The organism is Candidatus Chlorobium masyuteum (genome assembly GCF_011601315.1).
Classification (GTDB): Bacteria; Bacteroidota; Chlorobiia; order Chlorobiales; family Chlorobiaceae; genus Chlorobium; species Chlorobium masyuteum.
In genome coordinates, this window is record NZ_JAAORA010000004.1 from 115200 (window position 1) to 172870 (window position 57671).

A 57671-nucleotide genomic window follows, 5' to 3' on the forward strand; every position below is an offset into this window, starting at 1 on the left:
CAGTCAGAACAGCATCCGTCTCCGTCAGGCTCGCTGTGCTCGTGCCGCTTATCACCGCCGCATCATTGGTGCCCGTCATTGTCACGGTTACGACCTTCGACGTTCCATCTGCGGTCGTCACCGTTATGCTGTCCATATAGCTCTGGCCTCCGACAAACTCGTTGTGGGCACTGTTTGCCGTATAGCTCCACACGCCGTTCGTACCGATAGTAAACACTCCGAATCCATTAGTTCCCGGGGCGGTCTGCGCTGTAAAGAGGTTTGCAGTACCATCCAAGTCTGAAGAACTCAATGTTCCTGTCGCAGTCAAAGCAGCATTATTTTCAGTCAGACTGACACTGCTCGTGCCGCTTATCACCGCAGCATCATTGGTACCGGTCATTGTCACGGTTACAACCTTCGACGTTCCATCTGCGGTCGTTACCGTAATACTGTCGGTATAGCTCTGGCCTCCGACAAACTCGTTGTGGGCACTGTTTGCCGTATAGCTCCACACGCCATTCGTGCCGATAGTGAACTTGCCATAACCTCCGGTTCCAGCGACATTGGTCTGTGCTGTAAATGTTGTCGCGCTATCTGCGTCTGTCGCACTTAACGTACCGGTTGCAGTCAGAACAGCATCCGTCTCCGTCAGGCTCGCTGTGCTCGTGCCGCTTATCACCGCCGCATCATTGGTGCCCGTCATTGTCACGGTTACGACCTTCGACGTTCCATCTGCGGTCGTCACCGTTATACTGTCCGTATAGCTCTGGCCTCCGACAAACTCGTTGTGGGCACTGTTTGCCGTATAGCTCCACACGCCGTTCGTGCCGATAGTAAACACTCCGAATCCATTAGTTCCCGGGGCGGTCTGCGCTGTAAAGAGGTTTGCAGTACCATCCAAGTCTGAAGAACTCAATGTTCCTGTCGCAGTCAAAGCAGCATTACTTTCAGTCAGACTGACACTGCTCGTGCCGCTTATCACCGCCGCATCATTGGTACCGGTCATTGTCACCGTTACCACTTTCGGCGTTCCATCTGCGGTCGTTACCGTAATACTGTCGGTATAGCTCTGACCGCCGATAAACTCGTTATGCGCACTGTTTGCCGTATACGTCCACACGCCATTCGTGCTGATAGTGAACTTGCCATAACCTCCGGTTCCAGCGACATTACTCTGCGCAACAAAAGCGGCTGAACTGCTGTCGATGTCCGTTGCACTCAATGAGCCTGTCGCAGTCAACACCGCATCACTTTCTGTCAGACTCGCCGTGCTTGTACCGCTTATCACCGCAGCATCATTGGTACCGGTCATTGTCACGGTTACAACCTTCGACGTACCGTCTGCGGTCGTCACCGTTATGCTGTCCGTATAGCTCTGGCCTCCGACAAACTCGTTGTGAGCACTGTTTGCCGTATAGCTCCACACGCCGTTCGTATTAATGCTGAACTTGCCGTAACCATTATTACCCGCAACATTAATCAGGGTAACAAAATCTGCTGAACTGTCGGCATCCATTGCACTCAGCGTACCTGTCGCCGTCAGAACAGCATCCGTTTCCGTCAGGCTCGCCGTGCTCGTGCCGCTTATCACCGCCGCATCATTGGTGCCCGTCATTGTCACGGTTACGACCTTCGACGTTCCATCTGCGGTCGTTACCGTAATACTGTCGGTATAGCTCTGGCCTCCGACAAACTCGTTGTGAGCACTGTTTGCCGTATAGCTCCACACGCCGTTCGTGCCGATACTGAACGTCCCATAGCCGCCTGTTCCAGCGACATTACTCTGCGCCACAAAAACCGCTGAACTGTCTACGTCCGTAGCGCTCAGCGTACCCGTTGCAGTCAAAACTGTGTTCGTCTCCGTAAGACTCGCCGTGCTCGTGCCGCATATCACCGCCGCATCATTGGTACCCGTCATTGTCACGGTTACAACCTTCGACGTACCGTCTGCGGTCGTTACTGTAATGCTGTCCGTATAGCTCTGGCCTGCACCAAACTCGTTGTGAGCACTGTTGGCCGTGTACGTCCACACACCGTTCGTGCCGATGCTGAACTTGCCGTATCCGCCTGTTCCGGCAACATTACTCCGTGCAACAAAAGCCGCAGAACTGTCCGCATCCGTTGCACTCAGCGTGCCCGTCGCAGTCAACACCGCATCCGTCTCCGTCAGACTGACACTGCTCGTACCGCTTATCACCGCCGCATCATTGGTACCCGTCATTGTCACGGTTACAACCTGTGACGTACCGTCTGCGGTCGTTACCGTAATGCTGTCCGTATAGCTCTGGCCTCCGACAAACTCGTTGTGGGCACTGTTGGCCGTGTACGTCCACACGCCGTTCGTGCCGATAGTAAACACTCCGTACCCATTCGTGCCCGGGGCGTTCTGTGCAGTAAAGAGGTTTGCTGTACCGTCAACATCAGTGGAACTCAGTGTGCCTGTCGCAGTCAAAGCAGCGTTCGTCTCCGTCAGGGTTGTTGTACTTGTACCGCTTATCACCGCCGCATCATTGGTACCCGTAATGGTCACCCTCAGCACCTGCTCTGTGCCATCGGCTGTCGTTACCGTAATGCTGTCCGTATAGCTCTGACCAGCTACAAATTCATTGTGAGCACTGTTGGTTGTATAGGTCCAACCACCGTTCCTGCGGATGGTAAATGTACCATAGGCATGATCACCCGGTACATTATACTGGGTAACAAAAGTCTCTGAACTATCTATATCATAGACATTCAAATCACCAGTTGCTTTCAGTACTACATTCGTCTCCGTCAGGCTGGCAGTACTCGTCCCGGTAATTATCGCATTTGGTCCATCAGTAGTATTCGGCACGGCGTTTATTTTTAGTCAAGTCGACACTCCCGGTATCCAGGATGTCTCAATTATTAAGAGGCATTGTCTATGTATGCTACAATGCGATCCTTCGCAAAATCGCGAAACGGATATACAGTAAACAGGCTATGATATTGCTCTATCCATCTTGCCACAGAAGAAAATATTTCCCCTCTTTTATAAACCATTTTTGAAGGTTATAAAATTCCGGAGCTGCACGCCACAACCATCATAATCCGCTGTTAAAGTCTTCCAAAACCAGATGGTTGGCTATGTTCAAAATCTTTATGATAAAAACACTACCTTGTTACCATCGCAGGCGTTATAAGGGTATATAGTTAGTAGTTAATATAGCTATATTTATTCTGATTTATATATATACAGCGACTTATTTAGCCGCTTCAGACCCGCAATTACCGCTATACATTAGCGCGATTACTCCATTAATACACGAACCATATATACGCGAGCAAAAACAATTCATATATGAAAAAAATCATCATTATAACCGGAGCAGGAAAAGGGATTGGAAGAGCAATCGCAATTGACTTTTCACGTGCAGCAATAGAGAAGAGCGGTTTTGAGCCAATTCTTATTCTTGTATCAAGGACAGCTTCAGATCTTGAATCTGTTGCAACTGAATGCCGGGCAAATGGAGCAGTTGCTGAAATCCTCACCATTGATATTGCAGACAAATCACAAACAGACCGGCTCGTTGAAACAACAATCAAGCGATACGGAACCATTGACTGCCTGATCAACAATGCCGGTGTCGGACGATTCAAGCCTCTCGGTGAGCTGAACGAAGAGGATTTTGACTACACCATATCGACCAACCTCAAAGGAACTTTTTTCCTGACACAAAAGGTCTTTGCTGCGATGGAGAAAAACAGGTCGGGCCATATTTTCTTTATAACCTCCATTGCAGCCGAAACAGCATTCAAAAGCTCCGCGATCTACTGTATGTCGAAGTTCGGTCAAAAAGGGCTGATTGAAACGCTGCGTCTTTACGCCAGGGAGTGCAATGTCAGAATTACCAATGTCATGCCGGGTGCAGTCTATACGCCAATGTGGGGAGAGCTGCCGGAGGAGATGAAATCCGTCATGATGCGGCCAAAAGAGATCTCATCAGCCTTGCTCAATGCCTACTTTCTTCCCGGCAGGGCATCGGTAGAAGAGCTGGTAATCCGTCCCGTCGGCGGGGACATCAATGATTGAGTGGGAAAGCACCATTTTTTCCTGTATTTTCAGATTCTTCTTGTTGAATACAACCCATTGAAAACCACCATGAGCCTGAAAGAAACTATAGATCGGGATCTGAAAGAGTCCCTAAAAAGCGGAGCAAAAGACCGTCTGAACGCCATCCGATCCATACGCGCCGCACTGCTGGAAAAAGAGGTATCAATCCGCGTCGCAGGAAAAGCGGTTCTGACTGATGAACAGGAGATCGAAGTACTGGTAAGCCTGGCAAAAAAACGGCGGGATGCCATTGAGCAGTTTACCGCAGGAAACCGCCCCGATCTGGCAGAAACAGAGCAGTCAGAACTCAAGGTAATCGAAGAGTATCTGCCCGAACCGGTTTCGGATGATGAAATAGAACGTGTCATTAAAGAGATCGTCGCAAAAACCGGAGCCTCATCCATGAAAGATATCGGCCGGGTAATGGGTGAATCGATGAAAGCACTTAAAGGCAAGGCTGACGGTAACAAGGTTCAGCAGATCGTAAAATCGCTGCTTTCAGCATAACCCACTCTTTTCACTATCATGCTTGACATCAACTATATCCGCCAGAATCAGGCGGAAGTCATGAATATGCTGCACCAGCGCCAGCTGGCCGTTGAAGTGCCCAGACTCCAGGAGCTTCTTGATCTTGACAGAGAGCGCAAGGAGCTTGTTCAGCGGTCTGACGATCAGAAAGCCCTGCGTAACAAGGTTTCAAAAGAGGTGGCTGACATAAAAAAAAGCGGGCAGGGCTCTGCAGAAGAGCTGATCGTCCGGATGAAATCCGTTTCAGAAGAGATTGCCCTGATGGACAACCGGCTCGGCCAGCTTGAAGAGGAGATGGAGAGTATTCTGCTTGCACTCCCCAACAAACTCCACCCCTCGGTTCCAACCGGAAAAAGCGCTGCAGAGAACGAGATTTTTGGCAAACCGGTAACGTTTGAACACCTTCTTGACTTCCCGGTTAAAAATCACCTTGAACTGGGTAAATCACTCGGCATCCTTGATTTTGAGCGGGGTGCAAAGGTAAGCGGGGCAGGCTTTCCCGCCTATATGGGCAAAGGTGCCCGTCTTGAAAGGGCTCTGATCAACTTCATGCTTGACATGCATACGGAAAATCACGGCTATACCGAGGTATTTCCGCCTTTTTTTGTCAACAGGGAGTCGCTGAGGGGAACCGGTCAGTGGCCGAAGTTCGCCGATCAGGTCTATCACATGCAGGAGGATGACCTCTACGCCATCCCCACCGCCGAAGTGCCGGTCACCAACCTGCACCGAGGGGAAATGCTTGACACCGGGGCTCTGCCGATCTCCTATACCGCCTACTCCGCCTGTTTCCGTCGTGAAGCGGGCAGCTACGGCAAGGATACCAGGGGTTTTCTCAGGGTACACCAGTTCAACAAGGTGGAGATGGTAAAGTTTACCCGGCCTGAAGAGTCCTATGAAGCACTTGAACAGATTCGCAGAAACGCTGAAGCCATTCTCATTGCCCTGAAAATACCATACCGGGTTCTCCTTCTCTGCAGCGGCGATATCAGTGCAAATGCCGCGAAATGCTATGACATCGAGGTCTGGTCACCGGCGGAACAGAAATACCTTGAAGCATCAAGCTGCTCAAACTTCGAGGATTACCAGGCTCGGCGCGCAAACATCCGTTTCAAACCCAATGGCAAATCAAAACCGGAGTTCGTGCACACCCTGAACGGATCAGGGTTGGCAACATCCCGCCTTATGGTATCACTCCTTGAGCACTACCAGACAGCGGAAGGCAATATTACCGTCCCTGAGGTGTTAAGGCACTATACACGTTTTGACGAGATCACGGCACCGTAAATATTCCGCCGGGGCGTATTTCGATACGCCCCTTCTCAGGCGGCGGAGTGCTCCTCCATTGCCCTTCCGTCAAGAAACTCCCTGACCATCCGGCTCACCTTTTCAACATCAATCAAAAAAGCGTCATGGCCATAGGGTTCGTCAAGGTAGAGAATGCTTGATTTTGGAATAAACCGGGCAAGCTCCTCCTGCTCCTCTTTCGGGTAGAGAACATCGGAATTGATGGAGAGAATCTCGACAGGCATCGGCATTGAACCGAGCACCTCTTCATAGACTCCCCGGCCCCTTCCAAGATCATGCATATCCATAGCCCTGGTGAGCGTGATATAAGTATTGGCATCAAATCGCTCAACCAGTTTGCGCCCCTGATGGTGCAGATAGCTTTCCGCCTTGAAAGTTGTGCCCTTCTGCAGTTCACGGCCAAACCGGGTCTGAAAGTTTTCGAAGCTGCGGTAGGTGCACATGGCCATCATTCTTGCCGCAGCAAGCCCTGCCGCAGGCGGCTGCTCCCTGGTGTACCATCCGCCATTCCAGTCACGATCAGCATAGATAGCCTGACGCTGTGCTTCACTCTGCGCAATACACCATGCGGAGTGTCGGCCTGAAGCGCCCATCGCCATCAGCGACTGAACAACATCAGGATAGAGCACCCCCCACTCCAGCACCTGCATCCCGCCAAGAGAGGCCCCTACCGCCAGTTTTACCCGCTGAATACCGAGTCCTGCAAGCAGCCGACGCTGAACATGCACCATATCCCTGATCGTAATCAGGGGAAAATCGGGCCCGTAGTTTTTGCCGGTCAGAGGACTCAGTGAAACGGGACCGGTGGTACCATAACAACTTCCGAGCACATTGCTGCAGATAATAAAATCGGTTGTTTCATCAAACGCACCCCCTCTTGAAAACATCCCCTCCCACCATCCGTCAGCATCAGCCGAACCGGTAAGAGCATGGCAGACAAGGATCACATTATCTCTCTCTGCATTGAGGGTGCCCCATGTCCTGTAGGCCACACGCAGGGAAGGCAGCTCGGCTCCAAATTCGGTGGTATATGGTTCACTTGAATCGAAAAAGTGCGTTTCCCCGGAAATAACATCGGTATATGCTCTCATACGTCACCTCTCAATTGTGCAAATGCCTGTTCAAAATCAGCTTTGATATCATCAATATGTTCAATTCCCGGAGAGACCCTGACCATATCGGCAAATACTCCCGCAGACTCCTGCTCCCCTCTGGAAAGCTGCTGGTGGGTGGTTGAGGCGGGATGAATCACGAGCGTTTTGGCATCACCCACATTGGCCAGATGACTTGCAAGCTGCACACTGTCGATAAAACCGACCGCCTGCTCATATCCGCCCCTGATACCGAAGGTCAACACGCCGCCGAATCCGTTTTGCAGATATTTTTTTGCCAGTTCATGGGTAGGATGGCTCTCAAGACCGGGATAGTTCACCCACTCTACTGCCGGGTGCGCCTCAAGCCAGAGGGCAAGCTCCATTGAGTTGTCGGCATGCCGCTGAACACGGAGCGAGAGCGTCTCCAGACCCTGCAAGAGCATAAAAGAGTTGAACGGGCTGATCGCCGGGCCGATATCACGAAGCCCCTCAACCCGGGCCTTGATGATAAAAGCAAGATCCCCGAACGTTTCATGAAATTTCAACCCGTGATAGCCCTCTGAAGGCTCACTGATCAGAGGAAACTTTCCGTTTCCCCAGTTGAAGGTTCCTCCGTCAACAATTATACCACCCATGGAGGTTCCATGTCCTCCGATCCATTTGGTCGCAGACTCCACGACAATCGAAGCCCCGTATTCAAGCGGACGGCAGAGATAGCCGGAACAGCCGAATGTATTATCAACAATCAGGGGGATGCCATGTTCAGCCGCAATGGCCGAAATCGCCTCAAAATCAGGCACATGAAAAGCCGGATTGCCGATCGATTCCAGATAGAGCGCCTTGGTACTGCTGTCAATGGCACTGCGGAATGCATCGGGGTTACACCCGTCAACAAACTTCACGCCGATGCCGAGCCGACGGAAAGAGACCTTGAACTGATTATAGGTCCCCCCGTAGAGATAACTGGAGGAGACGATATTGTCACCTGCCTGGCAGAGAGTGGCAATGGCAATAAACTGTGCCGAATGACCGCTTGCCACCGCCAGGGCGGCCTTGCCCCCTTCAAGTGCGGCAACACGCTGCTCAAGAACATCGGTCGTAGGGTTCATGAGGCGGGTATAGATATTACCGAACTCCTTCAGGGCAAAAAGGTCAGCACCGTGACGGGCACTGTCAAAAACATAGGATGTGGTCTGATAGATAGGCACTGCTCTCGACTTTGTCGTAGGATCAGGCCTCTGACCGGCATGAACCTGCAGCGTTTCAAACTTGAATTGAGGATGCGATCTCTCTGTCATCTGTATAGCTGTTGAAAATGCCGCTAACACCCGATGAGCAAGGGAGTAATCCTGAGAGGAACAAATCGTGCGGAAAATGACTGAAATGAGGTATACGCATGCATAGGGCATGCATACCATCATCTTTCCCGGCCTTTATACCGGGATGGAATTGGCACCACTCATTTCACTTGTGATCTGACGGTTGCCAAGGCTTCTCAGGGCCAGTCCCTCCACCTTTCTGGATGATAGCGTAAAATCTTGAAAAGAACATTTAGTTCAGTTAATCTACAACAGGGAATAGTATTTTACAAATCACCCGAATGGGTACAATACTCTAAAATCCATAGCTCCCAATGATTACAGCCAGAGAAACGGCACTGAATGTTCTGCAGGCCCTCGAAACAGGAAAAAAACGATCCGACCAGATACTGCACCGGACTCTGGAGCAGAGTGCACTGAACCGCATTGACCGGGCACTTGCAACCGGACTGGTCAACGGAGTACTTCGCTACCGGCTTCAGCTTGATTTTATTATCAGTCGCTACTACCACCACAAACTGGAAAAAGCCGCTCCGGTACTGAAAAATATACTTCGACTCGGCGTCTATCAGATTCTCTTCCTTGACAAGGTTCCCGACTGGGCGGCAGTCAATGAGTGTGTAAAACTCGCCCGGAAATATAAAGGTGACCGGATGTCAAAACTGGTCAACGGTGTGTTGAGAAAAATCACCCCGCAAAGCATAACCCTTGATGAGTGGCTCAAGGAGAAAGAGCCCGCAGAACAGCTTGCCATAAAACACTCCCACCCGAGGTGGCTGGTTGAACGCTGGATTGCTGACTATGGCCTTAAAAAAACCGAAGCCCTCCTGACCTATAACAACCGGTTCCCGCTCTTCGGATTCAGAATCAACCGGCTGAAAACTTCAGAGGAGCAGCTTTTTTCCGATCCCCTGTTTTCCTCTGCAGCATATGACGCGTGCAGTATTGAAAACCTCTTCATTTCGAAGGAGTTCAGCTCCTTTGAACCAGCGGTCAGCGATGGCAGGCTCACCGTCCAGAATCCGACACAGGCTCTTGCCTGCCTGCTTCTGAATCCGGTGCCGGGAAGTGCGGTACTCGACCTCTGCGCAGCTCCGGGTGGAAAATCAACCTTTATGGCTGAATTGATGGAGAACAACGGAAGCGTCACCTCACTTGATCTCTATGCACAAAAACTGCTGAAAATCACCACGCACGCTGAAGCCCTCGGCATTACCATCATTACAACAGTGGCCGCCGATGCAAGGAGCTTCAAACCGGAAAATCGCCCTGATGCAATCCTGCTTGATGCCCCCTGTTCAGGGACCGGCGTTGTTGGCAGGCGAACTGAACTGCGCTGGAAACTGACTCCTGAAAATATTCAGGAACTGATCACCCTGCAAAAGGAGCTTCTCGACCATGCCGCAGAGCTGCTTGAGAAAAACGGCGTGCTTGTCTATGCCACATGCTCCATCGAACCCGAAGAGAACGGCTTGCAGATTGAAGCGTTTCTTCAGCGGCACCCCGACTTTTCTGTGGACCCTGACAGCGGAAAAGTACCGGAACCGTTCCTGCCAAAGAGCGGTTTCAAGGGAGCCATCCTCACTCTGCCGGGAGAGTATCCGGGATTTGACGGAGGTTTCGCTCAACGGCTCCGCAAAACCGGCAAACAAGCATGAACACCCTGCATGACTCCAGCCGCAACGTGCTTGAGAGCTTCCTGAACTATATGCTCATTGAACGCAACTTTTCGGAAAACACAAGGGTCTCTTACCGCAACGATCTCGAGCGCTACCTGCTTTTCATACAGCAAAACGCCATATCGCTGGAAAGCATTACTCCCAACCAGATCCGGGAGTTCATCACCGAGCTCTACTTGACAGGACTCGAACCAAGCTCATTGGCACGGAACATTTCAGCAATCCGCTCCTTCCACAAATTCCTGCTCTCTGAGCGCACGACATCCCTCAACCCGGCGGAAAACCTTCATCAGCCAAAACAGGCACGATACCTGCCCACCGTCCTGACAATTGATGAAACCCTTCGCCTGCTTGAAGCTCCGCTTCTGCAGAAGCCGCAGGGAAAATACTTCCTGCGTGACAAAACAATAGTTGAACTCCTCTACGCAACCGGAGTAAGGGTGAGCGAACTGATCTCTATCCAGCAGCAGAATCTCTACCTTGAGGCTGGTTTTGTAAGAATCTTCGGTAAAGGATCAAAGGAGCGTCTTGTGCCGGTCGGCAGTGCCGCAACAGAGTGGATCACCCGCTACCAGAGTGAACTCCGGCAAGGACTTTCAGGGCGAAACTCCGGCGACTATCTCTTTCTTAATGCAAGGGGAAAACCACTCTCACGCATGGCCATCTTCTCGATGGTGCGGCAATACGCTATCATTGCCGGTATTGAAAAGCAGATCAGTCCGCACACGTTCCGCCATACCTTCGCAACCCATCTGCTCGAAGGCGGCGCAGATCTGCGCGCGGTACAGGAGATGCTCGGCCACAGCTCCATATCCACAACCCAGATCTACACACACATCGACCGGTCGTTTGTCAAGGAGGTCCACAAAACCTTTCATCCGAGAGGATAGAACCAAAAAACAGGCAAAGAGGGTCCGTCCCTCTTAATGCTTGTGACTTCTCATCTCTATTTTCAACGCAGCAAGGGTAAGGTTCACGTCAAGCACAAAAAAGACCAGCGAGCTGCTCAAACAGAGCATGCTGACAATAAATATGGCCGACAGCACCAGAGGCAGATCAAGATTAACGAGAGCACTGAGAAAGAGCATAATAATCAGAAGCGAGGCGCCAAGGCAGGTCATGGTTGCAAGCAGAATGGCTGTACGGATGTAGCGGGCTCTTGTCCAGAGAATGGCAACCTCCTCGTTGATTCTCTGTATATGGAGGTCCGGAAATGACTCCAGATTATCAATCAGGGATCTTGAACGGTCAATGATACGACCAAGCCTGTTGGTCATGGTCAGCAGAAGAAGACCAAGACCAGAGATAAGAATCATCGGGCCGATTGCAGTCTGAAGAATAGGGACAAGCTCCCTGAAGGTGGTAATTAACATCGTATCCTATTAATAACATTATTTAAATAACAGCCATAAACATCATATCAGGCGGCATCTCTGCCGCAAATAACATTTATTGTAACTCACGATTAAAATAGAAACTAATGCTTCGCATACAACTCTTCCGGCAAGGTTTTGCATAATCGTGACAGTTCCAGTCTCCGCAGTTTATCAGGAACGCAATAATACATAGGACCGGTTATTTGTCATCCCGAACGAAGAGAGGGATCTGATTCCGGAACAGAGGCATTTGGTGAAAACATCCGGCACCAGGCTTATTCCGCCGACAAGTCGTCTTCGGGATGACGGAGAAAAATAACAGGTCTGGTGTCAAGTGAACCTGACAATCTCACCGGAAAGGGGAATAGATGCCTTCAAATGCAGTTCATCCTCAATCGCATCACGGAACACTTTTTTAACAGGTTCGTCTCCATGCACTACATAGATTTCAGGTCTGTTTGTAAATCCCCCGAGCCAGCGAAGAATATCATTCCGGTCACCATGCGCTGACAAGCCACCTATGGTATGAAGCGCTGCCCTTACCGGATAACTCCGGCCATGAATCTCAACTTCCCGCTCACCCTCTACCAGACGACGCCCGAGGGTTCCCTCTGCCTGAAAACCGGTTATGATCACACTGCACTCCGGCCGCTCGATATTGTGCTTCAGATGGTGTAGAATCCTGCCTCCATTGCACATACCGCTGCCGGCAATAATGATGGCCCCCTGTTTTATGGCATTGATGGCCTTCGACTGTTCCGGCTTTGCGGTAAAATGAAGGTTTTTCAGATGCGGCATCCAGCTCCTGCCATTTCGGAATGAAGCCGCATCTTCATCAACAAGCGCAGGGTAATCCCAGTAGATCCGGCTGGCCTCAATAGCCATGGGACTGTCGAGAAAAATCTGCCAGCGATCAAGCTCCCACTCCTCATAGTGCTTTGAAAAAAAGTAGAGCAGCTCCTGGCTTCGACCGATGGCAAAAGCAGGGATAAGAATATTGCCGCCGCCTGCTGCAGCCTTGCGGATAATCTCACCCATCTCGGCAAGGGTAAGCGCTATCTCCCGATGAAGACGGTCACCATAGGTGCTCTCCACTATTACTGCGTCGGCCTCTTCGATCGTCTCGGGATCGTTCATGATAGGGGTGTTGTATTGACCCACATCACCGCTGAACACCAGCTTTTTTGAAACATCGCCTTCATGCAGCCACACCTCTACCAGCGCGGAACCGAGAATATGACCGGCATCCATGAAACGGATGATGACACCCGGAAGAATCTCCTGCTTTTGATGGTAGGACAAGCCGACAAAGCTGTTCAGCGCCCGCACGGCATCCTCACGGGTATAGAGCGGTTCAGCATGACGGTCACCGGCACTTTGGGGGTGCTTCTGGCGGAAAATGGCATCTCGTTCACCAAGTGAAGCGGAATCAAGAAGCAGAACCCTGCAAAGATCAACAGTTGCCTGCTGGGTATAGACCGGACCGGCAAACCCCTTCTTGACGAGAAGAGGGAGACGTCCGGAGTGGTCGATATGGCCATGGGTAAGGACAACCGCATCAACAGCCGATGGGTCAAAAGGAAACGGCCCGGCATTGAGAGCCTCATCTTCCCTTGAACCCTGTATGAGACCGCAGTCGAGCAGCACCGTTGCGCCACCAACCCTGAGAATATGGCAGGAGCCGGTAACCCTGCCTGTTGCTCCGTAGAATTCAAGCTCCATGGTTCCTCCCCGGAATGACGTGAATCGATACGTTTAATATACAACCTGCAACAGCAGAGTGGAGCGGGAAGAGAGCGGAAAGCGGAAAAAAAGAGCAAAAAAAAGCGGGGAGTTCACGTCCCCGCTTTACAACTGTTATCGTGAAAGGATCACCCCTTGCGTTTCTTTTTGTTACCGGTAAAGAAAGCGGTCTCCTTGCCTGCCGGTTTGGCAAAAGGCTTCTTGAACGCTTTTTTGATCCCATAGGGAGAGGAGTTGCGATCCTGATCCTCCATTTTGGAGAGCCTGAGCTGGCGTCCGCAAACCCTTACCTTGCGAAGTTCATGAAACACATTATCCGGCATACCCTGCGGCAGCTCTACCGTGCTGTAGGAGTCATTGATGGAGATCTGGCCGACTGAATCAGGATCAAGACCGACTTCATTGAGAATAGCGCCAAGAATATTGCCGGCTTTCACACCATGCTCACTGCCTACCTCAAGACGGTAGCGCTCTTTACCCTCATCACTGCTTCTGCGTTTGGATGGCCCGCGATCCCGGTCAAATCCGCGATCACGATCTGAACCCCGATCCCTGCCGGAACCTTCGCGATCATCGTTGGAACGCGTTCTTTCGGGCTTGTTTGAAAGGAGTAACGGTGTTTCACCCTGAACCAGTGAAGCAAGTGCAGCCGCAGCTTCAATGACCGGTACATCATGTTCATGACAGTACTGCTCTATAATACGGGTAAAGAAATCAAGGTCTTCAGCCGCAATCGTATCGGTGATCTTCTGGTTGAATTTTGCAATCCGCTTGTTGTTGATGATCTCCGTTGACGGCAGCTCCATCAGTTCAATACGGCTGTGCGTTGCCTTTTCGATAGCGTACAGCATATTCTTCTCCCTCGGAGAGACAAAGAGGATCGCATCGCCGGTGCGGCCTGCGCGACCGGTCCGGCCGATCCGGTGTACATAGGACTCCGTGTCGGAAGGGATATCGTAGTTAATAACGTGGCTGATACGCTCGACATCAAGACCCCTTGCTGCCACATCGGTGGCAATAACAATGCTCAACGCTCCGTTCTTGAGCTGATCGACCGTGCGTTCCCGCTGATTCTGGGCCATATCGCCATTCAGGGCGGCTGCTCCATAGCCTCGGGCCTGAAGCTTTTCAGCCAGTTCAATCGTCATGGTTTTTGTGCGTACAAAAATCAGTATCCCGTCGAACGGCTCAACTTCAAGAATTCGGGTCAGGATATCAAGCTTGTGGCTTCCGCCGACAATCCAGTAGCGCTGACGAATAGTCTCAACCGTTGTGGTTTTGGTCTGTATGGTTACCTGGGCAGGATTATTCAGATACTTCTGTGCGATACGGCGGATGGCAGAGGGCATGGTTGCCGAAAAAAGGGCCACCTGGCGATCTTTTGGTGTCTGATCAAGAATCCACTCGACATCGTCGATAAATCCCATGCGAAGCATCTCGTCAGCCTCGTCAAGCACAAGGCACTGCAGAGAGTCAAGATTAAGCGATCCCCGACGCATGTGATCCATGACACGACCGGGAGTACCGACCACGACATGCACACCGCGTTTCAGCATGCGGAGCTGAATGCCGTAATCCTGACCGCCATAGATCGGAACAACATGAAATCCCTTGAGATGTACTGCATAACGCTGGAAAGCCTCGGCAACCTGTATAGCCAGCTCCCTTGTCGGAGCAAGCACAAGAGCCTGGGGCTCGGCAAGTGCAAGGCGGATATTGGAGAGTACCGGCAAGGCAAACGCAGCGGTTTTTCCTGTTCCGGTCTGTGCCTGCCCGAGAACATCACGTCCTTCGAGAAGCAGTGGAATGGTTTCGGCCTGAATCGGGGTCGGATTTTCATATCCCACCTCTTCAAGCGCCTGCATTAATGGTTCCGCAAGCTGAAGGCTGCGGAAATCCTTCGGCAATAGAGAGTTGTCGCTCATTGTATTTTCATTTCCAGATCATTGATAAAAAAAGCCTCGAATGAGGCGGAGGTGGCAGCAATGCAGGAAAGAAAAAAATGAAGAAGAGTTCTCATCAACCGAAAACATCCGGGCAGCTTACAAAGGTCTATCAAGCGCCATTGTTTCGTCACAAACACCGGGAAATAAAGTACTTACATTCCCTGCGTCCTTTCTTAGCATATTCACCACGCATTTAAAACGTCAGCATAGTACGATTTTATTTCCTTAAAGACGAATTTATTTTATTCAGAGAAATTACCGCCATACGCCAATACCCTTACCCGAAAAAAGCCGGAAAATGCAGACGATAACGGTCTAACCCGAATCATACACGGAAGAAAAAATGTAACTGCTCAGCCCTACGATATAGAGAAATCTCCTTATCTTCATTCAGGCAAGATAACGGCATACCCTTCCTGCTCTTCGGAACATCCCGGAATGTGACAGAAGCAAAAAAAATAATAATGCACTCTTCCGCCCTCTCTATCTATAAACTCCTCTTTCCGGTTCTTCTCGGTGCGGCGAAACTTCTCAACCGTCTGCATCCGAGACTCCGCACATTTTTTACAGTCCGGAAGGGACTCTTCGATGAGCTCGAAAAAACAGCCGGCATACTCTCCCCTTCCACTTTCAGAATGTGGGTACATGCCGCCTCGGTTGGTGAATTCGAACAGGCCCGGCCTATCATAGCCGCACTGAAAGAGAAACATCCGGATATTATACTGTTTGTCTCCTTTCTTTCCGATTCGGGATACAATGCCAGGAAGAACTTCCCGGATGCTGCGGCAGTCTTCTACCTGCCGCCCGACACCGCACATAATGCAAAGCGATTAATCGCACTGCTCCGCCCTGACCTGCTGCTCCTGATGCGCTACGACTTCTGGCCGAACCATCTGCTCGAAGCAAAAAAACAGGGGACAACACTGATGCTTGCCGCAGCCGTGCTGCAAACGCATGCGCCCTACTTCAAGCCCCTCCTGAACAGCTTCTACCGAACCATTTTTCACCTCTTCGACTCCATCTATACCGCTTCAGAAAAAGACTCCACGGCTTTCAGAAAGCTTTTCGGATGCATGCGCGTGGAAACCGCCGGTGACCCCCGTTTCGACCAGGTGGTTTTGCGAAGCCGGAATCATGCCCGGGTTGATCACCTTAAACCTCTTTTTGAAAACCTGACCGTGCTTGTTGCCGGAAGTGTCTGGGAAAAAGATGAAACCATGCTGCTTGACGCATGGCAAACGCTTGCAAAGAGACCTTCACTCATCATGGTACCGCATCAGGTCACCCCTGAAAACCTTGCACATCTCGAAGCTGATCTGCTGAAACGCTCGCTATCATCGGTCCGTATCTCTCAGATGAACGGTTCGTTTGATCCGCGCCGGCAGATTCTCATCATTGACCAGACCGGCTATCTGGCAGAACTCTATACCGTTGCATCAATGGCCTATGTAGGAGGAGGATTCGGTGTCAATGTCCATAACACGCTCGAACCGGCAGTCTTTGCCATCCCGGTACTCTTCGGTCCCCGTTACCACAACTCACCTGAAGCCGAAGATCTGGCGGCGAGCGGAGGCGGAACCGTCATTCATAACGAGAACGAACTTGCCGCTGCCCTGAAAACCTTTACTGTTGACAGCGCAAAAAGAGTCGCTGCCGGAGAGATTGCCGGAAGATTCGTCAGAGAGCGAGCCGGAGCGACGGCCATCATTGTAACCGGTATCGAAAGGGAGTACGCTGCTCATAAAAGGGCATAATGCAGGACACTTTTCTCCTGATTATGTATATTCGTTGAACTTACTGACTAAATGGCACATCTATTAATTGTCGTGAGAAGCCCGAGAACAAGGCGGACGGAGCCAGAGAAACCGGCGTGTACACTGAGTACATGAGGATTTCGAGCACCGCCCAACGCAGTAATCGGGTTTCGGAACAAATCAATAGAGGTGCCCTAAATTAACCGACATTACCTATGTTAGCCAGAATTCAAACCCTCTACCTCTTTCTTGCGGGCCTGCTGGCCATCGCAAGTATGATGTTCCCCTTCTGGAGCTTCAGTACCGCAACACTCTTTTTTGTTACCGATTTCACCTCCTACCCCGAAGCAGGCATCATGCAGGTCACCAGCAACTTTGCTGCCGGCATCTTTTCTCCCCTGACGGCAATCGTTGCCATTGCCGCCATCTTTCTCTATAAAAAAAGAGCGCTGCAGAAAAAACTTATTCTGCTCGGCATCCTGCTCTTCGCTTGCGACCTGCTCTCCGGGCTTGCCGCAGCACACTTCATGAACCAGTATTTCAACTGCACCTGCCTTACCTTCTCCCACAGACCGGAAGCCGGATTATACCTGCTGCTGCCGGAACCGGTTCTTTTCTGGCTGGCCCTCGGCGGAGTAAAAAAGGATGACAAGATTGCCAATGCATACAAAAGACTCTGAACGATGCCGGATTGTCTGCTCGATTGGTGACCCTCACGGCATCGGTCCGGAAATCATTCTGAAAAGCTTTCTGAAACTGGAGCAATCAAACCACTCTTTTCTTGTTTGCGGCTCCTACAGTGCGATGGAGTATTACAGAAAAAACCTTGATCTGCCGGTAAAACTCCTGAACGTTGTCGATAAATCAGAACTCCAGGGTGTCGGCGCCGTTCAGCCCGGTATTCTGCCGGTACTCTCGGCAGCTGAACCCGAAACCATCACTCCGGGAACCCTTTCTGCTGACGCAGGAAGAGTTGCCATGGAGTCGCTCCGGGTCGCAGCAGAGCTCTGCCGTGACGGCGAATGCGACGCACTGGTTACGGCACCGATCAACAAGGAGGCAATCGCTCTGGCCGGCTTCAGGGAATCAGGCCATACCGGGTTCCTCGGCAACATGTTCGGTGTCCACTCACCATGCATGATGTTCTTTGATCCCGTTCTGGATCTCAAAGTTGCCCTCGCAACGATTCATGTACCCCTCAAAGAGGTACCGGAGTTAATCGGCAGTATGGACCTTGACCGTTTTCTTCTGGATCTCGCCCGGTCACTGAAAACCGATTTCAGGATTGCCGCGCCTCATATCGCCCTGCTTGGGCTCAACCCGCACGCTTCCGACGGCGGTGTGATGGGAAACGAAGAGGCCGAAATCATCAAACCATGCATTGAAAGAGTCTCGGATCGAATCAATATTGAAGGTCCCTTTCCCTCTGATGGTTTTTTCGGTGCAAAAAGGTACCGCGATTACGATATTGTGGTTGCCATGTACCACGACCAGGGACTGCTCCCCTTCAAGGTGCTTGCATTTGACACCGGAGTTAACGTCACACTCGGACTGCCGATTGTACGAACATCACCTGACCATGGCACCAGTTTCGATATTGCAGGTAAAGGAGTTGCATCAGAACGGAGCTTCCTTGAAGCATCGAAGCTCGCCGTCAGGATAGCCCAAAACAGAAAACAGACAGAATCATGATCTCATTTATTGACGCAGAACTTGAACTTGATAAAAAAACCCTGTTTAAAAACCTCAATCTTACCATCGAGGCCGGAGAGCTGGTCTACATTGTCGGCAAAAGCGGCAGCGGCAAAACCACCCTGCTCAAGTCACTCTACATGGATGTGCGCCCGAAAAAAGGAGAGATCCGCATTGCCGGATTCAGCTCCCGAACCATAAAAAAACGGCAGATCCCTCTCCTTCGCAGAAAGCTCGGTATTGTTTTTCAGGAGTTCCGACTGCTCGAAGACCGCAATGTCTACGACAATCTCGCTTTTGTGCTCAAAGTAACCAACACAAAGGAAAAAATGATCAAGGATATGGTCATGCATGCGCTCGGAAGCGTGGGACTTGAGCATGCCGCCAAACAGATGCCCATGAAGCTGTCAGGCGGTGAACAGCAGAGAATCTCCATAGCCCGTGCGCTGGTGCGCGAACCCCTCGTCATCCTCGCAGACGAACCGACCGGAAACCTCGACCCCGATACCTCGCTTGAGATTCTCGACTACCTGAAACGGATCAACCAGAAAGGGATCGTTGTTCTTGTCGGCACCCACGACTACGAACTGGTCCGCCACTCCCCCTCCAGAACCCTTCTGATCTCCAATCAGAACCTGGTTGAAACCACTATCGAACCCTCCGCCACCGGCTTCCGCCCCTCTCTCCCCATCGGATAGAGAGGGATTTTGGATGTTGAATTATGGATGGAGTCATCTCGAATCCCGATTCATCGGGGTGAGAGATCTCTCAAACGTCTCCGATGACTGCCGGAATTTGTTTACCGTGTTTTTTCACAACATTTGTAGCAAAACTATCCTTGGAGAAAAAAATGGGAATACCGGTACGAATAGATGAAACCTTGTACGAACAAGCAAAAATCCAGGCCAGGGCAGAGCATCGGACCATTGCCGGACAGGTTGAGTTTTGGGCAATGATCGGACGGACAGCTCTCGACAATCCTGATTTGCCCATCGATTTCATTCAGGATCTTCTGATTGTGCTGGCTGAAGGAAAGGTGAACTCAACACCATTTAACCACCCTTCTCGCTTATGAGTAGGATGCCGCAAGCCGTCACCTGCTGCTGTTGGGCGCCCACGAAAATTTCTACCGGACACTCAAACGGTAATCTTGTCGATTGTCGAGCATATTATGCGGTTTTCTGAAAAAGCGGTAGCTTCAAGTATATTTAACGGGTTTCGGAAGGATGAATTCAGGTCATTTATAATAAAACAACCATTATGACCAAACTGCTTGAACAAGCCGTTAATAAAGTCAAAACATTGTCCGATAATGAGCAAAATGCCATTGCCGCATTGATTCTTGAGGAAATTGAGGATGATTTCCGGTGGGACAAAAGTTTTGCGTCAAGTCAGGATACATTGGCAGTTTTGGCTGAAGAGGCTACTGAAGAGATCAACTCCAAATAACTTGCTACGCTTTAAACTAACCCCCCACTTTTTCCCGAAACGAACCAACCGAAACCGGTACCCTCACGCGCCTGACCGCTGAAGAAAGTACGATTTACGATAAGTTACGCTTTCATGACCCGGGTCATCATATCCCCCTGGGACAGGAAAAGATCGGGTTCGATTGGCTGGCTGAGGTGTTGAAGGATTTAATGATAGTTTGACAGCGAAAGGACGATATTCAAACACAATTAAAAGCTGTTATAAAATCCTTAAAACAATTCAGTCCTTACAACAATAAACAATATGGGTATTCGCTGTATAGCTCTCGACTCACTTTCTTCCAAGGCATACAAAAAGTGCTTTTTGAGCATCAAGATTTAACATATCAATTTGTTCAGAGGTCCAATGATCCCTAATAAAATCAGCCACCTCATTTGCAATAGGATAAACAGTTGAATTATAACACTTCAAGCAACTTTCTGCTTCTGATATTGATAATCCGTATTTCTCCCGCTGAAATCGCCGTTTATCCGACAGGCTAAACCAATCAAAATCAAGACACATAACCCATATAGTATTTTGGAATTAAAAGGCTCTTCGCAGAATTTAATGACAGAATTGTGAATATCTTCATAACATTAAAATACATTGGATTTAAAATCGCGCAGGGGAAACCCAACTACCAAATGCTAACAATTTCTTGCTAATCCTGCTGGGTAGCAAGTCGAAACCGTTCAACCTTGAATTGCAATGCCCGCCGAGGCGGATTCGGGTAATGATACCCACAAGGCAGCCAATAACTCTTGGATTCTCTTACTTTGGGGAATGTCTCGTAAAACTCGCGTTTGGTCATGATAAAGGTTCCAGCATTTGATACTATGCAAAACCTGTCGTTTATGCCCAGTGACTCAATCACATCAGCTTTGAAGCACAACCTATAGTGTGGGTATTTCGCAACACATTCGTTCAATTCTGCACATGGATCCTCTCCAGCCCCAGGGGCACTGCACTGGTCTGTCTTGTTGGCTGAAAATGCGTATCTGTATTCGCCCACCCCGACCGAGATAAGCAACGGCGTGCTGTCCACCAGCCTCAGGAAGTCTTCCCATATTGTTCGATAGATCGATTTGAACTGTTCATAAAAAAATGCAATAACTGTTGGATTGCTCCCGTGACGCTGCCATTCATACTTTGGAAGGTAGAAGTAGTTGCAAGGGTGAATATTGCGAGCAAACCTTCTCACCAGCTCTTTACGATCCCATCGGCGAAAATGGACATCTCTATCTTTGACATCGAAAATATGCGCAACGTGCCATCCAGCCTTATTGATACTTTCCGGTAAACGGACTTGAAACATATGGCTGGGGACTGACTCAATAAATGAATTAAATGATGCATACTGCCGAAAATGACCCGAAAAGAGCTGGTAGTGAATCCACCACGCTGGGGAATTGTCTGTTGGGCGCAACAGCTGGCCAAAATCTGTTGGTTCGATTTGACCACGTTTCTGACCAGCCACATAACGAATGAGAAACAGAGTATCTGCAGAGTCCAGATAGGAACAGAATTGTCTATGGAACTCTTCTACGACAGATGGTAACAGAAGTACATGCTTTGCCCAACCATCGTACAACTCGCCCAGAGTTCCATTGTATGCCGATGGTGCTTCTTTGATTCTTAACGCCGTACTTTGTTCAACCATTTTCTGATACAGATACTCTGGTGCAAGGTCTGCATCATTTTCCCACCTGATAGTATGGACAACATCCGAGACTTCGAATTTCCTGAATGTGTTGTAATCTTTCAGTTTTTCAAACATAGAGCCCCGCAGCGCGTCCTTCAGATCAACCACCCCGCTTGCCGCGTTGTTAAACGTAATCTTTATCCGGTACTCCTCTATGTATTCAGCCTTAGTAACTTCTAACATGATCTTTACTCCAGTGGCGGGTCAAAACGGCCTGTTTTTGAAGTATAACAAACAATTTCAGGCCATCAAAACAGCCGACAAAACACTAAAACCCGGCATCAATCATCTGGTTGCCAGTAACTCACCAACTTGCAATCAAAAAAACGAAAGCAACCATGCAGGCCTGTCTTCCGGGAATTCCTTTTGTAACGGAACGCCAATTCACGAGGCCTGCCGGATGAGATCTCTCCCTTAAGTCGAGATGACAAATAAGCAAGTCCAAAAAAAACCGGAGAAAAAGCTTTAACTTCAACTTCAAATCCCGGACTGCATCAAGCAACTCTTATTACTCCGTAATCAACAGTTAGCTCCTGCTCATAACCTTTATGACTCTCGACTACTCCACCCTGAACCTGCTCCGTCAGAACCACCCTGCCTGGCGCCTGTTGTGCGCCCAGCATGCTCCGCTGGTGGCCGGTTTTCTGCACAGGGTCTTTATTGTGCCCAATGTGCGGATACTCTCGCAGGCTGATCTTGTCGAGGCGCTTGAAGATGAACTGTTTAACCTGCGTCAGCAACAGGCTTCCGACCCCTTTCCCGGTACAGCTCAAAGCTACCTGAATGACTGGGCCGACAACGAGAAGGGGTGGCTGCGCAAATTTTATCCTGACGGAACGGATGAGCCTCACTTTGACCTGACGGCTTCAACCGAAAAGGCACTCTCATGGCTGGAGAGTTTGACTGAGCGCGCTTTTGTAGGAACAGAGTCGCGCCTTCTTACCCTGTTTGAACTCTTGCGTCAAATGAGCACGGGAAGCGAGACCGACCCTGAAGTGCGCCTGGCCGAACTGCAAAAACGCCGTGACGATATTGATGCAGAGATTGAGCGCACGCTTGCCGGTGAGATATCTCTGCTTGATGATACCAGCCTGAAAGACCGGTTCCAGCAGTTTCTGCAGCTCGCCCGTGAGTTATTAACCGATTTTCGCGAGGTTGAACATAACTTTCGCCGGCTCGACCGCCGCGTGCGTGAGCGCATCGCTCTTTGGGAAGGCTCAAAAGGTGAGCTGCTTGAAGAGATTATGGGTGAACGTGATACCATCGCCGATTCTGATCAGGGAAAAAGTTTCCGTGCATTCTGGGATTTTCTCATGTCGCAATCCCGCCAAGAGGAGTTAAGCCTGCTTCTCGAAGTGGTACTGAGCTTGCCGCCTGTTATTTCAATGCACCCCGACAGCCGTCTTCGACGCGTTCATTACGACTGGCTGGAGGCCGGTGAGCATACCCAGCGCACAGTGGCCCGGCTTTCCGAGCAGTTGCGCCGCTTTCTTGATGACAAGGCGTGGCTTGAAAATCGCCGAATCATGGACATTCTGCACGAAATCGAAACCCATGCCCTTGATGTGCGCGAAGACCTCTTCCCTCCAGGTGCATTTATGCCTCTCGACAGCTCCTCTGCTGCCATCGAACTTCCGTTCGAAAGAGCCCTTTATCGCCCTCCATTCAAACCATTGATTGCCGGAGTAGCGCTCGATGAAGGGGATGCAGAGATTGATACCGCCATTCTCTACGCACAGGTGGTGGTTGACCGCGCCGAGCTGCTGCGAAATATCCGCATGGAGCTTCAATCGCGCAGCCAGATCACCCTCGGAGAGGTTGTTGCGCGCCATCCTTTGCGTAACGGTCTTGCCGAACTGGTTGTATTGCTGCAACTGGCCAGTGAATGGCCCCGGACAGCCGTCGATGAAGGGGTAGAGGAACAGGTAACATGGCAAACCGGGACAGGTGTGACCAGAGAGGCAACCTTGCCGCGTATTATACTATTAAGAAACGGATAATGAACCACCATACAGATATTGAACCTGGCCGACCGGGTTATCCGGCACAGGAACTTGCGTCCATTGTGATCCCCCTTTTGAAAGGAGTGATCTACCAGGAGGAGAGCCCTGCTTTATGGATCGCTTTGCTCAACCTGCAAGCTTCTGTTCGGGATTACGTGGCAGTGCTTGGTCTGGAATTGACGTTCGACGAGGCGGAAGGATATGCTTTTTTGCGCTCTCGCTCTGACAACGAAACAGAGGGCACAAACACCGCTCCACGACTGATAGCTCGCCGTCAACTCAGCTACCCGGTCAGCCTGCTGCTCGCGTTGCTTCGCAAAAAACTTGCCGAATTTGATGCCGGAGGCGGCGACACCCGCCTGATTATGTCACTGGACGAGGTAGTTGAGTTGATCCGGATTTTTCTGCCCCCCGCCAGCAATGAGGTCAAATTGATCGATCAGGTTGATGCCACGCTCAACAAAATCGCCGATCTTGGCTTTATCCGTCGTTTGCGGGGTGAACGGCAGATGATTGAAGTTCGCCGCATTATAAAGGCCTTTATTGACGCGCAGTGGCTGGCCGATTTTGATAAGCGCCTCAACGAATACCTGGAGCGACCTGCGCAACCAATGGAGGGAAGTGATGAGTAAAGAACTTGAATTTGGCTTTGTTGCTGATGACCGGCTGGCTGGTTTTCGCCTGCAGCGCCTTGAGGTTTTCAACTGGGGCACCTTTGATGGACGGGTCTGGACGCTCAAACTTGGTGGAAGGAACGGACTCCTCACGGGAGATATCGGTTCGGGAAAATCGACACTGGTTGATGCCGTAACCACCCTTTTGGTACCCAGCCAGCACATAGCCTACAACAAGGCAGCAGGTGCCGATAACCGTGAACGAACGCTCCGCTCCTACGTGCTCGGCTACTTCAAGTCGGAGCGGCAGGAGAATCTCGGAGGTGGAGCCAAACCGGTTGCCCTGCGGGAACTCAACAGTTATTCGGTGATTCTCGGCGTCTTTCATAATGAGGGGTACGACAAAACCGTAACCCTCGCGCAAATTTTCTGGATGAAGGATGCTGCTCAACCTGCCCGTCTTTATGCTGTATGTGAACGTGACTTATCCATCGCTGCCGATTTTTCATCGTTTGGCACGGAAATCTCAACCCTGCGCAAACGGTTGCGTGGCTCAGGCATTGAGATGTTTGAAAGCTTCCCCAAATACGGTGCATGGTTCCGGCGGCGCTTTGGCATCGAAAATGAGCAGGCACTTGACCTCTTTCATCAAACCGTTTCGCTCAAGTCAGTGGGAAACCTGACCGATTTCGTGCGAAACCACATGCTTGAACCCTTCACGGTCGAACCACGCATTGCCGCCCTTATCCAGCATTTCGAAGATCTCAACCGCGCACACGAAGCTGTTCTTAAAGCCAAACGACAGATTGAGATGCTTGGGCCACTGGTGGCTGATTGCGACACTCACCAGACAATGGCGGAAAGAGCCGAAGAGCTTCGAGCCTCCCGTGAAGCCCTGCGCCCCTGGTTTGCATCGCTTAAACTCGAACTGCTCGAAAAACGCCATGCATCGCTTCAGGATGAGCTGAACCGTCACCATATCGCCATTGAGCGCCTTGACACAGAGCGCCGCGCCCGACAGGAACGTGACCGTGAACTGCGCCGAACCATTGCTGAAAACGGCGGCGACAGAATCGAAAGCATTTCGTCCGAGATTCTCCTGAAACAGGAAGATCTTGAACGGCGTACACAAAAAGCGTCCCGATACGAAAAACTTGTACGTCAGCTTGAGGAGCATCCAGCAACAACTGCCGAGGAGTTTCATCTTCAGCGTATCGGTCACACTGCCATGCTCGAAGCGACTGCTGAAGCTGAAGCAAGTGTTCAAAACGATCTTAACGAGTCAGGAGTCCTCTTTACACAGGGGCGCAATAAGCATGAGCAACTCAGTGCAGAGATCAAAAGCCTGAAAGCGCGCATGAGCAATATTGATGAAAAACAGATTGCCATGCGCCGTTCGCTTTGCACTGCCTTGAATATCGCGGAAGCCGGGATGCCGTTTGGAGGTGAGCTGCTCCAGGTACGTGAAGAGGAGAAGCTCTGGGAAGGAGCCATTGAGCGAGTGCTCCGCAACTTCGGACTCTCGCTGCTGGTGCCCGACCAACACTACCAGAAAGTGGCGGAATGGGTTGACAAAACCCACCTGAAAGGACGTCTTGTCTATTTCAGGGTACGCCAGCACACCCGCAGCAACGAACAGTTGCCGGATCATCCCGTTTCACTGTCACGCAAGCTCGCCATCAAGGCCGACTCACCTTACTATGACTGGATTGAACGTGAAGTGGCTCATCGTTTCGATCTGGTCTGCTGCATGAATCAGGAGGAGTTCCGGAGAGAGAAAAAAGCGATAACCCTGGCAGGGCAGATCAAGTCGCCGGGTGAACGCCACGAAAAGGATGACCGCCACCGCCTTGACGACCGCAGCCATTACGTACTCGGATGGAGCAATACTGCCAAAATTGCGGTACTGGAAGCAGAGGCCACGCGGCAGAAAAATGAGCTTGCCGACCTTGCCGGACGCATAAGCACATTGCAGCAGGAGCAAACCACACTCAAGGAGCGCCTGAAAACACTCTCCAAGCTTGACGAATATCCCGATTTCCGCGATCTCGACTGGCAGCCGGTAGCATTTGCCATTGCCAAACTCGAAACAGAAAAACGAGAACTTGAAGCAACATCAAATATTCTGCAAACTCTGACCGCACAGCTTGCCGCGCTCGAAGAAAAGCTGAAGGAGACGGAGCGGCAACTGGACGACCGAAAGGATAAACGCTCAAAAATCGAGCAAAAAATCATCATCAACAGTGAATCGCAAGAGCAGACCCGAACGCTGCTTGACGAAGCTGGCCCTGAATCAGCCGAACGATTCGCACTGCTCCAGCAGATGCGCACCGAAGCTTTCAGTGACCAGTCACTGACGGTTGAATCCTCCGACAATCGCGAGCGGGAGATGCGTGACTGGCTTCAGACAAAGATTGACTCCGAGGACAAAAAGCTCTCTCGGCTCGGCGAAAAGATCATCAGGGCGATGACCGAATACAAGGAGGAGTGGAAGCTCGAAACCAGGGAGGTGGATGTCAACATTGCCGCAGGGTTTGAATATCGCTCAATGTTTGCCCAACTCCAGGCTGACGATCTTCCTCGATTCGAGAGTCGCTTCAAGGATCTGCTTAACGAAAACACCATCCGTGAAGTTGCCAATTTTCAGTCGCAACTGGCCCGCGAGCGTGAAACCATCAAGGAGCGCATTACCCTTATCAATGAATCGCTCACGCAAATCGACTACAATCCGGGCCGCTACATCAGCCTTGAAGCACAGATGAACCTTGATCTTGACATTCGTGAATTTCAGTCTGAGCTGCGAGCCTGCACCGAAGGCTCACTGACCGGCTCGGATGACGCACAGTACTCCGAGGCAAAATTCCTCCAGGTACGGCGTATCATCGACCGATTCCGTGGACGTGAAGCCTATGCTGACCTCGACCGGCGCTGGACTGCCAAAGTGACCGATGTACGCAACTGGTTTGTCTTTGCCGCCAGCGAGCGGTGGCGCGAAGATAACACCGAACATGAACACTACGCTGACTCGGGGGGTAAATCCGGCGGACAGAAAGAGAAACTCGCCTATACGGTGCTTGCCGCCAGCCTCGCCTATCAATTCGGCCTTGAATGGGGCGCAGTGCGCTCACGTTCCTTCCGCTTTGTGGTTATTGACGAAGCCTTCGGACGCGGCTCCGACGAGTCAGCGCAGTACGGCCTGCAACTCTTCGCCCAGCTCAACCTGCAACTGCTCATTGTCACACCGTTGCAGAAAATCCATATCATCGAACCGTTTGTATCCAGTGTCGGGTTTGTGCACAACGCGGAGGGACGCTCTTCGGTACTGCGCAACCTCAGCATCGAAGAGTACCAAGCCGAAAAAGAGAAAGCACTCGAATGAACTGGACAACCCCCGCCGAACTCAAGGCCCAGGTGCAGAAACTCTGGGATCGGGGCCTCCTGCTCTCCACCTTTTGTGGTGGCGAAGAGCTGTTTCCCTGTCGCCTGACACTGAAAGGGCCTGACTCACGGGAGCTGAGCAACTCATTTTCCGAAGTACGCGACTGGATTGCCCAACTCTCAAATGCAACAAAGCACTACCGGATTGTATGGCGCACCCTCAACCACCGGATTCTTGGAGCCAATGAAATACCGTCAGAGATCTGGATCGACACACTTGATGATGCTCTCGGCTTGATTGGCAAACGGCGAGAAGCCGAGCAGTTTGCTGCCCAGGTTGCACTCACCCGCAACTGCCAGCCTGAACTGCTCCCCTGGCTTGCAAAACGCCCTCTGCGTGCGTTGGAGCTGGCCGAAGAGTGGCCCCGCCTTCTTGACATCGTCGAATGGAAAAGAAATAATCCCCGACCCGGCATCTACCTGCGCCAGATTGACCTCTGCGGAGTACACAGCAAGTTTATTGAAGGGTACCGCGGCGTGCTTGGAGAGCTGTTCGACCTCGTGCTTCAGCCGGAAGAGATTAATGCAACAGCCACAGGCTCCGGTGGATTTTGCCGCCGGTATGGATTTCAGGACAAACCCCAGCGGGTGCGCTTCAGAATCCTCGACCCTGAACTGTCAATACTGTCAACCGGGACCGATCAGGATATTACGGTAACACAGGCAACTTTTGCCCAACTGGAGATCGCAGCCACAAAGGTCTTCATCACCGAAAACGAAATCAACTTTCTCGCATTTCCCCCGGTTCCGGCAGCAATGGTAATCTTCGGAGCCGGATACGGTTTTGAGAACCTCGCTGAAGTACATTGGCTCCATGACCGGAAAATCCACTACTGGGGAGACCTCGACACCCATGGCTTCGCCATCCTCAACCAACTGCGCAAATTCTTTCCCCATGCAGCCTCCCTTCTGATGGATCGTGAGACACTGATGCAGCATCAAACACTCTGGGGCACAGAACCATCCCCCGAAACCGGTACCCTCACGCGCCTGACCGCTGAAGAAAGTACGATTTACGATCAATTACGCTTTGATGAGCTGGGCCATCACATCCGGCTTGAGCAGGAAAAGATTGGATTCGAGTGGCTGGTTATGGCTTTGGGGAAGAATTGAAATCTTCCAGACCAAGGCGCCGCTCTCCAATGCTCTTCGGAATGCGGATACCGATCATCTGATCTGCTTTCTCTTTTTCCATCATCTTCCTCAATACATGTTATACAATGCAATACATATTACACAACATCAACAAGAATCAACAGAAATCACAAATTCAATCGCAAAACTCTTCCCCATTGGCTTGATTGATTATATCTGTATATTCCGGTAAATTGCCGTACAAAACAAACAGGCTGATCATGAGCACAAATCTCAAGCGAAAAGGAATGAAAGAGCCAGTCGAGGCGAAGGCTCGCCTTGAAGCACGGATAACCCGAACTGTTCACGCACAAATCAAACGGGCCGCCGAGATTCAGGGGCGAACGGTAACTGATTTTGTCGTCTATGCTGCACTTGAAGCGGCAACGAAAGCCATTGAGGAAGATTCTGTTATCCTGTTGTCGATCGAAGGGCAGAAGGCTTTTGCCGAGGCCTTAATGAATCCTCCAGAGCCCAATGCTGCACTGCGAAAAGCTTTCGAAAGTCACTCCGAACTGTTTGGCCAGGCAAAATAACCGGTTGCGTTATGAGCCACCCAACATTTTCAGTGGAACCACTGAACAGTAACCATGTCAGAGAAGGGTTCAACTCTGGATCTGAAGTTCTCGACAACTACTTTGCAGTTCAAGTCGGCCAGGATATCAGGAGAAATATCACCAGGTGCTTTGTGGCAATTGATAACATTAGTCAAAAAATCGCAGGCTACTATACGCTTTCGGCTGCTCAAATACCGTTGCCTGGGTTACCTGAAGTGATCACCAGGAAAATGCCTCGCTATCATGCAGTGACCGCCTCAAGAATAGGGCGTCTCGCCGTTGACAGCTCTTATCAGGGAAAGCGGATCGGCAGCGCTCTTATCGCTGATGCCCTTCTCAGGTCATCAACTTCATCAATGGCAGTATATGCACTGCTCGTTGACGCAAAAAATGAACAAGCAGAAGCCTTTTATCTACACCACGGTTTTATTCCCTGCATCGACCGCCTTCACACTCTCTTTTTACCACTGAGCACCATCAGCAAAATCTGACCTGTACCCGGATATAGTAGACGGAAAGAAAAATGAGAGTGGTAAAAAAAAGAAAAGTCAGGAAAGCTTTTTCAGCCATCCTGACTCTTTAATTCAAAATCCAGCATCCAAAATCAATCCTCTGATCGGGGGTGAACCTCGCTATACCGTCGTGAGCGGCTGAGAGCGAGGCGGAAGGAGCTCAGAAACCGGAATGTACACAGAGTACATGAGGATTTCGAGCACCGCCCAACGAGGCAATCGAGCCGCGCAACAGGTACAGTGAGGTTCAGGAGCAGCCGGTGGTCATGCCGCAATCCTCACAAACCTTGCACGTCCCGTTCTGCTTGACGCGCATGGAACCGCAGTTTTCGCACTGCTCGCCGGTATAGCCCTGAACCTTGGCCTGATAGACCTGGCTTTTGCGGGTTGAGGAGCCTTCTGAACTACTGTGAACAGCAAGGGCCGGCTCGGCAACAGGCGCATGACCGTTCGAGCCGCTAATGCCCTCGGCATCACCCTCATGCACCTCATCAACAGCTTTAACATGAACAAAATCCTTCCGGCCGAGATAGTCATAGCCGATTGAGCGGAAAACATAATCCAGAATGGAGGTGGAGTTCTTGATGGCATTATGGCCCTGAACCGCACCTGCCGGTTCAAAGCGGGTAAAGGTAAAGCTGTCCACCAGCTCTTCAAGCGGCATACCGTACTGCAGCGCTTTTGAAGCGAGCACGGCAAAACAGTTGAGGAGCCCCTTGAAGGAAGCGCCCTCCTTGTACATGTCGATAAAAACCTCACCGAGAGAGCCGTCCTGATACTCCCCTGTTCTGAGAAAGACCTTGTGTCCACCAACATAGGCTTCACGGATGTACCCCTTTCTGCGTTTCGGCAGATAGCGGCGCTCGGAGCGGTGATAGACCCGTTCAACAATCTGCTCCTGAACCTCTTTGGGACCCTTGGTCTCGTCAAGGCTCTCTTCGGTGCCAAGCATAATGACTTCGTCAAGATCCTGATAGCTGGAGCTGTTGAGCGGCTGGGAGAGCTTTGAACCGTCGCGGTAGACCGTAATAGCCTTGATCATATGCTGCCATGCCGAGGTGTAGACCTCACCGATTTCAGCCGTAGTGGCGGTAGAAGGCATGTTGACCGTTTTGGAGATCGCGCCTGAAATAAATGGCTGTACCGACGACATCATGCGCACATGGGCCATATGCTTGATATAGCGCTGACCTTTCTTGCCGCACCGGCTGGCGCAGTCAAAGACCGGCAGATGCTCCAGCTTCAGATGAGGAGCACCTTCGATGGTCATGGTGCCGCACACATAGTCATTGGCCAACTCGGCATCCTCCGGCGTAGCGCCGAGAGCCTGAAGCAGATCAAAGTCTGGATCGTTCAGCTGCTGATCACTGAAACCGAGCGAAGCGCAGAACTCCTCTCCGAGAATCCATTTGTTAAAGGCAAAACGGATATCAAAAACCGTTTCAAGCTGCGACTCGACCACGTCAATCTTCTCATCGCTGAAGCCGCGGGTTTTAAGCCACTGTCGGTTGATGGAGGGCGAACCGGCAAGCGTGCCATGCCCCTTGCAGTAGTGCTCAATGTCGTCAATCTGTGACGGGGTGTAACCGAGCCGTTCAAGCGCCTTGTGCACCGACTGATTGACAATCTTGAAGTAGCCGCCACCGGCCAGTTTCTTGAATTTGACAATAGCAAACTCCGGCTCAATTCCGGTCGTATCACAATCCATAACCAGTCCGATGGTGCCGGTAGGCGCAATCACGCTCACCTGGGCATTTCGGAAACCATACTTCTTGCCCTTCTGGAGCGCCTCATCCCAGATCTTTCCGGCAGCCTCGAAGAGCTCCTTAGGGCAGTACTCCGAATCAATACCGCGAGGGCTGACCGAAAGCCCCTCATACTCCTCTTCAGAGAGGTTGTGTGCTGCCCGGCGATGGTTGCGGATAACACGAAGCATATCCTTTGCATTTGCGCTGTGACCGGCAAAAGCTCCGAGGTCATGCGCCATCTCTGCCGAGGTGGCATAGGCCTGACCGGTCATGACCGATGCAATTGCACCGGCAAGGGCCAGCGCTTTTGGTGAATCGTAAGGGATGCCGAGCACCATCAGTACGGTGCCGAGATTGGCAAAACCAAGCCCGAGCGTTCTGTACTCGTAACTCAGGCGGGCAATCTCCTTTGAAGGAAAATGCGCCATCAGCACTGAAATTTCAAGGACGATAGTCCAGAGAGCTGAAGCGTGCTGCAGCTCACGGATCTTTACCTTGCCCGACTCCTCATCAATGAAATGGATAAGGTTGAGACTTGCAAGATTGCAGGCTGTGTCGTCAAGGAACATGTACTCCGAGCAGGGGTTGCTCGCATTGATCCGTCCGCTTGCCGGGCAGGTGTGCCACTCGTTGATCGTTGTATCGAACTGCAAGCCCGGATCGGCGCACTTCCATGCACTGAGCAGAATTTTCTCCCACAAATCACGCGCCTTTACTGCACGGACGTTCTTGCCGGTTGTACGCTGGCGAAGCTGCCAGATATCGTCATTCTCCACCGCCTTCATGAACTCGTTGGTCACCCTGACGGTATTGTTGGAGTTCTGGCCGCCGACCGTCTGGTAGGCTTCCGACTCATAATTGGAGTTATACTCATCAAAATCAAGCGTCGTGAATCCCTGTTCGACCAAAGCAAGCACCCGTATGATATAGCTCATCGGCACGGCCCTGCTGAGCGCATTCTGAATCAGGCGGTTGAGTGCCGGATTCTCCTTGCGGTCAGAACCGTTCAAAAGAGCCTCTTCAACAATGGCCTGCAGAAAACGGGAGCAGATTCTTGATCCGGCCACGAGCGAGGCAACCTTGTCCTCCTCCTTGGCCTTCCATTCGATAAATTTCTCCACATCCGGATGGTCGATATCGACAATAACCATCTTGGCTGCCCTGCGGGTTGTGCCGCCTGATTTTATAGCTCCGGCCGCAGAATCAAAAATCTTCAGAAAACTCATCAGACCCGACGAACTTCCGCCGCCACTCAGTTTTTCACCTCCCGAGCGAAGGTTGGAGTAGTTGGTACCCGAGCCGCTGCCGAACTTGAATACCCTCGCCTCACGAATCGCCAGATCGAAAATACCACCCTCATTGACCAGATCGTCACTGACCGACTGGATAAAACAGGCGTGAGCCTGCGGGCGGCTGTAGGCATCCTCGGACTCCTTCACCTCACGCGTTTCAGGATCAACATGGTAGTGACCCTGTGCAGGCCCGGTCGTGCCATAGGCAAAATTAAGGCCTGTATTGAACCACTGCGGAGAGTTGGGTGCGCCCATCTGCTTGAGAATCATGAAAGCGACCTCATCATAAAAGGTCTGGGCATCTTCCGCTGTATCAAAATATCTGTTTTTCTCACCCCAATCCTTCCAGCACCCTGCCAGACGATGAACAACCTCCCTGATGGAGTGCTCACTGCCGGTCACAGGATGCCCTTCGGCATCAAGAATAATTTCGCCATTTTCGTCCCGCTGGGGCACCCCGGTTTTGCGGAAATATTTCTGTGCAAGAATATCTGCGGCAACCTGCGACCACTGTTTCGGCACCTCGATATCGGTCATTTCAAACACTTTCGAACCGTCCGGATTCCGCAGAACCGAAGAGCGTGTCGTGTATTCAAACCTGTCGAAAACATTTTCGCCGGGACTGGTGAACAGACGGGAAATTTTCATAGAGATTCTCCAGTATCAGTATTGATATGTGACTGTATAAATAATTATATAATTATAACTTAGCGGACTTGCGCCCTCAATGACACTCTCTGCTCGATATCAGATTTTCCAATAAAGTTTAATATAACATTTATCGAAAAAGATGGCTATTCGAGACAATTTCTCTGTTTTTTTTCCCTTCTTTCCTGTGAAAAAATGCAAGGTTTATTGCCTGACTTTGATCCCGAAGTCAAATGGCAATATCTTTCCGGCAGGTCTCCTGACTATCAACGGTTTTCTGCCCTTTCGGCAGGCGTTCAATGTGGAAAAAGCCTTCCCCCGTCTCTCCGGTGGTAACATCTCGGATAACGACGTGGCTTGATCCTGCTGAATAGAAAATGAACAAACTGGGTTGTTTGCCTCCCCTCTCCAGCGAACCGTTTTTCAGTTGCGGGTACAGTGTACGAATCTCACGTACTTCCCTATTATCCGGACCATTTCAAGTCCGGCACCAGAAAAAAAGAACTGATAACAGTGTACTGTTTTTTTCCCTCGCTTTCAACCGCAAAAGAGGGTAATCTTCATTTTTCGCGATCTCCGGAAAAAACAGAGTCAGATAAAAGATCGGGACGACACTACAGCAAATCACAAATTTTTAACAGGAATATCACCAAGCACAGCAACAAGCAGATCCCAGAATTTCCCGACAGAGGGAATATGCACCTTCTCATCCGGAGAGTGCGGGTAGCGAATGGTGGGACCAAAAGAGATCATATCAAGTGCAGGGTATGCGCCTCCTATAATACCGCACTCAAGACCCGCATGAACCGCACTCGTCACAGGAATCTTCCCGAACTTCTTCTGAAATAGATCCTGCATGATCTTCAGAATCGGCGACTCAGGATCCGGTTTCCAGCCGGGATAGCCTCCGTCAACCACCGAACCCGCCCCTGCAAGATCAAAAAGAGCCGTGATCATGTGCTCAAGATCGACTTTCGCCGAATCAACCGAACTTCTGACGAGAGAGTCAACAGCAATTGTGCCGTTCCCGGATTTCACCATGGCAAGATTATTGGAGGTTTCAACAAGACCCTCCATCTCACTGCTCATTCGCATAACGCCATTCGGACAGGCATAGATGGCCTTCATCAATCTGAGAAACACTGCCGGTTCAATAGCCGTTTCGGGGAGAGAAACAGAAACCACTTCAATCTGCAGGGCTGGTTCAACCGCTCGCAGCTCATCTTGTATGGTGCCCCTCAAAACAGAGAGTCGGTCAAGAAAAGCAGCCGCCGTTACTTCGGGAACAGCAGCAACGGCAAAGGATTCACGAGGGATGGCATTACGCAGACTTCCCCCGTCAATGGATATAAGCTGCAAACCATACCCGATATGGCCTTCATAGAGAATCCGGTTCATGATCTTGTTGGCATTACCACGGCCCAGATGGATATCCACACCGCTGTGGCCGCCCATCAAGCCGGTTACGCTGATCCTGAAGCCCTGGTAGTCCTCCGATAGAGCGTGTTCAGTGTAGTTGAAAGTTGAGGTTACGTTGACACCTCCGGCGCAGCCGATAAAGAGCTCCCCATCATCCTCCGAATCAAGATTCATGAGAATCTCACCCTTCAGCACTCCGGGTTTCAGACCCATTGCCCCGCTCATCCCGGCCTCCTCGTTGCTGGTAAAGAGCGCTTCAATAGGACCATGCTTTAGCGTTGTAGACTCAAGCACGGCCATCGCTACCGCAACCCCGACACCATTGTCAGCACCAAGTGTGGTGCCATCGGCCCGCACCCACTCGCCATCAATAATGGTCTCAATCGGATCTTTTGCAAAATCATGGCTCTTTCCGGTGTTCTTCTGCGGCACCATATCCAGATGAGCCTGCAGAATCACCCCCTTCCGGTTCTCCAGTCCCGAAGTGGCCGGCTTGCGGATAATGACATTGTCAGCATCATCCACAATACTCTCAAGGCCGAGGTTGCGACCGAATGCCGTCATGAATTCACGAATCTTCTCCTCATGGCCCGAAGGCCGGGGAATACGGGTCAGGCTCTGAAAATGCCTCCAAACCTCATGCGGGCTCAACCCTGAAATATCGTTGTTCATAAAATGTATTGTTGTTGGAGGGCAGAACCCTCATTTTCCGGGAGCGCCGAGATCCAGCTCGGCATAAGGTTTGTAATACTATCATAACAGGCGACAACTTGTTCATTTTTTTCAGGTTACCCGATAGATCAGTCTCCAATATCAATCGCTCTGCATACATATTAATCCCCTGACCATATTGAGTTTATTACAGCTCTGCACCAAAACCACTCAATACCTCTGCATATCTGCTATTCGTGAAAATATACATCAGTAGAGGTTGCCGACAAAAACAGGAAAACTGAAATTGATTGCCGGGAACATGGTTCCCAAGCTCTGTAGACTCAAAGAAGTTAGTAGAGCGCATTCCGCAACCCTCACACTCTCTGCAAGGGGTTTCAATCCACGCGCCCAAAGCAGGGCATGACTGTGCAAATAAAAGAGCGGCCCCGGTGCATCCAGACTCGCGCCTCCTGGGATAGCTTACACCCCATTATGAGTTCACAGCCAATAACTGATCCTTTTGAAAAAACAGAAATTGGATTATTAATTACCTCTGTCACTTACGTCCCTTAATCCCCCACGAATGGATAGCACTCAAAAATATACTTGGGAAACACCCCCACGCACATGGGGAAGACTTACCTCTGGAGAGACAAGAAATGTGATCGAATGGAAACACCCCCACGCACATGGGGAAGACGGGTGCTGCCGGGATGGTGATTGCTCCGGTCAGGAAACACCCCCACGCACATGGGGAAGACCTTCTCAACTGCTTCAACCAAAACATTTATCTGGAAACACCCCCACGCACATGGGGAAGACACGGAAAATCCTCGGCGTAGTTCCCTCGGTTAAGAAACACCCCCACGCACATGGGGAAGACTCGAAAAGACTCTACTGTTATTGTCATTTGCGTGAAACACCCCCACGCACATGGGGAAGACAAACCGAACTCACTGTATTTGAGCAATCAACTAGAAACACCCCCACGCACATGGGGAAGACTGTATTGTGCGATGCAATACAACGAAACATTGAGAAACACCCCCACGCACATGGGGAAGACAAAATCCATGCCGCAGACGCTGGGCTCGCTCAGGAAACACCCCCACGCACATGGGGAAGACTTTGGGCTCGATGGCTCCGGGGTGTCCGGACTGGAAACACCCCCACGCACATGGGGAAGACAATTACGAATGTTCGGCATTCCAACCTGACGATGAAACACCCCCACGCACATGGGGAAGACTTAAGCCCCATATGATGCTCTGGGCCATAGTCAGAAACACCCCCACGCACATGGGGAAGACTTTTCAACCCTTCAGCGATGAGGGGCTTTTTTAGAAACACCCCCACGCACATGGGGAAGACATACTGCTTATAGTTTGTGTCAAGTCCTGCCTGGAAACACCCCCACGCACATGGGGAAGACACAATGACTCCTTTTTCGCTGTGCTTGAATGGAGAAACACCCCCACGCACATGGGGAAGACCTTTGTCGCGATGGAATCCTTCACATCAGGGCAGAAACACCCCCACGCACATGGGGAAGACCCTTTTAAATCAACAACCGCGTCCTCCTCAATGGAAACACCCCCACGCACATGGGGAAGACGAAAGCATCCGGGCAATCAACACTCATGCGAAAGAAACACCCCCACGCACATGGGGAAGACTTACGCTGCAAAAACCACGATTACGGGCAAGTAGAAACACCCCCACGCACATGGGGAAGACCCTCCGCTCTCGGCGTGCTCAAGCGTGACGTCAGAAACACCCCCACGCACATGGGGAAGACATTCGGCCTGCAAAGTGACGTGCGCTCCTTCAAGAAACACCCCCACGCACATGGGGAAGACTGTCAATCCAATCACCACTCATCGTTCAACGTAGAAACACCCCCACGCACATGGGGAAGACTGCTAGGAACTCTCGAAAATGAGTGATTAGTAGGAAACACCCCCACGCACATGGGGAAGACACCCCCATTACCCTGGACAAGCTGAGTGACGTAGAAACACCCCCACGCACATGGGGAAGACGCTGCATCAAGTACTCATAATCCCACTCTTTGAGAAACACCCCCACGCACATGGGGAAGACTCTTCCTTGGCATTGCAAGCCAGTTTATCAACGGAAACACCCCCACGCACATGGGGAAGACGGTGGGCTCATAAAGACAGAGGTTTCAGTGCCAGAAACACCCCCACGCACATGGGGAAGACTCTCAATACTGAATCTGGCCCAAACTACTATCTGGAAACACCCCCACGCACATGGGGAAGACTTCCTCCGGTGGATCGGAAGATGGATCGACAAGGAAACACCCCCACGCACATGGGGAAGACCGGCAAAAAACCGGCAAATTTCTCACCACACAAGAAACACCCCCACGCACATGGGGAAGACAGATTATATCACGACGGACGGCGGTCTGCTTTAGAAACACCCCCACGCACATGGGGAAGACAGCCGGATGGAGAGGAGGCTCAGGATAGTAATGGAAACACCCCCACGCACATGGGGAAGACAATGTATCAATCAATCATAACGGAAAGGACTCAGAAACACCCCCACGCACATGGGGAAGACGCCTGTGCCATAAGCCCCTTCAGGGCCGACAAGGAAACACCCCCACGCACATGGGGAAGACCTTTCCTTTTAAAAAGTCTCATCCACGCTCCTGGAAACACCCCCACGCACATGGGGAAGACGGTTTGTTCCGAGTATCGCATTGAGCCAAGTGGGAAACACCCCCACGCACATGGGGAAGACGAAAGCTTTGCGCTCAGCACCTTACCGGCGGCGGAAACACCCCCACGCACATGGGGAAGACCTCCTCTCTGTCCGTATCACTCATAGTCTCAAAGAAACACCCCCACGCACATGGGGAAGACACCGGCTTTCTTATTCTCTTTGTCCTTGATTTAGAAACACCCCCACGCACATGGGGAAGACCAACACCAGATTTTGGCGTAGAACCAACTCCAAGAAACACCCCCACGCACATGGGGAAGACAGAGTGACTACAAAAAGCATCAATCAAAAATAAGAAACACCCCCACGCACATGGGGAAGACCTGAGACAAGAAAGCTGTGCAAATTTGCTGACGGAAACACCCCCACGCACATGGGGAAGACACACGGAAAGTCAGTGTGCGAAGCGATCCGCAAGAAACACCCCCACGCACATGGGGAAGACGGTCTCTGTAAATCGCTTTGACATCTCACCCTGGAAACACCCCCACGCACATGGGGAAGACCGGTCAGGCCGTTCAGCACTGCGACCTGAATCAGAAACACCCCCACGCACATGGGGAAGACTCCATGCAAGAACTGCCCCGGCAACGCTGTCTAGAAACACCCCCACGCACATGGGGAAGACTCCAGCGGACTGCAGATATGCTGCACGAAAGTAGAAACACCCCCACGCACATGGGGAAGACACTGGATTTCACTGGACCTTCAGGTTTCTCCGGGAGTTTTTTTAGGCTGAATAACAGGCACAAAACTCTTTTCAATCACCAACGGCATCCCGGATAACTCAATCACATCTCTGCGAGTGTCACCAAGTCCATAAATTTCATATCCGGGCGGAGTGTTGCTGCTATTGAAAATCATCAATCCGGATTCAGGTGGGCAGTATTTGTGCAAATAATCTATAACTTTTTTTGCCACAGAGTCTTTGATACCTGAAACAAACATGTTAGCACGTGGTTCTACAAACCAAAGTTTCATTCGTCCGCGCACTGCGGGCGGCAGATCATTGGCAATTACAACCAGCATTATTGCTTCCCGAGCATTTCTTCAATATCCGGCCCGATACAAGCAAGCAGGTCCATATCAATCACTCTTCGACGGAACTCTGTAGCGGTCTTATGGCGGTCATAGGAACCGGCCATGTTAACTGTCAATGAAAAAGCAAGATCAATTGAAAGTTCCTCTTTGTATAAATCGGCCATATCATAGACAAATGGCAATGGGCTGCCTGAGTGTATGAAACCAATATGTGGAGAGTAACCCATACTGTGGACAGCAGAACAAATAATACCATAGAGGGCAGCATTTGCTGAGGTCAGGATTCTATTGGTTACATCACCCATCTCAAACTTGCCGGGAGTGAATTGCCGACCCTTCCACCCAACCTTGTACTTTATAGCTTTTTTCTCATAGAGTTGACGAACACGCAAACCCTCCATTCCCATCAGTTGATGAAGGGTTTTGTTTTCCAGTTTCTCTCCGGGAAACCTTCGTTTAAACATACGGGCAGCAACTTTCAGTGATTTATCGGGGTCAGCCGAGAGTAACATCTGCCGCCGAAAATTCCGGGTGTCGCTTGTTGGCGTCTGCCCGGCGGCAAAAAAAATAAGACTGTCTTCGCCAACCCAGCATAATCCACAATTTGAAGCAGACATTACTTTGACGGCTTCATGGGTAACGGTTGTGCCCGGCCCAAGTAACAAACAATTGAGCATCGCAACCGGCAACCGGACGACGTTCCCATCACAGTCTATCCACTTGATACTGCTATCATCAATTTCCAGTCTGCCTCGTTCAAGATAGACAAAAGGGTATTTATCTTTGACCTGCGGCAACGTGTCGCGCGTAATCTTAATCAACAGCCGTTGTGCAGCACCATCTTTTACAGGAAGTTCAGACATGGTCGTCAACTGTAATTATTGTTACCCTGCGTTCTCTGTACAACTTGTTTTCACCAAACTGGATTGGCACATCATTCAGAACAATGGATTCTCCATCGTGCTCTCCATCCAAAACCCTGAAATCCTCCACCAGCTTTTTTTCTTGCGCTACCTCGATAGCGCGAACTATAGCTGCGGATTCTGAAGCAAAAGATCCTTGATAGATGAAATCCGTAGGCACACAGCACTTTCGGCCCAAATAGATATCCCAGCAAGGATTCGCCAGAGCATCGGCAATAATGGCTGTTTTAGCGACTGGAATTTGCAGAATGGCAGCAAAGGCAGCATCCTGCAGGTAGTAGCGATAGGTTATTTTTGAGCCGCCCCCAACAGCCGCCTTACCATCACTTTTTTTGGGGATCAGGAGCGTTTCCCAAGGGTTCTGGTCATCATAGCCACTCCCAACCATATGGAAATCTCTCAACAAGGCTTCTCTTTCTTTTGATCTTCGAAAGGAGAGTACTGTCTGGCTAAGTGAACCCATCTCCTGCAGCAGTTCTTTCTGCTCACCACCAGCACCAAGGGCACAGCATAGCAGACCGAGTACACCCGATTTTGTTGGGAAATCAAGGGTACCCCTTCGACCGAATCTTGAGTCGGAACCCCATGACTGCAATGGCGCTTCAAGCCAGAGCAAGAGATAGGTGCTACTCATTGAACCTCCGCTACAGATTTTTTCAATTCCTCGATGAGATGGTCAATGCTGAAACCTGCGTCTTCACCAAAAGTAAACTCTTTTTGTTTACCGAATAATGACCCTGCCAAGACCTCTTTTTTAGCCAGATAATCGGTGAGTGCCGTTATGCTTGGTTGAAGATAGCCTCCATCTTTTGCTTTAACGGCTGTTTCAAAAGGCATCTGCAAGCGCTGCCCATTACGGACAAAGATTTTTGCAAATTCCCATGGAGAGGCCCCGGACTGGGTGGTTTGCCTCGCACTTGGAACAGCTACAAAAAGGGCTTTGGTAAACGCTTCAATTGCTTTTTCGAGTCCATCACCAGAAAGAGAAGCCCAAAGCTGGCCAAGATCCAGACTGACATACCGGTAATAAGTCGCTGAATTGAACTCCAGGCTCCCCATGTGAGCGGAACCCTGCTCTTCACTCAGGTCATCAAGAGCGGTAAAAAACTCCACCTCGTTGCTGACTTTATGCGTTGAGATCGCATGAGAGAATGATGCCGCAGCCTCAATGTCGAGTTCACTCGCTTGAGCAACCATACGACCAAACAAGGCAATGTCAAGTCCGTCAAGAGCAGGGTTCAGGGTTTTCTTGGCTACTTTTTGAAGCTCTTTGTCGCTCAGTTTTACTCCGTCAAAACTTTTTTCATTGGCGTAGTCCGCAAAAGCTCGCGCTTCAGATTCACTGAAAAAGAAAAGGGTATCCTTGCTGAATGCTTCGGAAATAATTTTTCCGCATGCGGCACCCTGCTCTTCAGAGGCACCTCTTTCGACGCAAGCTTTAGCAACGAATTCTCCTATTTTTTTCGTGCGGATGCCGAGTTTGATATCAAATTCTTGCATGGCAACCCGTACTTGGCGTTTCCAGCATTGAGAGCTGACACGGGCACGAGTGTTTCCCCCAACTATTGCGGTTTTTGGGGCTCCCACGTCATCACGATTCAGGCAGGTGACAGGAAATGACTGAAGAATGTGGTATTCAATGCGGGTGTTTCTGAAGGGATTCGTGGTGCTCATAATGATTGTGTGGTTAGTTTGTGATTGAAGCTTTTAAAGGGGCTATCTGGAGCAAGCCAAAACCGAATGCCCGGCCTCGCCCGATGCCCTGCTGAAAACTTTTAATGAACAATGAGCGGTCAACTACTTCAAGTTCGCCGATCAACTCAGCCCCGCCATGGGTAACGCTGTGAGTTTGTTTGACAAATTGCTTGACATGAAGAGTTTGCACCTGGAGCGAAGCAGAATGGACTGTGAACCCCCATGAAGCAGGCGCTTTTTCGATGAACCACTGTGCAATCTCATCACGATCTCGAAGAGCTATAAGTTTGCGACTTTTACTATCACGTTTGGTGGGATTGATGACAACCTCAAAACGATAACGATCAAAGGCCATAAACTTATCATCAATCACTTTTGATTCCAGAACTCCGTGCTCAGGTTGGCGAGGCTCTCTGTCCGAAAGCAGAAGTATCAACCGACCGTTGCTGTCACCTCCCTTGTCAGCATAGAGAAACCCGCTCGGAACGCTTGCATTTTTCTCTACCTCGCTTCTCCGGTCTTCAAAGAGGCTATAGACAACCCTGTGCATCGAATAATCATCAGTGACACGCAGCGCTTTAAGATCTTTTGGGCCAAGTCTGAGTATGCTTGCTATCATGCCGCCTCCGTTTTTGCCGCCGAATGGCCATATGTATAAAACTCTTGTGCCCACTGGCTTTTTATTCTTTCGCTCTCCCAATGGAATTTCAGCAGTTGTTCAAGCAGACAGGCATAATTGATAGACGAGTTCCCTCTTGAGGCAATCAAACTGAAGAGCGGGCGGAGAATTCTGCACGCCTCTTCGACTGAGTCACAGGCAAGCAGACGACGCAGTTTTGCTTTTGCCTGGTCGCTCTGATTACCATCGTCATAACACTTCGCAATGGCCCTGCCGATTCCCTCATTGCCATTATGAGCACTCTTTTCCTTGGCAATTGCAGCAGCAACTGTTGCAAAAGGCAGTCGTTCCCATGGCTTTTCCAGATCAATGTTGAAGGCGGCCAAATACTCCCAGCTCTGGTATTCAGTTGCAGGGTTGTCGGCCCGCTTGAGAGCCGCAGCAACGCCCTTGTTCTTTGCGATCCGGTCTATTATGTACGCTACAAATGCCTTCGACCTGCTGGTTTTTGTTCCAGGTTCATTCTTCATGGCTTTATATTTTCCGGGTTGAGGTAATTGATAAGATTTGGCCGGTTTTTTGCCCACGCATCAATCTGCCGTGCGCTCTCTTTGGGGCAAAAAGTGTCGTAAGCTTTTATTGCTGACTGTGCGAATATTTTCCTTACTCTTACGGTGTCATGAGGAGGAGCACAGGCATCAACCAGATTCTGAAAACGACGCTCGCAGAGTTCCCAGAACAAAGTCGAAGCTTGACCTGCCAGGCTGGCATCAGTCATATTCTGTGCCTTAAAAAAGCCATTTGTTGCCGACCATACCGTCTTGGACAATTTGTCGAGTGCATCCATCTCTACCTGCAGTTGATGGTACCATGGTTCCCCGAGAATAGCGCAATCAAGAAAAATAAGTGATTCAACAAAATCATCATCCTGCTTGACCGATTGATCGCCTGCGTTTGTGCTTACCTTGAGACCTCCTGACCAAATACCAATCTGCTCGTACCTGCTGCGGAAGCGAACCAGACCGTACCGGATAAACTGGCAATCATAACTCTGACCACTGCCAGCACTCATAAATGCGAGCAACGAAACAAGCTCTCGCCATGGGCGCTTGTTTGGATCAATCCACTTGATTTTTGGAGTTGCGCCTCCTGCATCTACAGCCATGCTTGGCTCCCGCCAGCCCTCTTTGTGGCTTGGGTACTGCAAACCCTCTACGTAATAGATCCCATCCCCTTCAAGCAAAACAAAACGAGATATTGAAACAAGAGTCGCCATATAGGAAAGTTTCAGGTTCTGCGCTATCGAACAATTCTCTCCTTTCGGCATCACTTCCCATGGTGCACTTCCCAATCCTGTAGTCCAGTATGCGTTCTCCTTTATCCGTTCGTGTGAGAGAAGATTCAGTAGAAGGGTGTCGATGAGGGTTTCACCAACAAGAATAGAATGGAGATAACCAATATAATTCCCAATACTTGGAGCTGCTTTTGCCGACCCTGTTTTACCAACATATCCATCAGTTAAGATATCAAGGTTTTTTTCGGTACGCTTTCCACCCAGAGCAAAGTTCATGAGCGAGACAACGAATAACGCCTTGTCAGCATCTGACAAGACCTTGGGCACCTGATACTGGGTGAGGATAGTATTATTCTCAGCAGGAAGATCGGGATAGAATCCCATCCCTAATGATTTTGGTTTTGCACTCGCTTCGGCATTCCGCTCCCCAGCCTTGTTGGTGGCAGTATGAAGATCATTCCGTTTCCGTCGCTCAACGAGGCCGCTTATGGCTGGCATTTGCAAAAAGGGTTTTTCTCCGTAAAGCCAGAATCTGTCATACCACTTTTCAAGGTACTCCAAGCACTTTTGGGCAAGATCAAAAGTCTCGATGGTTTCCAGAACCTCATCGTCTTCAGGTGTCAATGCGGCTTGAGCAATAGCGAGTAAAAGCTTGGTCATGGCCATTTTCTGCAAGGGATTGCCGCCGAGTCCACGATTGCTGGCGTCACTGAATATCTGGCGCAGGCTCAATCGGCCCTTGTCGATAACAGGTATCCATGGCTCGTCAATCAGATTAAATCGATTTTCAAGGGTCATATCAATGGTGTTGCCTGGTTTATTTTTTTTTAGAACAATAACCGAGTCTAGGACTGTAGCTGAGTCTATACGACGTTGATGCATCTTGACCATTCAGGGATTTCAATTCACCATCCTGGCCGACAATTGCTACACGAAGCAGACTCTCGTCATACGAGCTATCACCGAGATAGAAATAACCTTTAAGCCACTCGAGGCTCTTCATAGGCGATGCTTCCGGGGCAAGGTAGTCGGCAACATGCAGTGTTTGTTGTGCAAGTGCTGCTGCCAGCAAACGCTGAGCCATTCTGCCTTTTGGTCGCGATTGTAATGGCAGAAAAATGTCGCTTCCATCCAATAGCCTCACTGTTGTCCCTCCCCGTTCTCGGTCAATGCGCACAGATTGCAAAAGCAGAACTTCCACACTCTCCTGTTCACTGTATCGGGTGCTTGCCTTGCTTTCAGGTAACGTTCTGGAACCTGCTGATATGCCGCCCAAAGCTAATCGTTCAAGCACCTCACGCTTTCTACGGAGTATTTCTTTTTGTTTGAGTAGCAGCGGGTTTTCATCATCTTTTTCCTGATAAGTAGCCTCAATCAGATCGCGTATCTGGTCAGGAATTACCAGCTCAGTGATGCCACTCCAGACCTCCAAGGTGCGCAGAAGAACATAGGGGCTGTATACTTTGGCAGTAAGGCCAAATTCTTTTTCGGGGTGCTCCAGAGCATTGACGTATTCCGGTTTTAGTATCCATACTTCACAAAGAGAGCCGCTTGGGCGAACGGTTTCGCTGTTCCGCCATAGCCTCCCGATTCTCTGGAGGAGCATATCTGTCGGACAAATTTTTGTCACCAAAAAGTCTGCATCAATATCAAGAGATTGCTCCAACACTTGAGTCCCAACCAGTATCCGTCCATTTTGACGTCGAAGTTCACTGTTACCCTTGCCGTACCGGGTAACCCAATACTCCTCATGGCCTTCTCGATCCGTTTTCAAAAAACGGGAATGCAAAAGACCGCACTCAATCCCCAGCCCATCAGCTCGGGCCGCCAAAATACTGAATGTACGTTGAGCCTCAGCAACCGTATTTTCTATCCAGAGTACCTGTTGGCCTCCTTCAGCCCTTGTCAGCGCCTCTTCCAGAGCTGTATCGGGAGTTGAAAACGATTGAATGCTGACGACAATTTTACCCGGAACAGTTGTGGTTGTTTCTATTGGAGAATCATCATCACTTCTCTTGACGGTTAGCAATGGATATGAATCATTGGAAACCGCTTGCGTTAAAAGCTTTTCACGCCTCTCTTTGGTCAATGTTGCGCTAAGAATGATAACGGTACACTGTAGTGCGCGAAGGGTTTCAACAAGTTGATCAAGGATGGTGCCGGTATAGGCATCATAAGAATGTACCTCGTCGAGAATGACTACCTTTCCGGCAAGACCGAATGCCCTGACAAAGCCATGCTTCACATTCATCACGGCCATCAGCGCCTGATCGATAGTGCCTACGGCAAAAGGGGCAAGAATACCCCGTTTACCTACACTGAACCAACTACCTCCAGCGCCACCATCTTCGCCCATCTCGATCTCTTTCAGCCATGCATTGCCGTGCAGCAAAAGAGCCCGGCGATGGGGGCATTCAGATGTCAATATTTTCTTCAAAAAGTCATTAACCCTGTCATGAATCTTGTTGGAGGTTAACTGTGTTGGCAGAGCAAAGTAGAATCCTGTTGCTTGTCCGGCAGCTATAATGGAATAGGCAGCATAAAGTGCCGCTTCAGTTTTACCTATACCCATTGGAGCTTCAAGAATATAGGTGCCGGGCATCTTTGCATTCTCGATAAGCAACTCCTGAATTCCTCGTGGTTTAAAACCGAATATATTATTGAATCCAAGCCCTTTGACAATTGTCGGTGTCACAAACCCTGCGGCATCAACGGCACCCTTGATCAGCGGTTGCCAAGCTACGTCAGGGTTATCAAAATCAGGTCCTGATCCGATCCAGTCTGCTACCGTTGTAAGGCCGGCAACAGCTTTTGCTTGCAGTGGATTTTTTATTACAGGAAACTCCAATCCTGTTGCCATCTTGATATTTTGAACAAGTTCAACTCTTCTCTCTTGCCAAAGCGTACCTCCAAAAACCTTGTCTTCAGCTACAAGCCCATTTAACTCCGGAGAGTATCCATGATGTTGACCTATGATTTGAGGAATTTGCCACCCGATTTTCAATGCGTGTGCGGTAGCCATGCTGACCCCGGCGTGATAGCCCCAGTTTTTCTCAAGTGCAGGGTTGATGTGGGAGAGGCTTGCCAGAGAATTGGGAACATAGTCGTCTGTTCCACGGTATATTTTTTCCTGGAATGTGGGGCTGACCTTCCCTATATCATGAATTGCAGCGACAAGTTCCGAGCCTTCAGGGAAAAGAGCTGACCGTAAAAAAGATGGTGTTCGCAAAAGGAGTTCCCTCGCAACCTCGCCGACAATTGAGCAATGATCTAAGACATCTCGCCCACCCTCACATTTCTCATTCTCTGACACACGGGTTTTCGCAAGGCACTCCTTAAGCGGCATAGCCTCAGTCAGCTCAGATGAGATATGATCGTTTGACTTCGACTTAGGAGTGCGCATAGGTTCAGATTATTATGGGGAACCACAGACATCAAACAATCAACACAAAGGAAAAGCCCTAAAAATCACCCAATCTCCATTACCGAATTCATCGGCAAATCGGGCAGCTTTTTCGGCAACATGCATAAGATGGGCTTGCAGGTCATGTGCCTCCCATGAACCATCAGGATTTTCCCGAAGATGGGCAACTGATTTATTGTGCATGTGAAGGCATAAGAATGATTGTGGTGGTGAGTCAATGATGCCAGTTTGAACCGCTGAACAGGATCAATTCATGCAAAAGGGATATAAAAACGCATAATCGTAATTCAGGCAACTGACACTTCTTATTTACAAAATATTCACATCAAGCACAAGAAACAGCTTGCGTTACAGGTTTCTGAAGGAAAAGAATAATGCTGGCTGAAGAGATTTTGAATGCAGGATTGAAAAGAAAAGAAAGATGGGGGTGGCGACTTTTTTTCTGCCAATATGCTGTCCCTCCGGGACTCCAGGAAAGCCCCCTCGGGGCGGAATATTGGTAGTACACGATCCACCCAAGCTCAGAGTTTTGTCATCTCGAACCCCAGGTGAGAGATCTCTCCTTGCAGTCGAGATGACCAGAAAAATGGGTATCAATAGGTCATAACCATCCCGCCTATCGACAACCCCGCACCGGTACCGACCAGCAAAAATTTGTCACCCCGTTTAAGTGAGCCATCCCGGACAGCCTGGTAGAGTGTGGCCGGAATGGACGCAGCTACACAGTTGCCGAGCCACTCAAGCGTATGCATGATCTTCTCTTCCGGCCAGCCGAAGCGGCGGAGCATGTGGAGGCCGACTTTGCTTGCCTGATGAGGCACAACAAGATCAATATCGAGCAGGCTTTTCGAAAGTCCCGGAGAGAGCTCTTCGAGAAAGGCTTCATCAACACGGCGTACCATGCGGAGCACGGCGGAGCCGTCCATATGAAAGAGATCGTTATCGGGGTTATGACCCGGTTTTGATGGATGAAGTGCCGAACCGCCTCCCATAATGGTGGTCAGGTAGGCTCCATCGCCCCAGGTTCTGAAATGGGCATGGTGAATTACCGATTGATCACCTTCACCGGATAGGGTGACAACAACCGCCGCAGCGGCATCTCCGACAAGGGTGGCCGACTCGGGCTCCCTGATGTTGATACCGCAGGAGGAGATATCGGAACTGGCAATCAGGATATTGGTATAGCGCCCGGCAGCAAGATAGTTTGCCGCCACATCCATTGCCGCAAGAAAGCTCAGGCAGGTATTGTGCACCGTCATGGAAGGTATTCCGGAACTTCCCAGACCGAGCTGACGCTGGAGCAGCGCGCCCATGTCGGGAATAGCCTGTTCAGCCGTACCTGAGGCGTTGATGATAAGATCGAGTCGATCAGGATCAAGCTGCGCCTCCTCAAGTGCTTCACGCGCTGCCTCCGCAGCCATAAAAGAGGATGTCTCCATACTGACCCACCGTCGCTCGCATACTCCGTTACGTCGCTCTACCCAGCCGGCAGGAAGCCCGCAAATTGCTTCCAGTTCGGAGCTCCGGACAATACGCTGAGGGAGATAACGGCCAACGCCGATGATTCTGAGCGGGAGGTTTACTTCCATCTTGCTTCACCCTTCCCTTTTGCGCATGAGTTCAACAAGCTCCGTTGTTCTGGAAGCCTGTTTTTCAACCGCTGCAATCAGATGCTCCATGTCGCTTCGCCTCTCCCGCTCCGTTACCGTATCGAAGAGTATCGGCTTCTGGAACCCTTCGGAAAGTCTGAAAATCCGGAAGCAGCTTCTGATCAGCTGAAAATAGAGAAGCGGCAGCAGCAGCTCTGCAAGGAAAAAAGGCAACTCCTGATAGTAGAGGATAAAACCCTCCCAGTCACCGATGAACAGGGCGCTCCAGCGAACAAAAAAGTAGAGATAGAGTACCGGATGAAAGCAGAGGAAAAGACGCATGATACGCGACTGCCGCTCAAGCGGAGGATCGTGCTCGTATTTTGAGAGCAGCCAGGGAAAATGGCCAACGGTCATAGCGGCGCTCCGGTCATTAAGATAACGCGCCCCCTGAAGGGCCGAATCAATAAAGATCGCAACAAGACTCAGCAGCCCGGAAGAGAGAACCGTGGCAAGAAAGGCATAGGTCAGAGCATCAAACTTGAAGGAGCCCGAAAGATAGGGAAGGGTGATTGATGTCGGTTTGATGACAATAAAGAGCAGCGCAATACCGGCAAGTACCAGTGAAAAGGTATGCAGCTTGCGGGCATGCTTGAGGCTCTCGATAACCGCTTCGACATTGGAACCCTGCATCGAATTTCCCGGAGGATCAATGCGCATGAGAGCTGCCGAATCGGTTTCGGGCGAATAAAAACCGTTGACGCCGATACTGCACCCCTTAAGCGCAGTGTAACGGGTGGCGGTATCAATGGTACTTTTACTGAGATTGGATCGAGAGAGATTCGCTCCGCTCAGGTCCGCACCCCTTAAGTCAGCTCCACTGAGATCAGCACCGGTTAGGTCAGCGTTCGTGAGCAGAGCATGCTGAAGCTTCGTGCAGCTCAGGTTAACCTCTCCGAGAGTTCTGCCCTGAAGAGCTGCGCCTTCAAGGTCCGGTGTAACTTCAGGATTTTCCTGTCGCCACCCGTTCCAGACATCTACGCCCTTTTCAAGAATAACCAGATGTTCCGGTTTTATCATAACCACTTCTATTATTTCATGTTACCATTATCTGTTATCTCCCCGTCCGGCGTTTTACCAACATAGAGAAGAATCGCCCTGAAGAGTGACGCACTGTGAACAGCCTGCTCAAGAGCTTCCGATCTGGTCATATCCCTGTTTTCAATACGCATCCGGTTGCCAAGCTTGCGGGAAATTTCTGCAACACGGGCGATCTCGATGGCAAGGTCAGCTTCACCTGCAAGAGTTATATTGTAGATACTCCGCCTGATGAGACCGATACATTTCAGAGCCTCACCTTCGATAATGCCGTCGTTTTTCGAATGCCGTTCCCTGTTGAAAGCATCATAAGCACTATTATGCAGTGGCATGGAGAGGTCAGCAATGTAGTGGGCAGCAAATACAAGTGGATAGTCTGCATATTTCCCTGTAGCCTTGAGTGCACGATAATCACGAACCGAGCCGATGATCGCTCCATAAAGATGGCCCTCCTGGTCATCTGGATCATTGAAGCGCTGAAGCTGATCCATCGCCATTATCTCATTAACCGGTACCGCCCCGTTGTTATTGAAATAGTGGTTTTTCTCCTCAATCTTTCTGAATGCCTCCCTCGACTTCACTACATCCGGAGCTGCTGCGCTGTACCAGCGATCAAATCCCGATGCACGGGCAATTGCCAGATGGGTTTTGTCATGCCATCCGTATACCGGCAGCGTGGTTAAAAAGAAAAGAAGGGCGGTTAAAACCGGCACAACACGTTGCATGATGTTATGGTGCATACCGGCCTCACTCTCTTGTTGAGGGGTGCCTGCAAAGGTGGCTCCCGTCAGTTGATGGATACACAACAAGGTACGCACATTCGTCTCAATGCAAAAACCATTCGACCCTCAAAAAGCGGGCTCAGGAAAGCCGAAAGCCATCAAGCCGACATGTCGAGCATGCGTCGGATAGGCTTCAGGGCAGCACGCTGAAGCCCTTCGGGCACGGTAATTTCAGGTGACCGGTTCAGCATGCAGTGATAGAGCTTCTGAAGGGTATTCTGCTTCATCTGTGTACAGAGGCTGTGGGGATTATTGCTATCCTTGGGGGCCGGAATAAAAACTTTCCCCGGAGAACGCTCATGCATCTCATAGAGAATTCCCGGTTCGGTCGCAACAATAAAGCTTTGAGCTGAACTTGACTCCGTATACTGCAGAAGAGCCTGTGTGGAACCGATAAAGGAGGCATGGCTCAGCACCTCTTCGCGGCATTCGGGATGGGCAATCAACTCCGCATCCGGATGCTCCCGGCATGCCTGGAGAATATAGGGCTCGGTAAAGGCATCGTGCACATAACAGCAACCCTGCCAGAGAAACATCTCCCTGTGGAGTTTGCGTGCCAGATAGCCTCCGAGATTTTTGTCAGGTGCAAAAATGATCGACTGCTCTTCGGGAATCTGACGAATAATCTGCTCGGCATTGGAAGAGGTACAGGTAATATCCGACAGCGCCTTGATTTCGGCGGTCGAATTGATATAGGTGATAACCAGGGCCTCCGGGTGCGACTCCTTGAACTTCCTGAACTCAACGGGCGGGCAACTGTCTGCCAGAGGGCACCCTGCATGGGAGTCAGGCATCAGAACCAGTTTTCCGGGATTAAGCAGCTTGGCTGTTTCCGCCATAAAATAGACCCCGGCAAAAACAATCACATCCGCACTGTTTTTTTCAGCCGCCCGGGCCAGAGCGAGGCTGTCGCCAACAATATCTGCGACCTGCTGCACCTCGGGAACCGTATAGTAGTGTGCAAGAATCAGGGCATTCATCTCTTTTTTCAGCACACTGATCCGCTGAAAAAGCTCTTCATGCAAAAGGGTGCCGTCAACGGCTCCGGCGGAAACAAAATCTCTGGTCATAATATGATATACAATCGGTTGCGAGCCTCGAGGTACGGTATTGAGGAAGCAGAAAAAAACTGATGGGTAAAATTATTACATGTTGCAGAAATCCGGCACTGCATCAGGAAATTTCCGGATCATTTGAGATAGTAGTCAAGATCGTCATCTTCCCTGATCAGAAGCAGAATGGCCGAATTGGGTACGATAATGTATCGTTCCTCTTCATACTCAATCTCATAGGAGCTGTTCTGGATAAAAATAGCCAGATCACCGACTTTTGCCTGAAGCGGAATATACTGCGCCGCCGTTACCCTCTCTTTCCATGGTTCGTCAGACTCCGGAGGGGGACCTATCGGATAGCCCGGCCCTGTTTTTATAACATAGCCGCTCTGGATTTTCTCTTTTTCCTGGACTCCGGGAGGAAGATAGATACCTGACTTGGTTCTGTCATCAAGAGATTTTGGTTTGATTAATACTCTATCGCCGACAACAACAAATTTATCTGTTATATTCACATTTTGAGTCATATGTTTCTCTTGACCTGTTTACCGCAGCTCTATGCGGTGGATGAGGAAAATGTAATAAAAAATAAGTGTCAGGCAAATCCTGAGCCTTTGGTTCCATAGTTTGATAAAGAGGCATTAAAAAAACCGGATGCAAAGCTGCCGGAATCCCGATTAAAAGGTCAAATCGGACCACCTGAAGAAAACCGTAACCGTATCCATGAGGCCAGGTGCTGCCAAACCTCTGCGCTCATAATCTCAACACAGCAGCTCTCCATATATATAACCGGAAACTCGAACGTGCGGAAGTTTTTCAATGTATTTAGCCGGCACAATACCTGGCTGCTCTTTGCAGTCTATTGTGCTATCTCGATTTTTTTCATAAAGCTCCAGAATGATGATACTATTACCAGAGTACGGACCGGGGGCATTGAGTTCAGCGCTTTCATAACCGACAAACTTTTAAGCTATAGCTACCTGCTGAACCTGAAGCAGGAAAATGACCGGTTGATGCAGGTAAACACCGATCTTCTTGCAAGAGTGATCAACCTTGATGCGGCAGTAACGGATGAGAGAAACAGCCGGAAAATTACGGCAGACAGCACGCTCGATGCGTCCAGCTTCATCATGGCACGGGTTGTAAGCCGAAGGTTCAGCGATCGGGAGAACATGCTCCTGATTGATGCCGGATGGAAAAAAGGGATCAGAAAGGATATGACGGTTCTGACTCCCCAGGGACTTGTTGGAAGAGTAACAACCGTCTCGGAGAATTATGCAAAGGTTATGCCAGTTATCCACACGGATTTCAAGGTCTGTGTTGTTTCCGATAAAAGCAGCAGCAGCGGCGTACTCTCCTGGAGTGGCGGCCGGGAGTTCATCGCCCAGATGGAGCATGTCCCGATCAGCAGCAGCCTCAAGGTAAATGAGGAGATTGTCACCTCTGACTTCAGTACTTTTTCGGCCAGAGGAATTCCAGTCGGACGGGTAGTGCGTATCACTCCCGATAAACTCTTCTACACCGTAGATGTCCGGCTTGCCGTTGATTTTTCATCCCTGAGTCAGGTTCTTGTTGCTCCGCTTAAAATCGAGCCGGAAAAAACCATCATGACCAGCGACAATACAACAGAAGAGCCTCTCCCTTAATTTTCAAGACCTTGATTGTTGTGGCAACAAAAATCCCTTTCTATATCGTTGTACTCTGCATTGTTACACTGCTGCAGGTGTTCGGCCTCTCCCATCTTACTGTTTTTGACGTATCGCCCGATGCCATTTCGCTCTTTCTTGCATTTGTTTCTGTAACTGTCGGCCAGAGAGCGGGTACCAGTTTCGGGTTTGCTGCGGGAATTATAACCGGACTTTTGTCAGGAAACATGGGCCTCTCTATGCTTGCAAGAACGGTAGAGGGTTTTATTGCCGGATATTTCAATATTCCTGAAAACAGTCATGCTACATCAAAACAGAAAACCAAACGCTTGTATTGGGCTGTCATGACGGCAACATTCTTCGCCAATGCGATTTTTGCGGCCGGTTACAACCCTCTCGGTCTTTCGCCCCTTTACCGTATTCTGGTTCTCGGCTTGCTTGAATCACTCCTCACCCTCATTCTTGCCTTTGTGGCACACTGGCTGTTAATGAGAAAAACCTTTTCAGACTGATGGATAAAATTCAGCGAAGCACTACTCTCGTATCACTGTTTGTCGTAGCTGTATTCTCCGTTCTTTTCGCACGGCTTTTCTACCTCCAGGTACTTAACTATCAGCAGCTCGGCTCAATTTCGACAACAAACAGTATCCGAAGGGTCTGGGTTCAGCCGCCAAGAGGACGCATGATTGACAAAAAGGGGGTCGTCCTTGTCGATAATCAGCCGCTCTACACCGTCAAGGTCATTCCTTCTGAATTCAAAAAAGAGCGCACCGGCTACCTTGCATGGCTCTTGAAAATAGAGAAAGCCGAGCTGGCTGATAAAATCAGCAAGGGATATGAGTTCAACCGTTTTTCGGCTGTAACAGTCAGCCGTAACCTTGACGGTGTTGACGTAGCGCGACTGAGTGAAAACCTCTGGCAGCTGCCCGGAGTGCTGATTGAAACCGACAATAAAAGAAAGTACTCCGACTCTCTGAACGGTTCCCATCTTTTCGGCTATCTGCGTGCCATCTCCAAAGCAAAACTTGAGGAGTTCGCTGAGCAGGGATACACCCCGGATGACAAAATCGGATTCAGCGGACTGGAAAAATATTATGAAGAACGTCTGAGGGGTCAGAAGGGTGCCCGGTTTGAAATGATCACTCCACTCGGGAAATTTGCCGGTAAATACAACTACGGCAACAGCGACATAGCCGCTGTCAGGGGTGATGACCTCTATCTCTCAATCGATGGCGGCCTTCAACAGCTTGCCGAACAACTGCTGAGAAAAACCGGAAGATCCGGTGCGGTTGTCGCCATAGACCCCTCTACAGGAGGAATTCTTGCTCTTGCCAGTGCTCCGGACTACAGCCTGAATATTTTCAATGGCTCGACCGACAGCAAGGGGTGGAGCGATATCTTAACCTCTCCCCAAAAACCGCTCTTTAACCGGACAGTTCAGGCCGTCTATCCTCCCGGCTCCATCTACAAGATGATTCTGGCCATGGCTGCGCTTGAAGAGAAGAGAATGGATCCGGCTACAAAAATACTCGACAGCGGTGTCTTCATCTATGGGGGGAGACGCTTTCTCAGCAATGAAGGGAAGGGGCACGGTGTGGTAGATATGCGGGAAGCCATAACCGTCTCCTCCAATGTCTATTTTTACAACCTGATTTTCAAGGTCGGGCTGGATAACTGGACAAAATATGGCAGTATGTTCGGTTTCGGCACGAAAACGGGCATTGACCTTCCGGGCGAACGGGCAGGACTTCTGCCGTCAATCGAATATTATAACAACCGCTACGGAAAAAATCGCTGGACAAAAGGGTATTTGGTCAGTCTTGCCATCGGCCAGGGTGAGCTCGGTACAACCCCGGTACAGCTTGCAGCCTATGCGGCAGCACTTGCCAACAACGGAACGCTCTTTCAGCCCCATATTGTAAACGGATACCGTGATACGGCAACCGGCAGGTATATCCCCTTCACCTTCGCTAAACAGCAGTTGCCGGTAACGGCTGAAACCTACGGCATTATCAGGGACGGCATGAAGGGGGTCGTGCTTCGCGGAACCGGAACGCTGGCGAAAGTCCCCGGCGTGGAGATTGCCGGAAAAACCGGTACCGCACAGAACCCCCACGGACAGGATCATGCATGGTTTATCGCCTATGCACCGGTCGATAATCCAAAAATCGCCATGGCGGTTCTGGTTGAAAATGCAGGTTTCGGCGGCACCATTTCCGCCCCGATTGCCCGTGAACTGATAAAATATTATATCAAGGGCGAAAAGCCTCCGGTGTCTGCACTCCCCGGATCGCCCAAAGCAGAGACGGACAGCACCAGCGAAACCCTGCCGGATGTTCCGTCCGACAATACGGTAACGAATGAAACCCCTCCGCCAGCAGCGGAGAGCAGTAAAAAAAACAGTGACGTTGTACCAGCAGAATGATCTACAAGCATGACCAGGCATCCATACAGGGCTTTCTTGAGGATACAAGCAACCTGAAAACCGGCCATACTCCGGGAGTTTTTTTCCCGGAAACAGTCGATGAACTTGCCGGCCTGCTGAAAAGGGATGGTGCAGAACCTCGCCGCTTTACCATTGCCGGAAACGGAACCGGAACAACCGGCGGCAGAATCCCGATGGGAGATTACGTCATCTCCATGCAGAAACTCGACCGGATCGATGAGCCTGAAGTACTCTCCGAAAGGCATGCAATCATGACCGTGCAGGCAGGTGCGCTGCTTGAAAATATCCAGATAAAAGCTGAACAGAGCGGATGGTTTTATCCGCCGGACCCTACCGAAAAACTCTGTTTTATCGGAAGCACCATAGCCAATAACTCTTCAGGAGCAAGAAGCTTCAAATACGGGCCGACCCGTGAGCATATTGCAAGGATTCTCATCATACTGCCAGGGGGTGACCGGCTCGATCTTTCCCGCGGCAGCTGCAAGGCGGACAAACAGGGCACCTTCCATTTCACTCTGCCGCACTCGGGATCAGTCACACTGCAAAGGCCGGACTACCGCATGCCGGCAACGTCAAAGCACAATGCAGGATACTTTTCAAAGGAGGGCATGGATCTCATCGATCTCTTCATCGGTTCGGAAGGAACTCTCGGAGTCATCGCTGAAGCCGATCTCATGCTCATTCCCCGACCGGCTTCCCTTATCTCATCACTGATCCATTTCGGCACAATTGACGATCTCTTCGGGTTCGTCAAACTCCTCAAAGAGCCGGAAAACGGTATTTCACCGAGAGCTATTGAATTTTTCGACAAAAACTCCCTTGGCTTGCTCGCCCAAAAATATCCCGATCTGCCCCAGGAGAGCGAAGGGGCAATTTTCATCGAACTGGAAACAACTCCGGAAAGCGATGAAGCGGCTCTTGACACCCTCTTTTGTCTCATGGAATCATGCAATGCCTTGACCGACAACTCATGGATAGCGCTTGACCGTGAAGAACAGTCCAGAGTGCGGGAGTTTCGCCACACCCTCCCGCTCCTTGTCAATGATTGGCTGAGCCGGCAGAAGGAGAGCAAAATCAGCACCGACATGGCCGTGCCCGGCGATCGGTTCCGTGAACTGTTTGATTTTTACCGGAACTCTTGCGAACAGGAGGGCTTTGTCTATATTCTTTTCGGCCACATAGGCAACGAACACCTGCACCTGAACATCCTGCCGAGAAACAGGGAGGAGTTTCTGCTGGCCAAGGCGCTCTACCGGAAACTTGTTGAAAAGGCACTTGCTCTTGGCGGAACACTCTCGGCCGAACACGGCATCGGCAAGCTCAAGGCAGAGTATCTTGTCGGGCTCTATCAGGAGAGGGGAATAAGGGAGATGGTGCGGATAAAAAAGAGCCTGGATCCCGACCTGATCCTCAACATCGGCAATATTATTCCGGCAGCCTGTTTGGAAACAGAAAACCATTGAACTCCCGCACACGGTGTCGAAAAAACAGACCACACAACACTACGTACAGGCCATTCAGAACAGAAAGGCCCGGTATGAATTTGAAATTCTTGATACCTTCGTCACCGGTATCCAGCTCTTCGGCAGCGAGGTCAAATCGGTGCGTCTCGGCAAGG

46 protein-coding genes, 2 pseudogenes, 1 CRISPR repeat array and 2 riboswitches (1 of these 51 only partly in view) are annotated in these 57671 nt (G+C 50.4%); of the genes and pseudogenes, 24 read left to right on the forward strand and 24 right to left on the reverse strand.

Features of this window, described 5'->3' with window-relative positions; genetic code table 11:
• A partial coding sequence (locus G9409_RS08585; RefSeq protein ID WP_208019693.1) for a VCBS domain-containing protein occupies positions 1-2815 on the reverse strand: 2815 nt, incomplete at its 3' end.
• 486 nt (positions 2816-3301) lie between these two features.
• Between G9409_RS08585 and G9409_RS08590 the strand changes: the two genes are divergently transcribed.
• The 3 genes from G9409_RS08590 (at position 3302) to serS (ending at position 5869) form a co-directional block, all read left to right on the forward strand.
• Positions 3302-4033 (forward strand): SDR family oxidoreductase, encoded by a 732-nt coding sequence (locus G9409_RS08590; RefSeq protein ID WP_166808380.1) that lies wholly within the window; start codon positions 3302-3304, stop codon positions 4031-4033.
• A gap of 69 nt (positions 4034-4102) precedes the next feature.
• The gene (locus G9409_RS08595; protein WP_166808381.1) at positions 4103-4561 is read left to right on the forward strand and encodes a GatB/YqeY domain-containing protein; all 459 of its coding nucleotides are present in this window, start codon (positions 4103-4105) and stop codon (positions 4559-4561) included.
• An 18-nt stretch (positions 4562-4579) separates the two neighbouring features.
• Positions 4580-5869: a serine--tRNA ligase gene (serS, locus tag G9409_RS08600; protein WP_166808382.1), complete on the forward strand. Its 1290-nt coding sequence runs from the start codon at positions 4580-4582 to the stop codon at positions 5867-5869.
• Positions 5870-5904: 35 nt separating this feature from the next.
• On the opposite strand, the gene metX is transcribed toward serS, so the two are convergent.
• Together metX and G9409_RS08610 are read right to left on the reverse strand one after the other, a co-directional pair.
• A complete protein-coding gene (metX, locus tag G9409_RS08605) occupies positions 5905-6981 on the reverse strand; it encodes a homoserine O-acetyltransferase MetX (protein WP_166808383.1) in 1077 nt (358 codons plus the stop codon).
• The gene (locus tag G9409_RS08610; protein ID WP_166808384.1) at positions 6978-8282 is read right to left on the reverse strand and encodes an O-acetylhomoserine aminocarboxypropyltransferase/cysteine synthase family protein; all 1305 of its coding nucleotides are present in this window, start codon (positions 8280-8282) and stop codon (positions 6978-6980) included. The genes metX and G9409_RS08610 overlap by 4 nt, the downstream gene beginning before the upstream one ends.
• Before the next feature lie 116 nt (positions 8283-8398).
• A riboswitch (SAM riboswitch) is annotated at positions 8399-8513 on the reverse strand.
• Positions 8514-8617: 104 nt separating this feature from the next.
• Between G9409_RS08610 and rsmB the strand changes: the two genes are divergently transcribed.
• Positions 8618-9961 carry a 16S rRNA (cytosine(967)-C(5))-methyltransferase RsmB gene (rsmB, locus tag G9409_RS08615; RefSeq protein WP_166808385.1) on the forward strand — a complete coding sequence of 448 codons (1344 nt, stop codon included), beginning with the start codon at positions 8618-8620 and terminating at the stop codon, positions 9959-9961.
• The gene (gene xerD, locus G9409_RS08620; RefSeq protein WP_166808386.1) at positions 9958-10872 is read left to right on the forward strand and encodes a site-specific tyrosine recombinase XerD; all 915 of its coding nucleotides are present in this window, start codon (positions 9958-9960) and stop codon (positions 10870-10872) included. The genes rsmB and xerD overlap by 4 nt, the downstream gene beginning before the upstream one ends.
• A 33-nt stretch (positions 10873-10905) precedes the next feature.
• Here the strand turns inward: xerD and G9409_RS08625 are convergent, their stop codons facing one another.
• From G9409_RS08625 to G9409_RS08635, 3 genes are all read right to left on the reverse strand, one after another.
• Complete coding sequence (locus G9409_RS08625) at positions 10906-11355, reverse strand: DUF2721 domain-containing protein (RefSeq protein ID WP_166808387.1); 450 nt, start codon at positions 11353-11355, stop codon at positions 10906-10908.
• Positions 11356-11688: 333 nt separating this feature from the next.
• The gene (locus tag G9409_RS08630) at positions 11689-13080 is read right to left on the reverse strand and encodes an MBL fold metallo-hydrolase RNA specificity domain-containing protein (RefSeq protein ID WP_166808388.1); all 1392 of its coding nucleotides are present in this window, start codon (positions 13078-13080) and stop codon (positions 11689-11691) included.
• 149 nt (positions 13081-13229) lie between these two features.
• Positions 13230-15026 (reverse strand): DEAD/DEAH box helicase, encoded by a 1797-nt coding sequence (locus G9409_RS08635; protein WP_166808389.1) that lies wholly within the window; start codon positions 15024-15026, stop codon positions 13230-13232.
• A 485-nt stretch (positions 15027-15511) separates the two neighbouring features.
• Here G9409_RS08635 and G9409_RS08640 point away from each other — a divergent pair, with 485 nt between their 5' ends.
• The 8 genes and pseudogenes from G9409_RS08640 to G9409_RS08675 form a co-directional block, all read left to right on the forward strand.
• On the forward strand, positions 15512-16801 hold the full coding sequence (locus tag G9409_RS08640) for a 3-deoxy-D-manno-octulosonic acid transferase (RefSeq protein ID WP_166808390.1): 1290 nt from the start codon (positions 15512-15514) through the stop codon (positions 16799-16801).
• A gap of 215 nt (positions 16802-17016) precedes the next feature.
• The gene (locus G9409_RS08645) at positions 17017-17481 is read left to right on the forward strand and encodes a DUF4293 domain-containing protein (protein ID WP_166808391.1); all 465 of its coding nucleotides are present in this window, start codon (positions 17017-17019) and stop codon (positions 17479-17481) included.
• Positions 17462-18493, forward strand: a complete 1032-nt coding sequence (gene pdxA / locus G9409_RS08650; protein WP_166808392.1) for a 4-hydroxythreonine-4-phosphate dehydrogenase PdxA — start codon at positions 17462-17464, stop codon at positions 18491-18493. Before G9409_RS08645 ends, pdxA begins: the two co-directional genes overlap by 20 nt.
• A complete protein-coding gene (locus G9409_RS08655) occupies positions 18490-19191 on the forward strand; it encodes a cell division ATP-binding protein FtsE (protein ID WP_166808393.1) in 702 nt (233 codons plus the stop codon). Before pdxA ends, G9409_RS08655 begins: the two co-directional genes overlap by 4 nt.
• A 152-nt stretch (positions 19192-19343) precedes the next feature.
• The gene (locus tag G9409_RS08660) at positions 19344-19568 is read left to right on the forward strand and encodes a ParD-like family protein (protein WP_166808437.1); all 225 of its coding nucleotides are present in this window, start codon (positions 19344-19346) and stop codon (positions 19566-19568) included.
• Positions 19555-19641 (forward strand): annotated as a pseudogene (locus G9409_RS12210) (type II toxin-antitoxin system RelE/ParE family toxin); the annotation flags it as partial. The gene G9409_RS08660 and the pseudogene G9409_RS12210, both read left to right, overlap by 14 nt.
• Before the next feature lie 112 nt (positions 19642-19753).
• The gene (locus G9409_RS08670) at positions 19754-19942 is read left to right on the forward strand and encodes a hypothetical protein (protein ID WP_166808394.1); all 189 of its coding nucleotides are present in this window, start codon (positions 19754-19756) and stop codon (positions 19940-19942) included.
• Positions 19943-19995: 53 nt separating this feature from the next.
• Positions 19996-20145, forward strand: a pseudogene (locus G9409_RS08675) (hypothetical protein); the annotation flags it as partial.
• Positions 20146-20254: 109 nt separating this feature from the next.
• On the opposite strand, the gene G9409_RS08680 reads toward G9409_RS08675, so the two are convergent.
• Together G9409_RS08680 and G9409_RS12035 are read right to left on the reverse strand one after the other, a co-directional pair.
• On the reverse strand, positions 20255-20488 hold the full coding sequence (locus tag G9409_RS08680; protein WP_166808395.1) for a hypothetical protein: 234 nt from the start codon (positions 20486-20488) through the stop codon (positions 20255-20257).
• 139 nt (positions 20489-20627) lie between these two features.
• Positions 20628-21851, reverse strand: a complete 1224-nt coding sequence (locus G9409_RS12035) for a DUF2442 domain-containing protein (protein WP_235923282.1) — start codon at positions 21849-21851, stop codon at positions 20628-20630.
• Positions 21852-22216: 365 nt separating this feature from the next.
• Between G9409_RS12035 and G9409_RS08690 the strand changes: the two genes are divergently transcribed.
• The 6 genes from G9409_RS08690 to G9409_RS08715 all read left to right on the forward strand — a co-directional run bounded on the left by G9409_RS08690 (position 22217) and on the right by G9409_RS08715 (position 29905).
• Positions 22217-23668 (forward strand): DUF3375 domain-containing protein, encoded by a 1452-nt coding sequence (locus G9409_RS08690; RefSeq protein ID WP_166808396.1) that lies wholly within the window; start codon positions 22217-22219, stop codon positions 23666-23668.
• Positions 23668-24303: a DUF4194 domain-containing protein gene (locus tag G9409_RS08695; protein WP_166808397.1), complete on the forward strand. Its 636-nt coding sequence runs from the start codon at positions 23668-23670 to the stop codon at positions 24301-24303. Before G9409_RS08690 ends, G9409_RS08695 begins: the two co-directional genes overlap by 1 nt.
• A complete protein-coding gene (locus G9409_RS08700) occupies positions 24296-27664 on the forward strand; it encodes an ATP-binding protein (RefSeq protein ID WP_166808398.1) in 3369 nt (1122 codons plus the stop codon). Before G9409_RS08695 ends, G9409_RS08700 begins: the two co-directional genes overlap by 8 nt.
• Positions 27661-28836, forward strand: a complete 1176-nt coding sequence (locus tag G9409_RS08705) for a Wadjet anti-phage system protein JetD domain-containing protein (RefSeq protein WP_166808399.1) — start codon at positions 27661-27663, stop codon at positions 28834-28836. Before G9409_RS08700 ends, G9409_RS08705 begins: the two co-directional genes overlap by 4 nt.
• 242 nt (positions 28837-29078) lie before the next feature.
• Positions 29079-29393 carry a type II toxin-antitoxin system TacA family antitoxin gene (locus tag G9409_RS08710; protein ID WP_208019694.1) on the forward strand — a complete coding sequence of 105 codons (315 nt, stop codon included), beginning with the start codon at positions 29079-29081 and terminating at the stop codon, positions 29391-29393.
• Positions 29394-29404: 11 nt separating this feature from the next.
• On the forward strand, positions 29405-29905 hold the full coding sequence (locus G9409_RS08715; protein ID WP_166808400.1) for a GNAT family N-acetyltransferase: 501 nt from the start codon (positions 29405-29407) through the stop codon (positions 29903-29905).
• 268 nt (positions 29906-30173) lie between these two features.
• Here G9409_RS08715 and G9409_RS08720 read toward each other — a convergent pair whose 3' ends face one another.
• The 16 genes from G9409_RS08720 to G9409_RS08795 form a co-directional block, all read right to left on the reverse strand.
• A complete protein-coding gene (locus tag G9409_RS08720) occupies positions 30174-33614 on the reverse strand; it encodes a vitamin B12-dependent ribonucleotide reductase (RefSeq protein ID WP_166808401.1) in 3441 nt (1146 codons plus the stop codon).
• 232 nt (positions 33615-33846) lie between these two features.
• Positions 33847-34124: riboswitch (cobalamin riboswitch) on the reverse strand.
• Between the two features lie 114 nt (positions 34125-34238).
• The gene (locus G9409_RS08725; RefSeq protein ID WP_166808402.1) at positions 34239-35705 is read right to left on the reverse strand and encodes an aminoacyl-histidine dipeptidase; all 1467 of its coding nucleotides are present in this window, start codon (positions 35703-35705) and stop codon (positions 34239-34241) included.
• Positions 35706-36297: 592 nt separating this feature from the next.
• A CRISPR array of direct repeats spans positions 36298-39133; the repeat unit is 28 nt; unit sequence GAAACACCCCCACGCACATGGGGAAGAC.
• Positions 39134-39152: 19 nt separating this feature from the next.
• Complete coding sequence (cas2e, locus tag G9409_RS08730; RefSeq protein ID WP_166808403.1) at positions 39153-39473, reverse strand: type I-E CRISPR-associated endoribonuclease Cas2e; 321 nt, start codon at positions 39471-39473, stop codon at positions 39153-39155.
• The gene (gene cas1e, locus G9409_RS08735; protein WP_166808404.1) at positions 39473-40348 is read right to left on the reverse strand and encodes a type I-E CRISPR-associated endonuclease Cas1e; all 876 of its coding nucleotides are present in this window, start codon (positions 40346-40348) and stop codon (positions 39473-39475) included. Before cas1e ends, cas2e begins: the two co-directional genes overlap by 1 nt.
• Positions 40341-41042 (reverse strand): type I-E CRISPR-associated protein Cas5/CasD, encoded by a 702-nt coding sequence (cas5e, locus tag G9409_RS08740; RefSeq protein ID WP_166808405.1) that lies wholly within the window; start codon positions 41040-41042, stop codon positions 40341-40343. Before cas5e ends, cas1e begins: the two co-directional genes overlap by 8 nt.
• Positions 41039-42082 carry a type I-E CRISPR-associated protein Cas7/Cse4/CasC gene (cas7e, locus tag G9409_RS08745; RefSeq protein WP_166808406.1) on the reverse strand — a complete coding sequence of 348 codons (1044 nt, stop codon included), beginning with the start codon at positions 42080-42082 and terminating at the stop codon, positions 41039-41041. Before cas7e ends, cas5e begins: the two co-directional genes overlap by 4 nt.
• Positions 42083-42095: 13 nt before the next feature.
• Positions 42096-42722 carry a type I-E CRISPR-associated protein Cas6/Cse3/CasE gene (gene cas6e / locus G9409_RS08750; RefSeq protein ID WP_166808407.1) on the reverse strand — a complete coding sequence of 209 codons (627 nt, stop codon included), beginning with the start codon at positions 42720-42722 and terminating at the stop codon, positions 42096-42098.
• Positions 42719-43252: a type I-E CRISPR-associated protein Cse2/CasB gene (gene casB, locus G9409_RS08755; protein ID WP_166808408.1), complete on the reverse strand. Its 534-nt coding sequence runs from the start codon at positions 43250-43252 to the stop codon at positions 42719-42721. The genes cas6e and casB overlap by 4 nt, the downstream gene beginning before the upstream one ends.
• Entirely contained in the window at positions 43249-44814 is a 1566-nt protein-coding gene (casA, locus tag G9409_RS08760) for a type I-E CRISPR-associated protein Cse1/CasA (protein WP_166808409.1), read from the reverse strand. Before casA ends, casB begins: the two co-directional genes overlap by 4 nt.
• Before the next feature lie 19 nt (positions 44815-44833).
• Positions 44834-47419 carry a CRISPR-associated helicase Cas3' gene (gene cas3, locus G9409_RS08765; RefSeq protein WP_166808410.1) on the reverse strand — a complete coding sequence of 862 codons (2586 nt, stop codon included), beginning with the start codon at positions 47417-47419 and terminating at the stop codon, positions 44834-44836.
• Between the two features lie 39 nt (positions 47420-47458).
• A complete protein-coding gene (locus tag G9409_RS08770) occupies positions 47459-47623 on the reverse strand; it encodes a hypothetical protein (protein WP_208019695.1) in 165 nt (54 codons plus the stop codon).
• A gap of 410 nt (positions 47624-48033) precedes the next feature.
• Entirely contained in the window at positions 48034-49029 is a 996-nt protein-coding gene (locus tag G9409_RS08775) for a 3-oxoacyl-[acyl-carrier-protein] synthase III C-terminal domain-containing protein (protein ID WP_166808411.1), read from the reverse strand.
• A gap of 6 nt (positions 49030-49035) precedes the next feature.
• Positions 49036-50109: a pentapeptide repeat-containing protein gene (locus G9409_RS08780; protein ID WP_166808412.1), complete on the reverse strand. Its 1074-nt coding sequence runs from the start codon at positions 50107-50109 to the stop codon at positions 49036-49038.
• An 11-nt stretch (positions 50110-50120) separates the two neighbouring features.
• Positions 50121-50852, reverse strand: a complete 732-nt coding sequence (locus G9409_RS08785; RefSeq protein ID WP_166808440.1) for a hypothetical protein — start codon at positions 50850-50852, stop codon at positions 50121-50123.
• Positions 50853-51007: 155 nt separating this feature from the next.
• The gene (gene nadA, locus G9409_RS08790) at positions 51008-51979 is read right to left on the reverse strand and encodes a quinolinate synthase NadA (protein WP_166808413.1); all 972 of its coding nucleotides are present in this window, start codon (positions 51977-51979) and stop codon (positions 51008-51010) included.
• 119 nt (positions 51980-52098) lie between these two features.
• Positions 52099-52488 (reverse strand): co-chaperone GroES family protein, encoded by a 390-nt coding sequence (locus G9409_RS08795; protein WP_006366408.1) that lies wholly within the window; start codon positions 52486-52488, stop codon positions 52099-52101.
• Between the two features lie 276 nt (positions 52489-52764).
• Between G9409_RS08795 and mreC the strand changes: the two genes are divergently transcribed.
• The 5 genes in view from mreC to smpB are tightly spaced (at most 20 nt apart) and all read left to right on the forward strand, a layout consistent with a single transcriptional unit that may run on beyond the window.
• Positions 52765-53607: a rod shape-determining protein MreC gene (gene mreC, locus G9409_RS08800; protein WP_166808414.1), complete on the forward strand. Its 843-nt coding sequence runs from the start codon at positions 52765-52767 to the stop codon at positions 53605-53607.
• Between the two features lie 20 nt (positions 53608-53627).
• On the forward strand, positions 53628-54119 hold the full coding sequence (locus G9409_RS08805) for a rod shape-determining protein MreD (protein ID WP_166808415.1): 492 nt from the start codon (positions 53628-53630) through the stop codon (positions 54117-54119).
• A complete protein-coding gene (gene mrdA, locus G9409_RS08810; protein WP_166808416.1) occupies positions 54119-56032 on the forward strand; it encodes a penicillin-binding protein 2 in 1914 nt (637 codons plus the stop codon). Before G9409_RS08805 ends, mrdA begins: the two co-directional genes overlap by 1 nt.
• Positions 56029-57516, forward strand: coding sequence for an FAD-binding oxidoreductase (locus tag G9409_RS08815; RefSeq protein ID WP_166808417.1), 1488 nt, complete (start codon positions 56029-56031; stop codon positions 57514-57516). Before mrdA ends, G9409_RS08815 begins: the two co-directional genes overlap by 4 nt.
• 13 nt (positions 57517-57529) lie before the next feature.
• Positions 57530-57671: the 5' portion of an SsrA-binding protein SmpB gene (gene smpB / locus G9409_RS08820; protein WP_166808418.1), read on the forward strand. The gene runs 332 nt beyond the window's last position; only the first 142 of its 474 coding nucleotides appear in the window; its start codon is at positions 57530-57532; the stop codon falls past the right edge of the window.

Excerpts from the sequence above, each read along its gene's own strand:
- G9409_RS08590 (WP_166808380.1), top strand. The coding sequence starts at position 3,302 with ATGAAAAAAATCATCATTATAACCGGAGCAGGAAAAGGGATTGGAAGA.
- G9409_RS08595 (WP_166808381.1), top strand. The coding sequence starts at position 4,103 with ATGAGCCTGAAAGAAACTATAGATCGGGATCTGAAAGAGTCCCTAAAA.
- serS (WP_166808382.1), top strand. The coding sequence starts at position 4,580 with ATGCTTGACATCAACTATATCCGCCAGAATCAGGCGGAAGTCATGAAT.
- metX (WP_166808383.1), bottom strand. The coding sequence starts at position 6,981 with ATGAGAGCATATACCGATGTTATTTCCGGGGAAACGCACTTTTTCGAT.
- G9409_RS08610 (WP_166808384.1), bottom strand. The coding sequence starts at position 8,282 with ATGACAGAGAGATCGCATCCTCAATTCAAGTTTGAAACGCTGCAGGTT.
- rsmB (WP_166808385.1), top strand. The coding sequence starts at position 8,618 with ATGATTACAGCCAGAGAAACGGCACTGAATGTTCTGCAGGCCCTCGAA.
- xerD (WP_166808386.1), top strand. The coding sequence starts at position 9,958 with ATGAACACCCTGCATGACTCCAGCCGCAACGTGCTTGAGAGCTTCCTG.
- G9409_RS08625 (WP_166808387.1), bottom strand. The coding sequence starts at position 11,355 with ATGTTAATTACCACCTTCAGGGAGCTTGTCCCTATTCTTCAGACTGCA.
- G9409_RS08630 (WP_166808388.1), bottom strand. The coding sequence starts at position 13,080 with ATGGAGCTTGAATTCTACGGAGCAACAGGCAGGGTTACCGGCTCCTGC.
- G9409_RS08635 (WP_166808389.1), bottom strand. The coding sequence starts at position 15,026 with ATGAGCGACAACTCTCTATTGCCGAAGGATTTCCGCAGCCTTCAGCTT.
- G9409_RS08640 (WP_166808390.1), top strand. The coding sequence starts at position 15,512 with ATGCACTCTTCCGCCCTCTCTATCTATAAACTCCTCTTTCCGGTTCTT.
- G9409_RS08645 (WP_166808391.1), top strand. The coding sequence starts at position 17,017 with ATGTTAGCCAGAATTCAAACCCTCTACCTCTTTCTTGCGGGCCTGCTG.
- pdxA (WP_166808392.1), top strand. The coding sequence starts at position 17,462 with ATGCATACAAAAGACTCTGAACGATGCCGGATTGTCTGCTCGATTGGT.
- G9409_RS08655 (WP_166808393.1), top strand. The coding sequence starts at position 18,490 with ATGATCTCATTTATTGACGCAGAACTTGAACTTGATAAAAAAACCCTG.
- G9409_RS08660 (WP_166808437.1), top strand. The coding sequence starts at position 19,344 with ATGGGAATACCGGTACGAATAGATGAAACCTTGTACGAACAAGCAAAA.
- G9409_RS08670 (WP_166808394.1), top strand. The coding sequence starts at position 19,754 with ATGACCAAACTGCTTGAACAAGCCGTTAATAAAGTCAAAACATTGTCC.
- G9409_RS08680 (WP_166808395.1), bottom strand. The coding sequence starts at position 20,488 with ATGTGTCTTGATTTTGATTGGTTTAGCCTGTCGGATAAACGGCGATTT.
- G9409_RS12035 (WP_235923282.1), bottom strand. The coding sequence starts at position 21,851 with ATGTTAGAAGTTACTAAGGCTGAATACATAGAGGAGTACCGGATAAAG.
- G9409_RS08690 (WP_166808396.1), top strand. The coding sequence starts at position 22,217 with ATGACTCTCGACTACTCCACCCTGAACCTGCTCCGTCAGAACCACCCT.
- G9409_RS08695 (WP_166808397.1), top strand. The coding sequence starts at position 23,668 with ATGAACCACCATACAGATATTGAACCTGGCCGACCGGGTTATCCGGCA.
- G9409_RS08700 (WP_166808398.1), top strand. The coding sequence starts at position 24,296 with ATGAGTAAAGAACTTGAATTTGGCTTTGTTGCTGATGACCGGCTGGCT.
- G9409_RS08705 (WP_166808399.1), top strand. The coding sequence starts at position 27,661 with ATGAACTGGACAACCCCCGCCGAACTCAAGGCCCAGGTGCAGAAACTC.
- G9409_RS08710 (WP_208019694.1), top strand. The coding sequence starts at position 29,079 with ATGAGCACAAATCTCAAGCGAAAAGGAATGAAAGAGCCAGTCGAGGCG.
- G9409_RS08715 (WP_166808400.1), top strand. The coding sequence starts at position 29,405 with ATGAGCCACCCAACATTTTCAGTGGAACCACTGAACAGTAACCATGTC.
- G9409_RS08720 (WP_166808401.1), bottom strand. The coding sequence starts at position 33,614 with ATGAAAATTTCCCGTCTGTTCACCAGTCCCGGCGAAAATGTTTTCGAC.
- G9409_RS08725 (WP_166808402.1), bottom strand. The coding sequence starts at position 35,705 with ATGAACAACGATATTTCAGGGTTGAGCCCGCATGAGGTTTGGAGGCAT.
- cas2e (WP_166808403.1), bottom strand. The coding sequence starts at position 39,473 with ATGCTGGTTGTAATTGCCAATGATCTGCCGCCCGCAGTGCGCGGACGA.
- cas1e (WP_166808404.1), bottom strand. The coding sequence starts at position 40,348 with ATGTCTGAACTTCCTGTAAAAGATGGTGCTGCACAACGGCTGTTGATT.
- cas5e (WP_166808405.1), bottom strand. The coding sequence starts at position 41,042 with ATGAGTAGCACCTATCTCTTGCTCTGGCTTGAAGCGCCATTGCAGTCA.
- cas7e (WP_166808406.1), bottom strand. The coding sequence starts at position 42,082 with ATGAGCACCACGAATCCCTTCAGAAACACCCGCATTGAATACCACATT.
- cas6e (WP_166808407.1), bottom strand. The coding sequence starts at position 42,722 with ATGATAGCAAGCATACTCAGACTTGGCCCAAAAGATCTTAAAGCGCTG.
- casB (WP_166808408.1), bottom strand. The coding sequence starts at position 43,252 with ATGAAGAATGAACCTGGAACAAAAACCAGCAGGTCGAAGGCATTTGTA.
- casA (WP_166808409.1), bottom strand. The coding sequence starts at position 44,814 with ATGACCCTTGAAAATCGATTTAATCTGATTGACGAGCCATGGATACCT.
- cas3 (WP_166808410.1), bottom strand. The coding sequence starts at position 47,419 with ATGCGCACTCCTAAGTCGAAGTCAAACGATCATATCTCATCTGAGCTG.
- G9409_RS08770 (WP_208019695.1), bottom strand. The coding sequence starts at position 47,623 with ATGCACAATAAATCAGTTGCCCATCTTCGGGAAAATCCTGATGGTTCA.
- G9409_RS08775 (WP_166808411.1), bottom strand. The coding sequence starts at position 49,029 with ATGGAAGTAAACCTCCCGCTCAGAATCATCGGCGTTGGCCGTTATCTC.
- G9409_RS08780 (WP_166808412.1), bottom strand. The coding sequence starts at position 50,109 with ATGATAAAACCGGAACATCTGGTTATTCTTGAAAAGGGCGTAGATGTC.
- G9409_RS08785 (WP_166808440.1), bottom strand. The coding sequence starts at position 50,852 with ATGCAACGTGTTGTGCCGGTTTTAACCGCCCTTCTTTTCTTTTTAACC.
- nadA (WP_166808413.1), bottom strand. The coding sequence starts at position 51,979 with ATGACCAGAGATTTTGTTTCCGCCGGAGCCGTTGACGGCACCCTTTTG.
- G9409_RS08795 (WP_006366408.1), bottom strand. The coding sequence starts at position 52,488 with ATGACTCAAAATGTGAATATAACAGATAAATTTGTTGTTGTCGGCGAT.
- mrdA (WP_166808416.1), top strand. The coding sequence starts at position 54,119 with ATGGATAAAATTCAGCGAAGCACTACTCTCGTATCACTGTTTGTCGTA.
- G9409_RS08815 (WP_166808417.1), top strand. The coding sequence starts at position 56,029 with ATGATCTACAAGCATGACCAGGCATCCATACAGGGCTTTCTTGAGGAT.